53 protein-coding genes, 1 other RNA gene and 1 pseudogene are annotated in these 57,115 nt (G+C 68.4%); 28 read left to right on the top strand and 27 right to left on the bottom strand.

Annotation, left to right across the window (positions count from 1 at the left end; translation table 11 throughout):
• Together AU194_RS32275 and AU194_RS21740 are read left to right on the top strand one after the other, a co-directional pair.
• Positions 1-434 (top strand): annotated as a pseudogene (locus AU194_RS32275) (hypothetical protein); the annotation flags it as partial.
• Between the two features lie 687 nt (positions 435-1,121).
• Positions 1,122-2,096 (top strand): esterase family protein, encoded by a 975-nt coding sequence (locus AU194_RS21740; RefSeq protein ID WP_059091337.1) that lies wholly within the window; start codon positions 1,122-1,124, stop codon positions 2,094-2,096.
• A 17-nt stretch (positions 2,097-2,113) separates the two neighbouring features.
• On the opposite strand, the gene AU194_RS21735 is transcribed toward AU194_RS21740, so the two are convergent.
• A complete protein-coding gene (locus AU194_RS21735) occupies positions 2,114-3,112 on the bottom strand; it encodes an acryloyl-CoA reductase (RefSeq protein WP_059091336.1) in 999 nt (332 codons plus the stop codon).
• 49 nt (positions 3,113-3,161) lie between these two features.
• Here AU194_RS21735 and AU194_RS21730 point away from each other — a divergent pair, with 49 nt between their 5' ends.
• From AU194_RS21730 to AU194_RS21715, 4 genes are all read left to right on the top strand, one after another.
• A complete protein-coding gene (locus AU194_RS21730; protein WP_231743526.1) occupies positions 3,162-3,689 on the top strand; it encodes a hypothetical protein in 528 nt (175 codons plus the stop codon).
• Between the two features lie 109 nt (positions 3,690-3,798).
• The gene (locus AU194_RS21725; protein ID WP_059091346.1) at positions 3,799-5,142 is read left to right on the top strand and encodes a PepSY domain-containing protein; all 1,344 of its coding nucleotides are present in this window, start codon (positions 3,799-3,801) and stop codon (positions 5,140-5,142) included.
• Positions 5,139-5,612: a copper chaperone PCu(A)C gene (locus AU194_RS21720; RefSeq protein WP_059091335.1), complete on the top strand. Its 474-nt coding sequence runs from the start codon at positions 5,139-5,141 to the stop codon at positions 5,610-5,612. Before AU194_RS21725 ends, AU194_RS21720 begins: the two co-directional genes overlap by 4 nt.
• Complete coding sequence (locus AU194_RS21715) at positions 5,605-6,789, top strand: Dyp-type peroxidase (protein ID WP_059091334.1); 1,185 nt, start codon at positions 5,605-5,607, stop codon at positions 6,787-6,789. Before AU194_RS21720 ends, AU194_RS21715 begins: the two co-directional genes overlap by 8 nt.
• Positions 6,790-6,793: 4 nt before the next feature.
• Here AU194_RS21715 and AU194_RS21710 read toward each other — a convergent pair whose 3' ends face one another.
• Together AU194_RS21710 and AU194_RS21705 are read right to left on the bottom strand one after the other, a co-directional pair.
• A complete protein-coding gene (locus tag AU194_RS21710; RefSeq protein ID WP_059091333.1) occupies positions 6,794-8,008 on the bottom strand; it encodes an acyl-CoA dehydrogenase family protein in 1,215 nt (404 codons plus the stop codon).
• A gap of 28 nt (positions 8,009-8,036) precedes the next feature.
• Positions 8,037-9,440, bottom strand: a complete 1,404-nt coding sequence (locus AU194_RS21705) for an acyl-CoA dehydrogenase family protein (RefSeq protein WP_059091332.1) — start codon at positions 9,438-9,440, stop codon at positions 8,037-8,039.
• 118 nt (positions 9,441-9,558) lie between these two features.
• On the opposite strand from AU194_RS21705, the gene AU194_RS21700 reads away from it, so the two are divergent.
• Positions 9,559-10,374 (top strand): SDR family oxidoreductase, encoded by an 816-nt coding sequence (locus AU194_RS21700; protein WP_197417703.1) that lies wholly within the window; start codon positions 9,559-9,561, stop codon positions 10,372-10,374.
• On the opposite strand, the gene hisN is transcribed toward AU194_RS21700, so the two are convergent.
• Positions 10,371-11,168, bottom strand: a complete 798-nt coding sequence (hisN, locus tag AU194_RS21695) for a histidinol-phosphatase (RefSeq protein ID WP_059091330.1) — start codon at positions 11,166-11,168, stop codon at positions 10,371-10,373. The genes AU194_RS21700 and hisN overlap by 4 nt on opposite strands.
• A 24-nt stretch (positions 11,169-11,192) precedes the next feature.
• On the opposite strand from hisN, the gene AU194_RS21690 reads away from it, so the two are divergent.
• Positions 11,193-11,552 (top strand): hypothetical protein, encoded by a 360-nt coding sequence (locus AU194_RS21690; RefSeq protein WP_059091345.1) that lies wholly within the window; start codon positions 11,193-11,195, stop codon positions 11,550-11,552.
• 8 nt (positions 11,553-11,560) lie between these two features.
• Here AU194_RS21690 and AU194_RS21685 read toward each other — a convergent pair whose 3' ends face one another.
• Entirely contained in the window at positions 11,561-12,937 is a 1,377-nt protein-coding gene (locus AU194_RS21685) for an FAD-dependent oxidoreductase (RefSeq protein WP_059091329.1), read from the bottom strand.
• A 168-nt stretch (positions 12,938-13,105) separates the two neighbouring features.
• Between AU194_RS21685 and prfB the strand changes: the two genes are divergently transcribed.
• The 10 genes from prfB to AU194_RS21640 all read left to right on the top strand — a co-directional run bounded on the left by prfB (position 13,106) and on the right by AU194_RS21640 (position 22,862).
• On the top strand, positions 13,106-14,221 hold the full coding sequence (prfB, locus tag AU194_RS21680; RefSeq protein WP_059091328.1) for a peptide chain release factor 2: 1,116 nt from the start codon (positions 13,106-13,108) through the stop codon (positions 14,219-14,221).
• On the top strand, positions 14,211-15,173 hold the full coding sequence (locus AU194_RS21675; protein ID WP_059091327.1) for a mechanosensitive ion channel family protein: 963 nt from the start codon (positions 14,211-14,213) through the stop codon (positions 15,171-15,173). The genes prfB and AU194_RS21675 overlap by 11 nt, the downstream gene beginning before the upstream one ends.
• Positions 15,170-15,658 carry a hypothetical protein gene (locus AU194_RS21670; RefSeq protein WP_059091326.1) on the top strand — a complete coding sequence of 163 codons (489 nt, stop codon included), beginning with the start codon at positions 15,170-15,172 and terminating at the stop codon, positions 15,656-15,658. The genes AU194_RS21675 and AU194_RS21670 overlap by 4 nt, the downstream gene beginning before the upstream one ends.
• A 40-nt stretch (positions 15,659-15,698) precedes the next feature.
• Positions 15,699-16,388, top strand: coding sequence for a cell division ATP-binding protein FtsE (gene ftsE / locus AU194_RS21665; RefSeq protein ID WP_059091344.1), 690 nt, complete (start codon positions 15,699-15,701; stop codon positions 16,386-16,388).
• Positions 16,389-17,282 (top strand): permease-like cell division protein FtsX, encoded by an 894-nt coding sequence (ftsX, locus tag AU194_RS21660; RefSeq protein WP_059091325.1) that lies wholly within the window; start codon positions 16,389-16,391, stop codon positions 17,280-17,282.
• 3 nt (positions 17,283-17,285) lie between these two features.
• The gene (gene smpB / locus AU194_RS21655; RefSeq protein ID WP_059091324.1) at positions 17,286-17,801 is read left to right on the top strand and encodes an SsrA-binding protein SmpB; all 516 of its coding nucleotides are present in this window, start codon (positions 17,286-17,288) and stop codon (positions 17,799-17,801) included.
• 41 nt (positions 17,802-17,842) lie between these two features.
• Positions 17,843-18,676 (top strand): EamA family transporter, encoded by an 834-nt coding sequence (locus AU194_RS21650; protein ID WP_231743528.1) that lies wholly within the window; start codon positions 17,843-17,845, stop codon positions 18,674-18,676.
• A 109-nt stretch (positions 18,677-18,785) separates the two neighbouring features.
• Positions 18,786-21,071, top strand: coding sequence for a bifunctional diguanylate cyclase/phosphodiesterase (locus AU194_RS21645; RefSeq protein WP_059091323.1), 2,286 nt, complete (start codon positions 18,786-18,788; stop codon positions 21,069-21,071).
• Between the two features lie 79 nt (positions 21,072-21,150).
• Positions 21,151-21,518: a transfer-messenger RNA gene (ssrA, locus tag AU194_RS31370) on the top strand.
• A gap of 231 nt (positions 21,519-21,749) precedes the next feature.
• On the top strand, positions 21,750-22,862 hold the full coding sequence (locus AU194_RS21640; protein ID WP_059091322.1) for an ADP-ribosylglycohydrolase family protein: 1,113 nt from the start codon (positions 21,750-21,752) through the stop codon (positions 22,860-22,862).
• 284 nt (positions 22,863-23,146) lie between these two features.
• On the opposite strand, the gene AU194_RS21635 is transcribed toward AU194_RS21640, so the two are convergent.
• From AU194_RS21635 to chvE, 8 genes are read right to left on the bottom strand one after another with little or no spacing between them, the layout of a single operon-like run.
• Positions 23,147-23,905 (bottom strand): acyl-[acyl-carrier-protein] thioesterase, encoded by a 759-nt coding sequence (locus AU194_RS21635; RefSeq protein ID WP_059091321.1) that lies wholly within the window; start codon positions 23,903-23,905, stop codon positions 23,147-23,149.
• A gap of 30 nt (positions 23,906-23,935) precedes the next feature.
• The gene (locus AU194_RS21630; RefSeq protein WP_059091342.1) at positions 23,936-24,868 is read right to left on the bottom strand and encodes an aldose 1-epimerase family protein; all 933 of its coding nucleotides are present in this window, start codon (positions 24,866-24,868) and stop codon (positions 23,936-23,938) included.
• A 5-nt stretch (positions 24,869-24,873) separates the two neighbouring features.
• The gene (locus AU194_RS21625) at positions 24,874-25,971 is read right to left on the bottom strand and encodes a galactokinase (RefSeq protein WP_059091320.1); all 1,098 of its coding nucleotides are present in this window, start codon (positions 25,969-25,971) and stop codon (positions 24,874-24,876) included.
• Complete coding sequence (galT, locus tag AU194_RS21620) at positions 25,968-27,068, bottom strand: galactose-1-phosphate uridylyltransferase (protein ID WP_231743525.1); 1,101 nt, start codon at positions 27,066-27,068, stop codon at positions 25,968-25,970. Before galT ends, AU194_RS21625 begins: the two co-directional genes overlap by 4 nt.
• Positions 27,065-27,217 carry a hypothetical protein gene (locus tag AU194_RS31945; RefSeq protein ID WP_157576366.1) on the bottom strand — a complete coding sequence of 51 codons (153 nt, stop codon included), beginning with the start codon at positions 27,215-27,217 and terminating at the stop codon, positions 27,065-27,067. Before AU194_RS31945 ends, galT begins: the two co-directional genes overlap by 4 nt.
• 1 nt (position 27,218) lies before the next feature.
• Positions 27,219-28,451: a multiple monosaccharide ABC transporter permease gene (gene mmsB / locus AU194_RS21615; protein ID WP_059091319.1), complete on the bottom strand. Its 1,233-nt coding sequence runs from the start codon at positions 28,449-28,451 to the stop codon at positions 27,219-27,221.
• Positions 28,448-29,989, bottom strand: a complete 1,542-nt coding sequence (mmsA, locus tag AU194_RS21610) for a multiple monosaccharide ABC transporter ATP-binding protein (protein ID WP_059091318.1) — start codon at positions 29,987-29,989, stop codon at positions 28,448-28,450. Before mmsA ends, mmsB begins: the two co-directional genes overlap by 4 nt.
• Entirely contained in the window at positions 29,989-31,089 is a 1,101-nt protein-coding gene (gene chvE, locus AU194_RS21605; RefSeq protein WP_059091317.1) for a multiple monosaccharide ABC transporter substrate-binding protein, read from the bottom strand. Before chvE ends, mmsA begins: the two co-directional genes overlap by 1 nt.
• Positions 31,090-31,368: 279 nt before the next feature.
• Between chvE and AU194_RS21600 the strand changes: the two genes are divergently transcribed.
• Genes AU194_RS21600 through AU194_RS21560 form a run of 9 tightly spaced genes read left to right on the top strand, consistent with a single transcriptional unit; the run spans position 31,369 to position 41,920 of the window.
• Positions 31,369-32,361, top strand: coding sequence for an ABC transporter substrate-binding protein (locus AU194_RS21600; protein ID WP_059091316.1), 993 nt, complete (start codon positions 31,369-31,371; stop codon positions 32,359-32,361).
• Positions 32,361-33,890 (top strand): sugar ABC transporter ATP-binding protein, encoded by a 1,530-nt coding sequence (locus tag AU194_RS21595; RefSeq protein ID WP_059091315.1) that lies wholly within the window; start codon positions 32,361-32,363, stop codon positions 33,888-33,890. Before AU194_RS21600 ends, AU194_RS21595 begins: the two co-directional genes overlap by 1 nt.
• A complete protein-coding gene (locus tag AU194_RS21590; protein ID WP_059091314.1) occupies positions 33,887-34,984 on the top strand; it encodes an ABC transporter permease in 1,098 nt (365 codons plus the stop codon). Before AU194_RS21595 ends, AU194_RS21590 begins: the two co-directional genes overlap by 4 nt.
• Entirely contained in the window at positions 34,981-35,988 is a 1,008-nt protein-coding gene (locus AU194_RS21585; RefSeq protein ID WP_082698772.1) for a sugar ABC transporter permease YjfF, read from the top strand. The genes AU194_RS21590 and AU194_RS21585 overlap by 4 nt, the downstream gene beginning before the upstream one ends.
• Positions 35,985-37,016, top strand: coding sequence for a LacI family DNA-binding transcriptional regulator (locus tag AU194_RS21580; RefSeq protein WP_059091313.1), 1,032 nt, complete (start codon positions 35,985-35,987; stop codon positions 37,014-37,016). Before AU194_RS21585 ends, AU194_RS21580 begins: the two co-directional genes overlap by 4 nt.
• Positions 37,009-38,676, top strand: coding sequence for a ribulokinase (gene araB, locus AU194_RS21575; protein ID WP_059091312.1), 1,668 nt, complete (start codon positions 37,009-37,011; stop codon positions 38,674-38,676). Before AU194_RS21580 ends, araB begins: the two co-directional genes overlap by 8 nt.
• A complete protein-coding gene (locus AU194_RS21570; RefSeq protein ID WP_059091311.1) occupies positions 38,673-39,386 on the top strand; it encodes an L-ribulose-5-phosphate 4-epimerase in 714 nt (237 codons plus the stop codon). Before araB ends, AU194_RS21570 begins: the two co-directional genes overlap by 4 nt.
• Positions 39,383-40,894: an L-arabinose isomerase gene (araA, locus tag AU194_RS21565; protein WP_059091310.1), complete on the top strand. Its 1,512-nt coding sequence runs from the start codon at positions 39,383-39,385 to the stop codon at positions 40,892-40,894. The genes AU194_RS21570 and araA overlap by 4 nt, the downstream gene beginning before the upstream one ends.
• A 15-nt stretch (positions 40,895-40,909) precedes the next feature.
• Complete coding sequence (locus AU194_RS21560; protein WP_059091309.1) at positions 40,910-41,920, top strand: zinc-binding dehydrogenase; 1,011 nt, start codon at positions 40,910-40,912, stop codon at positions 41,918-41,920.
• Between the two features lie 3 nt (positions 41,921-41,923).
• Here the strand turns inward: AU194_RS21560 and AU194_RS21555 are convergent, their stop codons facing one another.
• From AU194_RS21555 to AU194_RS21505, 11 genes are read right to left on the bottom strand one after another with little or no spacing between them, the layout of a single operon-like run.
• Entirely contained in the window at positions 41,924-42,700 is a 777-nt protein-coding gene (locus AU194_RS21555; RefSeq protein ID WP_059091308.1) for an aspartate/glutamate racemase family protein, read from the bottom strand.
• Positions 42,697-45,114 (bottom strand): xanthine dehydrogenase family protein molybdopterin-binding subunit, encoded by a 2,418-nt coding sequence (locus AU194_RS21550; RefSeq protein WP_059091307.1) that lies wholly within the window; start codon positions 45,112-45,114, stop codon positions 42,697-42,699. Before AU194_RS21550 ends, AU194_RS21555 begins: the two co-directional genes overlap by 4 nt.
• Positions 45,111-45,623, bottom strand: a complete 513-nt coding sequence (locus AU194_RS21545; RefSeq protein ID WP_059091306.1) for a (2Fe-2S)-binding protein — start codon at positions 45,621-45,623, stop codon at positions 45,111-45,113. The genes AU194_RS21550 and AU194_RS21545 overlap by 4 nt, the downstream gene beginning before the upstream one ends.
• Positions 45,620-46,651 (bottom strand): hypothetical protein, encoded by a 1,032-nt coding sequence (locus tag AU194_RS21540; RefSeq protein WP_059091305.1) that lies wholly within the window; start codon positions 46,649-46,651, stop codon positions 45,620-45,622. Before AU194_RS21540 ends, AU194_RS21545 begins: the two co-directional genes overlap by 4 nt.
• Before the next feature lie 11 nt (positions 46,652-46,662).
• A complete protein-coding gene (locus AU194_RS21535) occupies positions 46,663-47,475 on the bottom strand; it encodes an alpha/beta fold hydrolase (protein WP_059091304.1) in 813 nt (270 codons plus the stop codon).
• Positions 47,472-48,098 carry a hypothetical protein gene (locus tag AU194_RS21530; protein WP_059091303.1) on the bottom strand — a complete coding sequence of 209 codons (627 nt, stop codon included), beginning with the start codon at positions 48,096-48,098 and terminating at the stop codon, positions 47,472-47,474. The genes AU194_RS21535 and AU194_RS21530 overlap by 4 nt, the downstream gene beginning before the upstream one ends.
• Positions 48,095-48,736, bottom strand: coding sequence for a CoxG family protein (locus tag AU194_RS21525; RefSeq protein ID WP_059091302.1), 642 nt, complete (start codon positions 48,734-48,736; stop codon positions 48,095-48,097). The genes AU194_RS21530 and AU194_RS21525 overlap by 4 nt, the downstream gene beginning before the upstream one ends.
• Positions 48,733-49,629, bottom strand: coding sequence for a xanthine dehydrogenase family protein subunit M (locus tag AU194_RS21520; protein ID WP_059091301.1), 897 nt, complete (start codon positions 49,627-49,629; stop codon positions 48,733-48,735). The genes AU194_RS21525 and AU194_RS21520 overlap by 4 nt, the downstream gene beginning before the upstream one ends.
• Complete coding sequence (locus AU194_RS21515; RefSeq protein WP_059091300.1) at positions 49,626-50,711, bottom strand: PEP/pyruvate-binding domain-containing protein; 1,086 nt, start codon at positions 50,709-50,711, stop codon at positions 49,626-49,628. Before AU194_RS21515 ends, AU194_RS21520 begins: the two co-directional genes overlap by 4 nt.
• A complete protein-coding gene (locus tag AU194_RS21510; protein ID WP_197417702.1) occupies positions 50,708-52,606 on the bottom strand; it encodes a PEP-utilizing enzyme in 1,899 nt (632 codons plus the stop codon). The genes AU194_RS21515 and AU194_RS21510 overlap by 4 nt, the downstream gene beginning before the upstream one ends.
• Before the next feature lie 37 nt (positions 52,607-52,643).
• Entirely contained in the window at positions 52,644-53,318 is a 675-nt protein-coding gene (locus AU194_RS21505; RefSeq protein ID WP_059091338.1) for an isochorismatase family protein, read from the bottom strand.
• Between the two features lie 293 nt (positions 53,319-53,611).
• Between AU194_RS21505 and AU194_RS21500 the strand changes: the two genes are divergently transcribed.
• Positions 53,612-54,286, top strand: a complete 675-nt coding sequence (locus tag AU194_RS21500) for a GntR family transcriptional regulator (RefSeq protein WP_059091299.1) — start codon at positions 53,612-53,614, stop codon at positions 54,284-54,286.
• Between the two features lie 5 nt (positions 54,287-54,291).
• Here the strand turns inward: AU194_RS21500 and AU194_RS21495 are convergent, their stop codons facing one another.
• The 3 genes from AU194_RS21495 to AU194_RS21485 are packed head-to-tail and all read right to left on the bottom strand — an operon-like array spanning position 54,292 to position 56,371.
• The gene (locus AU194_RS21495; protein ID WP_059091298.1) at positions 54,292-55,335 is read right to left on the bottom strand and encodes a zinc-dependent alcohol dehydrogenase family protein; all 1,044 of its coding nucleotides are present in this window, start codon (positions 55,333-55,335) and stop codon (positions 54,292-54,294) included.
• A complete protein-coding gene (locus AU194_RS21490; protein ID WP_369804184.1) occupies positions 55,335-55,871 on the bottom strand; it encodes a nuclear transport factor 2 family protein in 537 nt (178 codons plus the stop codon). Before AU194_RS21490 ends, AU194_RS21495 begins: the two co-directional genes overlap by 1 nt.
• Complete coding sequence (locus tag AU194_RS21485) at positions 55,868-56,371, bottom strand: hypothetical protein (protein ID WP_059091296.1); 504 nt, start codon at positions 56,369-56,371, stop codon at positions 55,868-55,870. Before AU194_RS21485 ends, AU194_RS21490 begins: the two co-directional genes overlap by 4 nt.
• Between the last annotated feature and the right edge of the window lie 744 nt (positions 56,372-57,115).

Here is a 57,115-nt window from a genome sequence, read left to right as displayed (position 1 = left end):
CCGTTGACGAAGGCGGCAGCAGCGACGCCGAGCAGACCGCTGCCCCGGAGGCCGTCGCTGACGACAGCGGCGACACCGACGAGACCCCGTCCGCCGACAACACCGGTGAACCGGACAGCGCCGTGGCATCGCCGGAAACGGCTGACGCCAACGATATCGACGACACCAAGCCGTACGCAGAGGCGCTCGAGGTCTCCCACGAGCCCGGCTACACGCAGACCGCTGCCGCTGTGGCCGACAGACTGCACGAGCCAGTGGGCGAGGGATCGGCCATCACACTGCCAGCCGACGAGGCCTTCTGTTCGATGGACCCGACCACCTCTGAGACCGACGCCGACGAGCCCGTCCCCGCGGAACCGGACGAGCCGACCCGGCCCGCCGACAACCCCGGCGAACCCGGCGGCCCCGCACCACCCCAACACCGGGCGGCCTGACCGCCGCACACCATCGCCGCCACACGTGCACTTCGCCGTGGGTGAGGGGCCCACTGCACTGCCCTCGAGCCGGTGACGTGCACAGTCGTTCGGCGCCGAAGTCGCCTTCGCCGAGACCACCCGAAGATTCGAATATCGTCGGCAACAGGCTTTCGCGCAGCCGGGCCCAGCCGTGTCGTCCCACAGGCACACAGGTCGTCGTCGCGATACCACCCCGCGATCAGCGTGCCGCAGTCCTTGGGCAACTCGGCGAATGGCGAGCGAAGCCGCGGTCACCCGAGCTCAGGCAGAGGCGTCCCACCTCGAGCGCCCAAAGCCCCTCTTCAGCAACGATCGCGTAACCCTGATGTATCCAGTCGCTGACGGAAAGCCGTCCGCCGCCGGGAGATTGAGGCCTGGCCATGGGCTCCGACTTTGACCGTATGCGCAGGTGAGGGGAATGGCCGGAACGCCGCGTCACCTCGGTGTTTGCCATCGCGAGGGTTCTGCCTGCGCCTTTATGGGGTTTTCTCGGTCAAAAGCCCATGTTTTACTCAAGGCGCAACAACTGAATTCTCTCGGTCCGCTCTCTGGTGTCAGTAGAGCGGGCGCGGACGACGCAGTGCAGAAATCGCTGCGGTGCCAATGGCGACTGTGTCCGCTGGATGGGCGTGAAACGCAGTAACGGGAAGATGGATGGATTGCTTCATGACGATCGTTGACAAGATTCGAGGCCATTGGGCACGCCGTTTCGGGGTGGCCGCCGTCGTGGCGCTGCTATTGCCCGGCGTGATCGGCCTCACCGGTAATTCAGCGCTCGCGGGTGCGTTCTCGCGGCCGGGATTGCCGGTTGAGTACCTGATGGTCCCGTCACCGTCGATGGGACGCGATATCAAGGTCCAGTTCCAGAGCGGTGGCCCCGGATCTCCTGCGGTCTACATGCTCGACGGGTTGCGTGCCCGTGACGACTTCAACGGCTGGGACATCGAGACCCAGGCCTTCGAGTGGTACCTGGACTCGGGCCTGTCGGTGGTGATGCCGGTGGGCGGACAGTCCAGCTTCTACACCGACTGGTACGCCCCGGCGTGCGGTAAGGCCGGCTGCCAGACCTACAAGTGGGAGACGTTCCTGACCTCGGAGCTGCCCAACTGGCTGGCCGCCAACCGCGACGTCAAGCCGACCGGCAGCGCCGCCGTCGGCCTGTCGATGGCCGGCTCGGCCTCGCTGGTGCTCTCGATCTACCACCCGCAGCAGTTCATCTACGCCGCGTCGCTGTCCGGGTTCCTGAACCTCTCCGAGGGTTGGTGGCCGTTCCTCGTCGGCCTGGCCATGGGTGACGCCGGCGGCTACAAGTCGGAGCCGATGTGGGGTCCCGGCGGCAGCGAGGCCTGGCTGCGCAACGACCCGATGGTCAACATCGACAAGATCGTCGCCAACGGCACCCGCATCTGGGTGTACTGCGGCAACGGCAAGCCGGGTGAGCTCGGCGGCGCCGGGCTGCCCCAGGAGTTCCTGGAGAGCCTGACGCTGCGCACCAACATCACCTTCCAGGAGCGCTACATCGCCGCCGGCGGTAACAACGGGGTGTTCAACTTCCCGGCCGGCGGTACGCACACCTGGCAGTACTGGGGCCAGCAGCTCCAGCAGATGAAGCCCGATCTGCAGCGCGTGCTGCTGGGCTGAGCCGCGTGGGCCGGCGGTCAGAAACCGCCGGCCACCCGCACGACCGCACGGCCCGAGTACCGGCCGGCACGCACCTCGTCGATCACTCCCGCGACGTCCTTGACGTCGACGTCGTGGGAGAGGTCGGCGAGGTGTTGTGGTTTCAGGGGTCCGCCGAGTTTGGCCCACAGCTCCCGCCGCGGCCCGATCGGCAACTGCACCGAGTCGATGCCGAGCAACGCCGCCCCGCGCAGAATGAACGGCATCACCGTCGTGTTCAGCGTGGGTCCGCCGGTGAGCCCGCTGGCCGCGACCGCGCCGCCGTAGGCCAGGGTGCTCAACACGTCGGCGAGGGTGGCGCCACCGACGCAGTCGACCGCTCCCGCCCACCGGGTCTTGCCCAGCGGGCGTGGTTTGGCGTCGGGATCCTCCGGCAGCCGCCCGATCACCTCCGCGGCGCCCAGTGAGCGCAGCAGATCGGCCTGTTCGGCCTTCCCGCTCGAGGCGACGACGTGGAAGCCGAGCGCGGACAGCAGGTCGACACTGACCGATCCGACACCTCCGCTGGCGCCGGTGACGACGATCGGCCCGTCGTCCGGTCCGATCCCGCGTGCGGTCAGCGCCTCCACGCTCATGGCGGCGGTGAACCCGGCGGTGCCGATCGCGGCGCCCTCGTGCGGGGTGAGCGCGCCGAGGGACACCACCTGGTCGGCGGGCAGGCGCGCGAATTCGGCGTAGCCGCCGTGCTTACCGGTGCCGATGTCGTAACCGTGGGCCAGGACCAGCTCGCCGACGCCGAACTGGTCGGACTCCGATGCGACCACCTCACCGGTCAGATCGATGCCGGGCACGATCGGGTAATCGCGCACCACACCGCCCTTGGGGGTGACGGCGAGCGCGTCCTTGAAGTTCACGCTCGAGTAGTGCACCCGGATGGTCACCTCGCCCGGGGGCAGCGCCGACTCGTCCAACGTCTCGACCGCCGTGTCGATCCGGTCCCCGGACTGCCGCGCCACCACCGCCTGAAAACTGTTCATGGTCGATCACGCTAGTCACCCGCCGTGGCGAGGGCGGTAGTCTTCGCCCGTGAGCACGGTGACCTCGCGCGCCGGCGCCCTGTGCGGCGTGCTGGTCGGAGCGTGCTCGGGGTTGTTCGCGGTCGCTGCCCACGCGACTGCCGGCGGTGAGGTGCCCACCGGACCGACGCTGGTCCTGGTCGCTCTGGTCTGTGCCGCGGTCGGAGCGCTCGCAGGCGCGGACGGACAGGGGCCGCCCGGCAGAATCGTCGCCCTCGTCGGGGCAGGACAACTGCTCACCCACGTCGCGCTGGCGGTGACGGCCGGGCACCACGGCCACTCGGTGCTGCCGTCCGCGCCGATGCTGCTCGCCCACGCGCTGGCGGCCGTCGCGCTGGGCCTGCTCATCGCCTTGGTCGCTCATCTCTACCGGGTGTGCGCCTCGGTCCTGTGCTGGCTGATGCTCACACTGGTGCACCGCGGCAGGCCCGCGGCGACGCGCCGCCACAGCACGACCTCGGTTGCGCTGCAACTGCTTTCGATTCGTTCCGGGCTGGGGATGCGGGCGCCGCCGCGGGTGGTCGCCTTCAGCGGCTGAGGCCGCCTCGTACCCACACGCCTGCGCCGAGCGCGGGCGCGCCCGTCGGCGCTGCGTCGACACCTCACACACGACCTTCGTCGTGCCCCTCACGGACGAAAGCACGTTCATGACCACCACACCCGACCCTGTCGTCGCCGTCCCGGCATCCCGCTCGCCCGGTATGACCGCGCTGCTGCGCCGACTCCACTTCTACGCCGGCGTGTTCGTCGGCCCCTTCCTCCTGATCGCCGCCGTCAGCGGTGGCCTCTACGCCATCGCGCCAACCCTCGAACAGTTCGTCTACCGCGACTACCTGCACGTCGACTCCACCGGTCCCGCACGCCCGCTCGCCGATCAGATCCGCGCCGCGCAGGCGGTGCGGCCCGATCTGACGGTCACTGCCGTGCGGCCCGCAGTCACCCCGACCGACACCACCCGGGTGCTGTTCGACGATCCGACGCTCGGGGAGTCCGAGCGTCGTGCGGTGTTCGTCGACCCCGCGACGGCGCAGCCGGTGGGTGAGCTGACCGTGTACGGCAGCAGCGGTGCGCTGCCGGTGCGGACCTGGATCGACCAGGTGCACCGCAACCTGCACCTCGGCGAAACCGGGAGGCTTTACAGCGAACTGGCTGCGTCCTGGTTGTGGGTGATCGCGCTGGCCGGCGTCGTCCTGTGGGTGCGGCGCCGGCGCGGGTTGTTCACCGTCGACCGCCGGTTGCGTGGGCGGGCGCGGACGCTGAACTGGCACGGCGCCGTCGGGCTGTGGATCGCCGCCGGCCTGCTGTTCCTGTCCGCGACGGGACTGACGTGGTCGCGGTACGCCGGCGACCACATCACCGAACTGCGTGCGGCACTGTCGTGGACGACGCCGACGGTCGCGACCGGTGTCCAGACCGGCGACCACGCGCACCACGGGGCGGACGCCGCGACCGGCGGCGCACCGAGGGTCGACGAGGCGGACCGGGTGTTGCGCTCGGCGCGCGACGCCGGAGTCGGCGGTGCGGTCGAGGTCTCGATCCCGGCTGACAGCGGCACGGCATTCACCGTCGCCCAGACCCGCGAACCGTGGGTGATGTCCAACAATGCCGTGGCGGTCGACGGGGCGACCGGCCAGGTGACCGACGTGTCGTGGTTCGCCGACTGGCCGGTGGCGGCGAAGCTGGCGGCCTGGGGGATTCAGCTGCACATGGGCCTGCTGTTCGGCCTGGCCAACCAGCTGGCGCTGGCGGCGCTGGCCGTCGGTCTCGTGACGGTCATTGTCCGCGGCTACCTCATGTGGTGGCGACGCCGCCCGACCGGTGCCCCTGCCCGCGGCGGGTGGCGGGACGCACCGAAGGCGGCGGTGGTGGCGCTGGTCATCACCGCCGTCGTGATCGGTTGGTTCGTCCCGCTTCTGGGGCTCAGCCTCCTGGGCTTCCTGGTGATCGACGTCGCCGTCGGAATCAGCAAGCGGCGCGGGGTGTCCCGATGAGGGGCTTGCTGAGCGCGGTGTGCGCTGTACTCGTCCTGGTCGGGTGCGGCGGACCTGCTGCTCGGGAAGATGCTGCGGCCGTTGAGGTCCGCGACGCCTGGGTCAAGGCGGCCGAGACGGGGATGACCGCCGCTTTCGCGCAGTTGCGCAACAGTGCCGATCGTGAGGTCCGCGTCGTCTCCGCGGCCACCACCGCGGCCGCACGTGTCGAACTGCACGAAGTGGTCGGCGAAAGCGCGCCGAGAATGCAGCCCAAAGCGGGCGGGTTCGTGCTGCCCGCGGGCGGCGCAACCGAACTGAACCCGGGTGGCGACCATCTGATGCTGATGGAGTTGACCGGTCCCTTGCCACCGGGTTCGGACGTCGAGATCACCCTCACATTCGGCGACGGGTCGACGCTCCCGATGACCGCTCAGGTGCGTGAATTCGCCGGAGCCGGCGAGCAGTACGACGGCGGCCACCATGGGTGAGCGGGTCAGCCGCCGGGCTCTGCTCGGGGCGGGTGCGGTGGCCGCGGGCGTCGCCGGAGTCGGTTTGACCGCAACCGCGAGCGCCCGCGGGCTCGGCCGACCGGCCACAGCCATCGAACCGTTCCACGGCGCGCACCAGGCTGGGGTGGCGACTCGACCCCAGGCCTATACGACGCTGATCGCGCTGGACCTGCGGCCCGAGCACGCCGACCCCCGCGGCCTGCGTTCGGTAATGAAGCTGTGGAGCGAGGATGCGGCGCGGCTGACCCAAGGCGTTCCGGCGCTCGCGGACACCGAACCCGAACTGGCCTCCGATCCGGCGCGGCTCACCGTCACCGTCGGGTTCGGGCCAGGCCTCTTCGACGCCGTCGGGCTCTCCGCGCATCGACCCGGGCCGCTGCGGCCGCTTCCGCGGTTCGCGGTCGACCGGCTCGAACCGCGTTGGTGCGGCGGGCAATTGCTGTTGCAGCTGTGCGCCGACAACCTGCTCACGGTCAGCCACGCGTACCGGGTGCTCACGAAGAACGTGCGGTCGATGACCACGATCCGGTGGATCCAGCGTGGGTTCCGCAACCCGGCGAGCGCGGCGGCGGGCACCGCGATGCGCAATCTCATGGGTCAGGTCGACGGCACCGTCAACATCGCCGACGCGGCCGGATTCGACCGGCACGTGTGGTGCGACGGGACAGACCAACCGTGGTTCGCCGGCGGCACGATGGTGGTGGTGCGGCGGATCCGCGCCGAAATGGACGCGTGGGACGAGGTCGACCGACGGTCCAAGGAGCTGGCCGTCGGGCGCCGACTCGACAACGGCGCCCCATTGACGGGGTCACGCGAATCCGACGCGCCCGACTTCACCGCCGCGGTCAACGGGATTCCCGTCATCCCGGAGAACGCCCACATCGCGCTCGCGCGGCACCGGTCGACCGACGAGCAGTTCCTGCGCCGACCGTACAACTACGACGACACCCCGCCGACGGGCGAGATCAGCGACAGCGGACTGCTGTTCCTCGCCTACCAGCGCGACCCGGCGCGGCAGTTCGTCCCGGTGCAGCAGCGCCTGTCCGACGCCGACGCGCTCAACCCGTGGATCACTCCCGTGGGCTCGGCGGTGTTCGCGATCCCGCCGGGCGCCGCCGAGGGCGGGTATCTGGGTCAGCAGTTGCTCGAGATGTGATAAGTCACTTCAACTGTGCGGACGTCAGGCCGAGCAGTCGGCGGGCCACCACCAGCTGCTGGATCTGCTGGGTGCCCTCGAAGATGTCGAGGATCTTGCTGTCACGCGCCCACTTCTCCAGCAGCGACTCCTCGGAATAGCCTGCGGTGCCGGCCAGTTCGACCACCTTCAGGGTGATGTCGCTGCCCACCCGGGCGGCCTTGGCCTTGGCCATCGAGGCTTCCTTGGAGTTGGGGATCGCGTTGTCGGCCTGCCACGCCGAACGCACCGTCAGCAGATATCCCGCCTCCCAATCCGCCTCGAGGCGAAGGAATTCGGCGGCAGCGGCGCTCTGGGCGTGTGCGGGCTTGTCGTAGGAGATCTCGACGCCCGCATCCTCGAGGATCTTGCGCAGCTCCTCGAGGGCGGCACGCCCGATCCCGACGGCCATCCCCGCGACCACGGGGCGGGTGTTGTCGAAGGTCTCCATGACCCCCGCGAAACCCTTCTCCACGTGGATCTCGGGATCGCCGAGCAGGTTGTCCTTCGGGATGCGGGCGTTGTCGAAGCGGATCACCGCGGTGTCGGAGGCCTTGATGCCGAGCTTGTCCTCGAGCCGCTCGACCGTCACGCCGGGATGGTCGCGCGGGACGATGAACGACTTGATGGCCGCGCGGCCCAGCGACTTGTCCAGCGTGGCCCACACGACGATGTGACTCGCGCGCGAACCTGCCGTCACGAAGATCTTCTCGCCGTTGATGACGTACTCGTCACCGTCGAGGCGGGCCGTCGTCGAGACCGCCGCGGAGTCCGAGCCGAAGCCGGGTTCGGTGATGGCCATGGCGGCCCACACACCCTTGCCCAGCCGCTCGAGTTGTTCGTCGGTCGCGACACCGGAGATCGCGGCGTTGCCCAGACCCTGACGGGGCACCGACAGCATCAGCCCCACATCGCCCCAGCTGATCTCGGTGACGTTGAGGACCGCGGACATGTTGCCGCCGTTGACGTTTCCCTTCGGCCCGTCGTCGGCGTCACGGAAGGCCTCCGCGCCGGCGAACGAGATCGTGTTGGCCTCGGAGATGCCCTCGAACAGGGTGGCCAGCGTGTCGAGTTCGACGGGGTAGTCGTGCTCACGCAGGTCGTACTTGCGGCTGATCGGCCGCAGCATCTCCGCGGCACCCTGATGGGCCTTGTCGATGACCGCGTGCAGCTTCTTCGGCAGTTCCAGGTTGATTGCCATGGCGAATTTCCGTTTCTGACTAGAGGACCTAGAGGACCACGACGCCTTCGGCGACACCGATCACGCGCAGATCGCGGTACCAGCGTTCGACGGGGTGTTCCTTCGTGTAGCCGTGGCCGCCGAGCAGTTGCACACCGTCGAGGCCGATCTGCATGCCCTTGTCCGTGCCGAACCGCTTGGCCAGCGCGGCTTCCCGGGAGAACGACAGACCCTGTTCGGCGCGGGACGCGCCGCGCCAGGTGATCAGGCGCAGTCCGTCTAGTTCGATGGCGATGTTGGCGCACATGAACGCGACCGCCTGGCGGTGGGCGATCGGTTCGCCGAACGCCTGGCGCTCCTTGACGTAGGGCACCACGTAGTCGAGCACCGCGTGCGAGGTGCCGACGGCCAGCGCCGCCCAGCCCAGCCGCGACAGCGCGATCGCCTCGCGGTAATCGTCATCGGTGGCCCCGTCCTCGCCGAGCCGGTTCCCCAGCGGCACCGCCACGTTGTTCAACTCCACCCGGCCCAGTGCGGCCGCCCGCACGCCCATGCTGGGGTCCGGGGTCACGGTGAGTCCCTCGGAGGCCGACTCGACGATGAACAGCGCCGGCTTACCGTCCAGCTGGGCGGCGATGACGAACAGTTCGGCGTCGGCGGCCGCGGGCACCAGCGATTTCACGCCGGTCAGCCGGTAGCCGCCCGGGGTCCGCACCGCAGTGGTCTTGAGCGCGGTCGGATCGAACAGCGGGCGGGGTTCGGCAATCGCGACGCAGGCCTGCGGGACGCTCTCACCGGCGAACTCGCGCAGGTAGGTGGCCTGCTGGTCGGCGCTGCCCCAGTGGGTCAGCGCGGAGGCGACCCCGCCGGGGGCGAGGATCGGCAGAGCCAGACCCATGTCGCCGTACGCGAGCGCCTCGGCGACCAGCGCGTTGGTGATCGTCGAACGATGTTCGGCGATGCCGTCGAAATCCTCGGGGATGTTGACCGCGGTGATGCCTAGTTCGGCGGCCTTGGCGATCAGATCCTTCGGATATTCGGCCGCGGCATCGGCGTCGTGGGCGGCCGGGCGCAGCACCTCTTCGGCGAACTCCTTGACCGTCTCGACGATCATCTTCTGGTCGTCGTCGGGGGTCAGGTCGAAGTAGTCCGACCCCTTCGGAGCGGCGGCCAGGCGGGTGGGCTTCTTGCCGAGGCCCTGGATGCGCTTGAACTGCCGGGTGGAGGCGCCCGCCGCCGAGAACACCTGCTTCACGCCGTATTTCAGGCCGCGATTGAGCGGGTCGCGCAGGTTGTAGCGGTCGAGGAACTCCTGCCCCACCAACGGCGTGATCAGCGCCAGCCCGATGTCGGTGGGGGTGCGCTTGTGGCGCTGCAGGCCGACTGCGCTCTCACGGCCGGTGCGCTTGGGACGTGCGGAGGTGCCGTTCTTGGACGGCAGGGTGTTGGTCATTCCAGCTGCCTCACTTGGTCGGGGCGTTCGCCTATGACCGTATCTTACTCCGGAGTAAGGTTCAGGGGGCCTGTTAGGTAGTTCACATCGGATGGGGGGTCGCGGCAGAATGCTGCGGATGGACCGCCCGCAGACCGCGATCGATCGCCTTTCCGGCGGATGGGCGCTCGTGAGCGGGGCCGCACGTGCTGAGGGGCTCGGCTTCGCATTCGCGCGCGGCCTGGCCGCCGCCGGCCTGAACCTGGTGCTGACCGATGTGCTCGATACGGAGTTGGCGGCGCGGGCCGACGAGTTGACGGCCCGGTTCGGCGTCGAAGTCCGTACCGCCGTCTGCGATCTCGGGACGCCGGCGCCGTACCCGGCGCTGGAGGACGCGGTGGCCGGGATCGAGATCGAACTGCTGGTGTGCAACCACATGTACACCCCCACCGACACGCCGCCGATCCTCGATATGCCGCTCGACGTGCACAGTCGCATGATCGACATCAACGCCCGCGGATACACGAACCTGATCCACCGCTTCGGCACGGACATGCGCAGCCGCCGTCGAGGGGCGATCATCGTCGTCGCCTCCGGGGCCGGTCTGACCTCGGCGCCGTACACGGCCGCCTACTCGGCGAACAAGGCGTTCCAGATCGCGATGGGTGAGGCGCTCTGGTACGAGCTGCGTGGCACCGGCGTCGATGTCCTCGTGATGATCGGCGGCTTGATGAACACCCAGGGTGACGCGCTGGACGGGTACCCGCGCTATCTGATCGCGGAACCCGATGATGTTGTCCGCGAGGTCATTTCGGCGGTCGGCCGCAAGCACCTCGTCATCCCCGGGTGGACGAATCGGTTGTTCCTGCTCGCGCAGACCCGGTTGATGTCGCGGCGCAGGACGGTCTCGGTGATCGGCCGGTTCATGGCCAAGGGCCTCGGGAAGACGGGCTAGCCAGACAGGCGGTGCAACACCGCGTCGTGCAGCAGGCCGTTGGATGCGACGACGCTGCCGCCGTGCGGGCCCGCGTCGCCGGCGAGGCTGGTGAACCGGCCACCCGACTCGCGCACCAGGATGTCGAGTGCCGCGAGATCCCACAGTGACACCTCGGGTTCGGCGGCGATGTCCACCGCGCCCTCGGCCAGCAGACAGTAGGAGAAGAAGTCGCCGAAGCCGCGGACGCGCCAGACAGCGTCGGTGAGGTCGATGAAGCGATCGCGCAGACCGCGTGCGGCCCATCCGGACAGGCTCGAGAACGACAGGCTGGCCGAATCCAGGTCGGCGACCTTCGACACCGCCAACGGGCGCGGCGACTCGCCGGTGACCGCGACGAACGCGCCGGCACCCTCGGCGGCCCACCAGCGGCGGTGCAGCGCGGGCGCGCTGACCACGCCCACCACCGGCACCCCGTCGACGAGCAGTGCGATCAGCGTCGCCCACACCGGGACGCCCCGCACGAAGTTCTTCGTCCCGTCGATCGGGTCGATCACCCACTGCCTGCCGCTGAAACTCGTTGTGCCGCCGAACTCTTCGCCGAGCACGGCATCGTCGCCGCGCTCCTCGGCGAGCGCGCGCCGTAGATCGGTCTCCACCGAACGGTCGGCGTCGGTGACCGGCGTCAGATCCGGTTTCGTCTCGACGCTCAGATCCAGCGCGCGGAATCGATCGACGGTGACGGCGTCCGCGTGGTCGGCGAGCCGCAGCGCCAACGCCAGGTCGTCGGCCAGGCTGGAAGATCCGGTGCTCATGCTGCAAGTCCTACCATGGCCCTCGTGTGGGAATTCGCCGTGCTCTTGTTGTTGATCGGTGCGATCGCGCTGATCGTCGTGCCCCGCCTGAGGCGCGGTCGGATGCCGGGTGGTGAGCTGCTGTCGGGCACGCTGCTGGTGACCGGGGTCAGCCCCCGCCCGGAGGGTGCGACGGGGGAGCAGTTCGTCACCATCTCCGGGGTGATCAACGGCCCGACCGTCAACGAGCACGTCGTCTACCAGCAGATGGCCGTCGACGTGAACAACTGGCCGTCGATGGGCGCACTGTTCCCGGTCGTGTACTCGCCGAAGAACCCGGACAACTGGCGGTTCGCCCCGCCGGAGCCGGCCGACGGTCCACTGCCACCGCCGCCGGGGCAGTGAACCGGGCCTCAGCTGTGTCCGATGCGGAGTAGTTCGGCCACGCTGGTGATCTTGACGCGGGGCCGGCCCGCGGACTGACCGGCCGAGCGTTCGTATTCGTCGATCACCTTCCAGTGGTCGTCGGTGACGAGTTTCGGTTGGCGCGACAGCAGCCACTCGACCAGCGTCTCGGAGTGGTCGTCGCGGACGTCGGCGAGCGTCGCGCCCTCGAGGTCGGCGATGACCGTGTCGACCGTCGCCTGCGAATCCTTCTTGTTGCTGCCGATCACACCGGAGGGTCCCCGTTTGATCCAGCCGACCACGTACTCGTTACGCCTGCCGTCGATGCGGCCGTCGGTGTGCGGGATCGTCCCGGTGCGCTCATCGAACGGCAGACCCGGCGTGGCCACCCCGCGGTACCCCACCGCGCGGACCACCAACTGGGCGGGCAGTTCCTCGCGTTCGCCGGTGTCCTTGGCGACCACCCGCCCGTTGTCGTCGACCAGTTCGTTGCGGCCCAACACGATCGACTCGACGTGGTCGCGGCCCTTGATCTCGATCGGCGACGTGCGGAACCGGAACACGATCCGGCGGGGCGCGCCGCGCGGGGGCCGCTCGGCGTAGCCGCGCAACACCTTGACGTTCTGCTTGACGGTCTTGCCCGCGGCTTCCAGTTCCTCGTCGGTGATGTCGGCGAAGTCGGCCGGGTCGACGATCACGTCCACATTCCCGAGGCCTTCGAGATCACCGAGCTCGCGCAGTTCGAGCGTGGTGAACGTGGCCTGCAGCGGACCCCGCCGCCCGATAACCACCACCTCCTCGACCCCGCGCCGGTGCAGCGACTCCAACGCGTGATCGGCGATGTCGGTGGTGGCCAACGCCTCCGGATCGGTGACCAGGATGCGCGCCACGTCGAGTGCGACGTTGCCGTTGCCGACCACGATCGCGCGGCCCGTCGACAGGTCGGGGCCCATCTGCGCGAAATGCGGGTGGGCGTTGTACCAGCCGACGAAGTCGACGGCCGCGACGCTGCCCGGCAGATCCTCACCGGGGATGTTCAGCGCACGGTCCGACTGGGCGCCGACCGCGTAGACCACCGCGTCGTAGCGTTCCGCCAGCTCCTCGGGCTGAACGTGCTCGCCCACGGCGATGTTGCCGAAGAACCGGAAGCGCGGATCGTTCGAGGTCTTGTCGAACTGCGCGCTGATCGACTTGATCTTCGGGTGGTCGGGTGCGACGCCGGAGCGCACGAGACCCCACGGCGTGGGCAGCATCTCGAGCATGTCGACGCGCACATCGCGGGCCGCGTCGCCGCTGTCGGCGTACTTCAGGAGGGACGAGGCGGCGAAGTAGCCGGACGGGCCGGAACCGACGATCGCCACGTGATAGGGGCGTTGCTGGGGCATATGAGGGTGCCTTCTGTCGCTGCCCGGCCGCAGGCAATGGGCTGTCGCCGTGCGGCCGCACTGGTTACGCAACCGACTCTAAACGCGGCGCGTCCGCGGGGCAGGCAAGTCGCGATGAACGCGCCGGGCCCGCGACCGCCGCAGCACCGGCCGGTACCCTGAATTCCCGTGGATCCTGACCGTCAAGCCGACATCGCCGCCCTCGACGCCACCCTGACGACGGTGGAGCGGGTGCTCGACGTCGAGGGTTTGCGGGACCGAATCAAGAAGCTCGAGCAGGAGGCCTCGGACCCGAACCTCTGGGACGACCAGAGCCGGGCGCAGAAGGTGACCAGCGAGCTGTCGCACGCCCAGGGCGAGCTGCGGCGCGTCGAGGAGCTGCGGCAACGCGTCGACGATCTGCCGGTGCTCTACGAGTTGGCCGCCGAAGAAGAGGGGCAGGACGCCCAGAACGCCACAGCCGAAGCCGACGCGGAACTGGCCAAGCTGCGGGTCGACATCGAGGCTATGGAAGTCCGCACGCTGCTGTCCGGTGAGTACGACGAGCGCGAGGCCGTCGTCACCATCCGCTCCGGCGCGGGCGGTGTGGACGCCGCGGACTGGGCCGAGATGCTCATGCGGATGTACATCCGGTGGGCCGAACAGCACAAGTACCCGGTCGAGGTCTTCGACACCTCCTACGCCGAAGAGGCCGGCATCAAGAGCGCGACGTTCGCGGTGCACGCGCCCTACGCCTACGGCACCCTGTCGGTCGAACAGGGCACCCACCGGCTTGTGCGGATCAGCCCGTTCGACAACCAGGGCCGGCGGCAGACGTCGTTCGCCGATGTCGAGGTGCTGCCCGTCACCGAGACCACCGACCACATCGAGATCCCCGAAACCGACCTGCGCGTGGACGTGTACCGCTCCAGCGGTCCTGGCGGTCAGTCGGTGAACACCACCGACTCGGCGGTCCGCCTGACCCACCTGCCCACCGGCATCGTGGTCACCTGCCAGAACGAGAAATCGCAGCTGCAGAACAAGGTCGCCGCGATGCGCGTGCTGCAGGCCAAGCTGCTGGAACGCAAACGCCAGGAGGAACGCGCCGAGCTCGACGCGCTCAAGGGCGACGGCGGCAGCTCGTGGGGCAACCAGATGCGCTCCTACGTGCTGCACCCCTATCAGATGGTCAAGGACCTGCGGACCGAATACGAGGTCGGCAACCCGGGCGCAGTGCTCGACGGGGACATCGACGGGTTCCTCGAGGCGGGGATCCGCTGGCGGAACCGGCGCGATGACGACTGACCGATCGCTGGCGATCGGATTCTCCGAGGGCTGGCGGGACTTCTGGCACGGCGAGGTCGGAATCTGGCTGATGACCAGGGGCCTGCCGATCGCCCTGCTGATCATCGGGTCGCTGCTGGCCGCTCGGTTCATCAGTTGGGTGGCGCGCCGGGTGACCCGGCGGATCGACGCGGAGTACCAGGAGAGCGATCAGCTCGTGCGCTCCGAGAGCGCCAAGCACCGCCAGGCGGTGGCCTCAGTCATCTCCTGGGTGTCGATTGCGGTGCTGTTCGTCGTCGTCGGCATGCAGATCACCGCGATCCTCAACATCCCCGTCGGCTCGCTCGTCGCGCCCGCGGCCGTGCTCGGCGCGGCGCTGGGTTTCGGCGCGCAGAAACTCGTCCAGGACCTGCTCTCGGGGTTCTTCATCATCACCGAACGGCAGTACGGCTTCGGTGACCTCGTGCAGCTCAACATGATCGGCGCCTCGGACGCGGCCGAGGGCACCGTCGAAGAAGTCACGCTGCGGGTGACGAAACTGCGCACCGGCGAGGGGGAGGTGTTCACGGTCCCCAACGGCAACATCGTGCGGTCGCTGAACATGTCCAAGGACTGGGCCCGGGCGGTGGTGGACATCCCGGTGCCCACGACGGCCGACCTCAACGCCGTCAACGACCTGCTGCACAGCGTCGGCGAGGACGCGATGGGAGATCCGAAGCTCAGCGCGCTGCTGCTCGACACACCGCAGCTCATGGGCGTCGAGAGCATCGAGGTCGACACCGTCAACCTGCGCATGGTGGCCCGCACGCTGCCCGGTAAGCAGTTCGAGGTCGGAAGGCGCCTGCGCATCCGCATCATCGCGGCGCTCAACCGCGCGGGTATCGCCACGAAAGAGCACACCCCGACGGTCGACACGATCGCCGGTCACGGGGAGTCCCCGCAGCAGCAAGGGCGCTCGGAGGCTCGACAGTGATCCTGCGGAGGCTGCTGCGGCACATGCAGGGCCAGGAACGGGCGTGGCCGCGCTACATGCCGGGCGGGCGGGTCCGCACGTCGACGCTGGGGCTCATCGTGGCGTTCATCGCCCTGTTCTGGCTGTACCAGGTCTACGAACCCCCGGTGCAGGCGACCGCGCCGAACCCGGCTCAGCAGGTCGTGCCGCCGGGGTTCGTGCCCGACCCGGACTACACCTGGGTGCCGCGCACGCAGGTCCAGGAGCCGCCGACGACCCGCCGCACCTGGACCACGACGACCACCACGACCACCCCGACCACGACGACCACGAGCCCGTCGGAGACCACGACGAGCACGCCGACGTCGGAGACCCCCGCGCCGCCGACGACCACGGTGGTCGACCCCGACGGTCCCGGTTTGCTGCCGCCGCGGACCGTCACCCAGACCCCGTCGCCGGTCCCTGGACCGTTCGAGGTCCCCGGATTGCCGGTGCCGCTGCCGTAACCGGTGCAGGGGTGGCGCACCGCTACACTGGCGTGCCGTGATGATCACCCTCGACCACGTGACGAAGCAGTACAAGTCTTCGGCGCGACCCGCGCTGGACAACGTGTCACTCCAGATCGACAAGGGTGAGTTCGTGTTCCTCATCGGGCCGTCCGGGTCGGGCAAATCGACGTTCATGAGGCTGCTGCTCGCCGAGGAGACCCCCACCTCCGGGGACATCCGGGTCTCGAAGTTCCACGTCAACAAGTTGTCCGGCCGCCACATCCCGAGCCTGCGGCAGGTACTCGGCTGCGTCTTCCAGGACTTCCGGCTGCTGCAGCAGAAGACGGTGTTCGAGAACGTCGCCTTCGCGCTCGAGGTCATCGGCAAGCGGTCCGAGGTGATCAACCGGGTGGTGCCCGAGGTGCTGGAGATGGTCGGGTTGTCCGGGAAGGCCAACCGCCTGCCCGCCGAGCTGTCCGGCGGCGAGCAGCAGCGCGTCGCCATCGCCCGCGCGTTCGTCAACCGGCCGCTGGTGCTGCTGGCCGACGAGCCGACCGGCAACCTGGACCCGGAGACGAGCAAGGACATCATGGATCTGCTGGAGCGCATCAACCGCACGGGTACGACCGTGCTGATGGCTACGCATGACCATCACATCGTCGACTCGATGCGCCAGCGCGTGCTCGAACTCGAGCTGGGCCGCCTGGTCCGCGACGAGCAGCGCGGCGTCTACGGAATGGATCGCTAAGTGCGCTTTGGTTTCCTGATCAATGAGGTTCTGACCGGGCTTCGTCGCAACGTCACGATGACGGTCGCGATGATCCTGACGACCGCGATCTCCATCGGCCTGTTCGGCGGTGGGCTGCTGGTCGTGCGGTTGGCCGACAACTCCCGCGACATCTACCTCGATCGCGTGGAGAGCCAGGTCTTCCTGACCCCCGAGGTGTCGGCGAGCGATCCGACCTGCGACGCCGACCCCTGCAAGGCGCTGCGGACCCAGCTCGAGAACCGCACCGACGTGCAGTCGGTGGTGTTCCTCAACCGCGACGACGCGTACAACGACGCGATCCGGAAGTTCCCGCAGTACAAGGACGTCGCGGGCAAGGATGCGTTCCCGGCGTCGTTCGTGGTCAAGCTCGTCGACCCCGAACAGCACGAGGAGTTCGACAAGGCGATGGTCGGCCAGCCCGGGGTCCAGGGGGTGCAAAACCAGAAGGACCTCGTCGACCGGCTGTTCGCGGTGCTCGACGGGTTGAGCAACGCCGCGTTCGCGGTCGCCCTGGTGCAGGCCGTCGGCGCCGTGCTGCTGATCGCGAACATGGTGCAGGTGGCGGCCTACACCCGGCGAACCGAGGTCGGCATCATGCGTCTGGTCGGCGCCAGCCGCTGGTACACGCAGTTGCCGTTCCTGTTGGAGGCGATGCTCGCCGCCCTGCTGGGGGTGGTGATCGCGATCGGCGGCCTGGCCGTGGTGCGCGCGGCGTTCCTGGACAACGCGCTCAACCAGTTCTATCAAGCCAATCTGATCGCGCGGATCGACTTCGCGGACATCCTGTACATCTCGCCGATCCTGCTGTTGGTGGGTGTGGCGATGGCCGGCGTGACCGCTTATGTGACGCTGCGCCTGTACGTGCGAAGGTAGGGCGTGGCAGCTAACAAGGGTGGGAAGGGCGGAAAGGCCGGCGGGGCCAAGGACCGCAACAACCAGGTGGTCGCCACCAACCGCCGCGCCCGGCACAACTACACGATCCTCGACACCTACGAGACGGGTATCGCGTTGATGGGCACCGAGGTCAAGAGCCTGCGCGACGGTACGGCGTCGCTGGCCGACGCGTTCGCCACCGTCGACGACGGCGAGATCTGGCTGCGCAACCTGCACATCCCCGAATATCACCACGGCACCTGGACCAATCACGCGCCGCGGCGCAACCGCAAGCTGCTGCTGCACCGGCGCGAGATCGACAACCTCATCGGCAAGATCCGCGACGGCAACCTGACCCTGGTGCCGCTGTCGCTGTACTTCACCGACGGCAAGGTCAAGGTGGAACTGGCACTCGCCCGCGGTAAACAGGCCCACGACAAGCGCCAGGACCTGGCCCGACGCGACGCCGAGCGCGAGGTCATCCGCGAGCTCGGACGCCGGGCCAAGGGCATGACCTGATCGGGATTCTGTTCGCGCTGGCGTCTGCGACCTGTTACGGGATCAGTGACTTCGTCGGGGGGATCGCCTCGCGCCGGGTTGCCGCGCTGCGGGTCGTGCTCGTCTCCTACCCGCTCGCGATGGTGCTGCTCGGAGTGCTGGCCGCGATCGTCGGGGGAGACGTCTCGCCGGGCGCAATCGTCTGGGGTGCGCTGTCGGGGATCTCGCAGGGTCTAGGGGTGTGGTGGTTCTACGCCGCGCTGGGCGCCGGTCCGATCTCGGTGGTGTCGCCGCTGACCGCGGTGCTCGTGGCGGCCCTGCCGGTCGGTGTCGGGCTGGCGCTGGGGGAGCGGCCGGGGGTGATCGCCGCCGTGGGTACCGGGGTGGCGCTGGTGGCGGTGGTGCTGGTCAGTCGTGAGGCCGCCGACGAGCCGCTTGCGCGAGGAGATTCCAATACCGACAAGGACGACCACACCCACCGGTTCACCAAGACGGTCGGGTGGCTGACCGTCGGGTCCGGCATCGGATTCGGGTTGAACATCGTGCTGATCGGTCAGGCGCCGCACGAGGCCGGGCTGTGGCCGCTGGTGTTCGCGCGGGTGGCGGCGACGGTCCTGGTGTTCGCGATCGCGGCGGTCAGCAGCGAGATGCGCATTCCGACGGGGGTACCGCTGAAGCTGGCGGTGCTGGCCGGAGTGCTGGACACCGGCGCGAACGTGGCGATGCTGCTCGCCCTGCAGTCGTCGCTGCTGTCGCTGTCGGGGGTGTTGATGGCGCTCTATCCGGCGGCGACGGTGCTGTTGGCGATCGTCGTGCTGCGGGAGCGGGTCACGCGGTGGCAGGCGATGGGCATGGTGCTCGCGCTCGGGGCGGTCGCGATGATCGCCGCCGGTTAGCCGGTTTGCCCGCGGTCACGCTTTCGCCGGGTACTCAACACCGTTTGCGTAGGGAACGACGGTCATTTCGTGCCATCATGGGGTGGTTGCCAGGAGTTGCGGGGGGTCTGTGTCGGTCAAGAACGCACAACGGCGCCTCGCGATCTTCGTTCTCGTCGCCGCGCTGGCGTGGCTCAACGCTTTTGCGCTGTACGGCGACGACGTGGCGCGAGGTGTCGCGGTCGCGATGCAGGCGCCCATCGGAATAACCGCACTGGTCGCCGCGGTCGTGGTCGCGCGCCGGAACACCGGCGTGTCGCGGTGGTGGCGGGTACTGGTCGCCGGGGCGATGCTGAGCTGGCTGGTCGGTGAGGTCGTGTGGTTCCTCAGCGGTGCGGGAAGCCGCGGCGACCCCGCCCCGACGATCGCCGTCGTGGCGTACTTCATGCCGCCGGTGCTGTCGTTGGCGGCGATGATCGTCCTCGCCCGCGGGGGCGGCGGCCTGCGCGGGCGCGGCGGGTCGCTGCGGCACTCGCGGGCCGTCGCGATCCTCGACGGCGCCGTGGCGGCTACCGCGTTCGCGATCCTGGCCTTCATCGCCGGCCTCGGCGCGATGACGGGTGCCGCGCTGCCGCGTTCCCAGAACGTCCACGTCGTGGTCGCCTACTCGCTGCTGGAGCTGGCCGTTGTGGTGGTCGCGGCGCTGATGGCGATGGCGTATCGGCGCGACCGGCCCGACCGGGTGAATTACCTGCTGCTGTCCGGCGGTGTACTCACGATCGCGGCCTCGGATCGATTCGTCGCCTATCTGCAAACCGTCGGGGTGGAATCGGGAGATCTGTGGGGTGGCGTCGGGTTCACGCTGGGCCCGCTGATCATCTTGTACGCGCTCCTGCAGACACGGCCGCTGCCTGCCAGCGGGCGCGGGCAGGAGGCGATGGACTGGCTGCAGACGTTCCTGCCCTACATCGGGTTCCTCTTCATCATCGGCCTGCTGTCGTTCCATCTCCTCATCGGCGAGCCCATGCCGGTGGCGGTGATCTTCGCCGCGGTGGCGATGATCGGGCTGGTCACCGCGCGGCAGGTGGTCGCCATGCGTGCACAGCGGCTGCTGACCCGGCAGCTGTTCGAGGCGCAGGCGCGGTTGGCCCATCAGGTCCATCACGACGCGCTGACGGGCCTGCCCAACCGGTTGCTGTTCGCCCGACGGCTCGACGAGGCCGTCGCCACCGGCCGCTTCGTGCTGATCTTCGTCGACATCGACGACTTCAAAGAGGTCAACGACAAATTCGGCCACGCCGCGGGCGACGAGTTGCTGTGTGCGGTGGGAGACCGGCTGCGCCAGTGCGTCGGCCCGTCGGACACCCTGGCCCGCATCGGCGGTGACGAGTTCGCGATCCTGGTGCAGGGCGAGGAGGCGCCGGAGGTGGTGGCCGACAAGCTACGCGTGGCGCTGCGCGATCCGTTCGCGATCCACGGATCCACGCTCAAGGTGCGGGCGAGCATGGGGCTGGTCCGTCCGTCGGCGGACGACCCCGCGCCGACCTCCGACGATCTACTGCGTAAAGCCGACATCTCGATGTATGCGGGCAAGCGCCTCGGCAAGGACACCGCGGTGGTTTACCGCGCGTCAGCGGAGGCGTTGGTCGACTTCCCCAGTGCATTGCGAGAGGCCGACGGCGACGCCCCGCCCGGGTTCTGCCTCGCCTACCAGCCGGTCGTGCGGTTGCCCGATGCGGCTCCGGTCGCGGTCGAGGCGCTCGCGAGGTGGTCGGCGCCGAACGGGATGCAGATCCCGCCCGAGACGTTCGTCGCGGTGGCCGAGGGTGCCGGGCTCGGCGCGGCGCTCGACACTCTGGTGCTCAACCTCGCCTGCAAGGAGGTGCAGGAGGCGGGGCTGGACCTGATCCTGCATGTCAACATCGGCGCCGCCCGGCTGGGCAACCGCGCGTTCGAAGAAGAGGTGAAGGCGACGCTGGATCGGCACGGGCTGGAACCGGACCGGCTGGTTCTCGAGATCACCGAGACCGTCCCGATCGTCGACCTGCCCAGGGGAGCCGCCGCCATCAAGCGGCTGCGCGCGATGGGCGTCAAGGTCGCGCTCGACGACTTCGGCACTGGTTTCAACTCACTGAGCTACCTGCATGCGCTGCCGGTCGACGTCGTCAAACTCGACCGCAGCCTGGCGGCCGAACAGCAGCCGGAACGCGATCTGGCGCTGTACCGGTCGGTGATCGGACTGTGCGACGCGCTGGGACTGCACGTGATCGCGGAGGGCATCGAATACGCCGAGCAGGCAGACACGGTCCTCGCCGCCGGGTGCCGGCTGGCGCAGGGGCATCTGTTCGGGCGGGCGATGCCGCTCGAGGACGTCTGCGAGCTGGTGGCGGAGAGCCGCGCGAACGCCGTCATCTGATCGGGAACAAATGGGGTGGAGCGAGGCGTTGAGTCTCGCGTACCATTGATCTTCCTGTCGAAAGTCGGCAGGGATGCTAGGGGCTGAACGGTTTCGACTTCGAGCATCGAATCAAGGGAAGCGTGCCGGTGCAGGCAAGAGACCACCGTAAGCGTCGTTGCAACCAATTAAGCGCCGATACCAATCAGCGCGACTACGCTCTCGCTGCCTAAGCGAAGCTAGTCCGTCAGACCGGGAGCGCCCTCGGCCCGGACCCTGGCGTCGTCTAGAGGGAACCACCTTCAGGTTCGGTCGCGGGACCTGAAGGGACATCAAACAGCGACTGGGATCGTCATCCTGACTTGTTCGCGTGATCAGGAGATCCGAGTAGAGGCATAGCGAACTGCGCACGGAGAAGCCTCGAGGATATGCCGTAGGACCCGGGTTCGATTCCCGGCAGCTCCACAATTAAATCTGCAGTACGAGCAGGTCAGGATGAGTTTCGTCCTGGCCTGTTTTCTTTGCAGCACGTTTTGAGCACCGTCGCAGACACGGCCCTTCATCTGTCGGCCGTGTTCTTCGAGATCGTGCGGGTACAGGTCTCCGTATTGATCGAGAGTCATCGTTCGCCGATTAATACCCAACTGAGCATGCACCGTCTTGACGTGGGCTCGGCTTCGGCGGCTGTAACGTGCGGGGATGCGACCCAAGCTTCGTGACCGTTTCCGCGGCTGTCTGCTCGGCGGCGCGGTCGGGGACGCGTTGGGAGCGCCGGTCGAGTTCGAAACCCGCGACCGGATTCTGGCGCGTTTCGGTCCGCAAGGAATCTCCGGGTATTCCGCCGCATACGGCGGTATAGGAACGATCACGGACGACACGCAGATGACGTTGTTTACCGCCGAAGGCTTGCTGAGGTCCTGGGTTCGCGGGTGCATTAAAGGTTTGACCACTCATACCGGTGTGACGGCGAACGCGTACTTGCGTTGGCTTCGTACCCAAGGCGAAGTTACCGTGCACAAGGTTGGAATTGGTGAGCCCTTCGAAGACGACGCATCGGCGGGCTGGCTGTACCGACAGCGCCAGCTCCACAGCCGGCGGGCGCCAGGGAACACGTGCGTGTCAGCGCTCCGACAGATGCGCGGCCTGGGTCAGCCCGCCGATAACAACAGCAAAGGATGCGGCGGTGTCACGCGGACGGCACCCGTGGGGCTTTTCGTCTTGCGGTTACCGAACAGGTCGCTGCGCGAAGCGTTCGGCATGGGCGTCGACCTTGCGGCGCTGACTCATGGAAACCCCACGGGGACGTTGTCAGCCGGATTCCTTGCCGGGCTCGTTTACCTATTGGCTCAAGGGGTGTTGTTGAGCGACGCACTGCCCGCGGCGAAATGGGTCCTCCACGAAGTCGACGGCCATCGAGAAACGTTGAGTGCAGTTGAGGCCGCAGAGGCTGCAGCCGGCCGGGGTGACAATCGGTCAAACGCCATCGCGTCGTTAGGGCAGGGTTGGGTAGCGGACGAGGCGCTGGCCATCGGCCTTTACTGCGCGCTAACCGCCAAATCGTTCGCCGACGGGGTGGTCGCAGCCGTCAACCACGGGGGCGATTCAGACTCCACGGGCTCGATAGCGGGGAACCTGCTTGGTGCGATACACGGGGCTTCCGCCATCGGCGACGAGTGGCTGACACCACTGGAACTCAGTGACGTCATCACAGAAATCGCGGACGACCTATACGAGTTTCCGCGGTGGCACCTCTCCGAGTATGACCCCAACGAGGAGACCGAGCGGATCTGGCGCAAGTATCCGGGGTTCTGAAGATCGTGGGTGGAAATAGACCAATGGGCGCTTCGAAGTCGTCGAGGATGAGTCCACGGGCTTGTGCGAGTTCCGTCAGGGGCGACGGCTAATTTGCTTGGCTTGCCCTTCAGCGCGACGGCTACGTGCTGAACATCGCACGTAGCCACAACGCAGTTTGCGGAGGTGCATGACGCAACTGTCCATGGATGGGGTGGTCAAGCGGGTGGTTGCCCGAATCCCCCGTAGGCGCGGACTGACGTCTCACAAACTCGGTTGATTGTTACGTCACTTCGGCGAAGTCGTCAGAGCTTCCGCAGCAGCGCTGCGGCGCGGACCTCGTCACCCACCGTGATCGCGATGTTCACCTCATCCTCACCGCGCACCCATCGCAGCGTGACGTCCTCGCCGTACTTGATCGGCCGGCGGTACTCCACGACGGCGCGGTAGGGCGGCCGGCACACCTCGGGCGCCTCGGCCATCACCTCATGGATGGCATGCCAGTAGGCGGTGTTGGTGACGTGTTCGAACAGGTCGATGTCGGTGCGGCGCAGCGCGAACGGCATGGTCGCGTCGGTCTCCGCCGGATCGCTCAGCCACGGCCGCCACCGGAGCCGATGCTCCTCGGTGGTGCTCGCGAACTTCTCGATCAGACTGTCGGACACCCGTTGCGGGGTGAGCGTCTTCTCGTTGATCGCGATCCAGAAGCCCTCGGTCTCGATTCGGCCGCCTTCACTGCCCACCAGGTCGACGCGCATCGTGCACCATCGGGTCGACAGCGCCGAGCACCAGCGACTGAACGACACCTCGTTGGGCCACTCGATCGGCTCGATGACGTCGATCACCGTGCGCTGCACCAGCCAGTGCGGATGCTCCTCGGCCTCGCCTGCATCCATCAGGTTCTCGGCACCGACCTCCTGGATGTAGCGGGCCACCCCGTCGAGCCGCAGCTGCAGTTGGTCGCCGATGTCGCCGGTCGAGACCGGCCAGTCGGTTCGGTAGACGTAGCCCGCCGAGGGCTGCGGGGCCAGGCGCCGGTGGACGTCATCGCTCGGCACTGGCATGCGCCGAAGCATACGACGGCCCCAGGGTCGTCAGCGGGGGCTGCCCCGGTAGCGGATCGCCCAGGAGGCGCGGAACGCCGCGCCCGGCCGCAACCAGCGCAGCCCGACCCCGTTGTTGAGTGCGTTCGCCGGGGCGGTCATCGGTTCGATCGCGACCGCGGTCGCCGCGCGGCCGCCGACGGGGAACTCGCGGGTGATGAACACGTGCACGAACCCGAATTGATGGTCGGCCTCCAGGGCGACGGTGCGTCCGTCGGGCGCTCGCAGGGTGTGGCGGCTTCCGCCACCGGGTTCACGCCGGACACTCCACGAATCGTCGAGGTCGAGGTCCGTGACCACGCGTCCGGAACGAAGATCCCACCGGCTGCCGTGCACCGGTGCCTCGCCCACCGGTATCCGCCGATGGTCGAGGTTCACATGGCGCGTGCCGTCGACGACGAGCGTCAACGTCTCGACCGGCACGTCGCCGATCGTCAAGAACGGGTGCGCGCCGAGCGCCACCGGCGCGCTCGCCGATCCCGCGTTGCGGATGGTGTGTGTCGTCATCAGCCCGTCGGTGACCAATCGATACGTGACTTCGGTGTCGAGGCGGAACGGGTAACCGTCCTTCGGAGTGATCGCAGCGGCGAGTGTGACGGCCGAGGCCGACCGAGCGATCGGGCGATGGGCAGCGTCATGCACTAACCCGTGCAACGCGGTGTTGTGGACGGGATCGTTGACCCCCAACTGAAGGGTCTGCCCGCCGTGGGCCCACCGGCCGTCACGCACCCGGTTGGGCCACGGCACCAGGACCTTGCCGCAGAAGAACGGCGCCTCCGAGTCGTCCTCGAGGTCGGGCGTGAGCGCGACCCCGCCGATCGAGAGATGGCGAAGGGCGGCGCCCACCTCGCCGATCACCGCGCGCACCCGGCGCCCGCCTGCACCCAGCGCCAGCTCATGCTGTGTCGCCGGGCGGGTTCGCATGCCGGTCAAGCGGCACCCGGGCCGGCATGGGTGCGCACGACGGTCGGCTCCTGGTGGCCGGCGCACCACACCGCTCGACGCAACGCATCGGCGACCGTCTCGACCGCGGTGGACTCGACCAGCGCGATGACGCAACCGCCGAACCCGCCACCGGTCATCCGCGCTCCCAACGCGCCCGCGCGTACCGCGGTCTCGGCGATCAGATCGATGTGCTCGGTGGTGATCCCGAAATCGTCGCGCATCGACACATGTGAGGCATTCAGCAGCCAACCCACCTCATCGAAGTTCTCATTCCGCAGGGCTGCAACGGTTTCCAGTACGCGCTGGTTTTCGGTGATGATGTGTCGTGCGCGGCGGGCGTCCTCGGCGTCGGGTACCGCATCCAGTACCGCGACCCCGCCGTCCTGTACGTCTCGCAGGCTCGCGACACCCAGTCCGGCGGCCACCCGCTCGCACGATGCGCGCCTGGCAGCGTATTCGCCGCCGGCGTGCCGGTGAGTGGCGTGCGAGTCGATGAGCAGCAGTGCGAGATCGTGCGCATCGGGATCGAAAGGCACCGAGGATACGGTGAGATCGCGGAAGTCGATCAGCTGCGCGTGCCGCGGTTCGGCGAAGAGGATCGCCATCTGGTCGAGCAGACCCGTTGGTGCGCCGACGTATTCGTTTTCGGCCCGGCGCGCGATCCGCGCCTGTTCGAGCCGTTCGACGGATCGGCCTGCAGCGGTGAGCAGTGCGCCGAGCGTCGCGCACTCCAACGCCGCCGACGACGCGAGGCCCGAACCGGTCGCGACACCGCCGCGGATCCACATCTCGCCGCCGGCGACGGGGTACCCGGCGAGCCGAAGCGCCCAGACCACGCCCGCCACGTAGGCCGCCCAGCCGGTCACCGCGCCCGGCGTCGTGTCGATCGGGAACCGCACCGGTGCGTTCTCGCGGTCGCTGCACACGACCAGGGAGTCGGAATCGGACGGCTGGAACTCGACGACCGTGCGTTCGGGTAGTGCGATCGGCAGCGCGAAACCCGCGTTGTAGTCGGTGTGTTCGCCGATGAGGTTGATCCGTCCGGGTGCGGCGTACCGGACCGGACGGCCGGAAGGTGTCACCGTGACAGCTCCCGCAGCATCCGCGCGAGGGACTCCGGATCGACGTCGTTGATGAAAGCGTCCATGACGGACTCGGAACTGGCCAGGTACTTGAGCTTGGTGGCGCTTCGCCGCGTCGAGATCACCTGGGCGTGGAAATACCCTTCGCGCTGACTGGTCGTGTACTGATGCAGCGCCGACATGTAGGGCAGTGGTCCGGTGTACATGCGGTCCAGCCGCCCCAGGACGGCCTGGTAGATGTCGGTGAACTCGTCGAGTTCGGCGTCGTCGAGTTCGGTCAGGTTGTGCACGAAGCGGTTCGGGTAGATGTGCACTTCGACCGGCCAGCGCGCCGCGAACGGCACGAAGGCGGTGAAGGCGTCGGTGCGCGCGACGATCCGCGACCCGTCGGCCACCTCGTCGCGCAGGATGTCGGCGAACAGGTTGGTGCCGTGAGATGCACGGTGGGCGTCGGCCTCTCGTAGCATCGTCGTCGTCCGCGGCGTCACGTACGGATATCCGTAGATCTGGCCGTGCGGGTGGGTGAGCGTCACGCCGATCTCTTCGCCGCGGTTCTCGAAGCAGAACACCTGCTCGATCCCGGCCCGGCTCAACAGGTCTGCGGTGCGCTGGCGCCACGCCTCGACGACGAGGCGGGCGTGCGCACGGTCGAGACCGGCGAACGATCCGGTGTGGTCGCTGGAGAAGCAGACCACCTCGCAGCGGCCGTGGCTGTGCGCGGAAGCGAACTCCTCGCTCGACGGGTCCGGCAACCGGAACGGGGACCCGTCGGCGCCGGACAGGCTCGCGAAGCGGTTCTCGAAGACGGCCACGTCGTAGTCGGGGGCGGGGATCTCACTGGTCAGTCCGGACGGACCCGGGCACAGCGGGCACTGGTCGGGGGGCGGCTTGTAGGTCCGTTCCTGCCGCAGCGCGGCGATGATCACCCACTGGCCCGTCGTGCGGTCGTAGCGCAGTTCCGATCTGTCCGCTTGGCGGGGGAGCGGGCGCCGGTCGGGCACGGGGGTGCACTCGTGTCCCGGCAGCGTGAAGAACAGCAGATCACGGCCGTCGGCGAGCTGCCAATGTGTCGGGATGGCGGCGGTGGTGGGAATCACCGTGTGCGCGGCGCTTCCCCGGTCGCGAGGATCGGCCGATGCTGCTGGACGAGTTGCTCTCTCGTCATCCCGAACTGTGCCAGAGGCCAGGCACCGGGGTAGGTGACGATGTCACGGGTGAAGCGATCGGCGATGCCACCGTCGGGCATGTCAGGACCCGCCCTTCTTCTTGTTGTAGACATCGAAGCCGACCGCGGCCAGTAGCACCAGACCCTTGATGAGTTGTTGTACGTCGCTGCCGATCCCGATCAGCGACATCCCGTTGTTCAGGACGCCGAGGACGAAGCCTCCGATGATCGCGCCGAACACCGTGCCGACACCGCCGTTGGCTGATGCGCCGCCGATGAACGCCGCGGCGATGGCCTCCAGTTCCATGCCGATTCCCGCTTGTGGTGTCGCGGAATTGAGTCGGGCCGCGAACAGGAGACCGGCCAGCGCCGAGAGCAGACCCATGTTGACGAAGACCAGGAAGGTGACGCGTTTGGTCTTCACCCCGGACAGGCGCGCCGCGGCGACGTTGCCTCCGACGGCGTACACCTGGCGGCCGACGACCGTGGAGCGCATGACGAAGGCGTAGATCACGAACGCGACCGCAAGGATGATGCCGACGACGGGCACCCCGCGGTAGCTCGCGAGCAGAAGGGTGAACGAGGCGAGCGCGGCGACGATCGCAGCGCACTTGGCGAGGAACCACCCCGCAGGCATCACGCGGAAGCCGTACTGCGTCTGCGTCCTTCGTTGCCGGACCTGCTGCCAGACGGCGGCGATCATCACCAGCGCGCCGAGGATGACGGTGGGCCAGTGATAGAGGCTGCTACCGCCGATCTCCGGCAGGAAGCCGCTGCTGACCTGTCCGAAACCTCGCGGGAACGGGGCGATCGACTGACCCTCCAACAGGTACTGGGTGGCACCTCGGAACACGAGCATGCCGGCCAGGGTGACGATGAAGGACGGGATCCCGACGTAGGCGATCCAGAAGCCCTGCCACGCACCGAAGATCGCCCCGAGCACCAGGCACACCACGACCGCGACCGGCCACGGCATGTCGTGGCGGATCATCAGGACGGCCGACATGGCGCCGATGAATCCGGCGATGGAACCGACGGACAGGTCGATGTGTCCGGAGATGATGACGATGACCATCCCGATCGCCAGGATGAGGATGTAGCCGTTCTGCTGCACGATGTTCGACACGTTGAGCGGCTTGAGCAGGATGCCACTGGTCCAGATCTGGAACAACGCCACGATCAGGACGAGGGCGACGACCATGCCGTACTGCCGGAAGTTGCCCCGCAGCGCGGACGTGAGCCGGTCCACGGGGGTTTCGGGCGGCGGGGGTGCGGGCGCACTCGACGTCGTGGTCGCCGTCGGAGTGGTGGTCATGCGGATCGTCCCTTCATCATGTAACGCATCAACGTCTCCTGATTCGCGTCCGCGCGCGCCACCTCGCCGGTGAGACGACCCTCGTTCAGGGTGTAGATGCGGTCGCACAAGCCGATCAGCTCGGGGAGTTCGGAGGAGATCACGATCACCGCCTTACCCTGCGCGGCAAGGGAATTGATGGTCTGGTAGATTTCGTACTTGGCGCCGACGTCGATTCCGCGGGTGGGCTCGTCGAGGATCAGCACGTCGGGGTCGACGAAGATCCACTTGCTCAGGACGACTTTCTGCTGGTTGCCGCCGGATAGGTTGCCCGTCGTGGCCTTCACCGACGGGGCCTTGATCCGCATCTCCTTGCGGTAACGCTCGGCGACGACGGTCTCTTCGTGCTCGTTGATGACCGACATCCTGCTCACCTTCGGTAGCGAGGCGAGGGTGACGCTGCGGGTGATGTCGTCCATCAGGTTCAGTCCGTAGTGTTTACGGTCCTCGGTGGCGTAGGCGATGCGGTGGCTGATGGCCTCGGAGACCGTCCGCGTCCGGATCTCCCTGCCGTCCTTGAACACCTTGCCGCCGGCCTTCTTCCCGTAGCTGCGACCGAACACACTCATGGCCAGTTCGGTGCGGCCCGCGCCCATCAGCCCGGCCAGACCGACGACCTCTCCGCGGCGGACGTTGATCGAGACGCCGTCGACGACCTTGCGTTGTTGGTCCAGTGGGTGGAAGACCGTCCAGTCCTCGATCGCGAACGTGACGTCGCCGATGGTGTGCGCGGTGCGTTCGGGGAAGCGGTCCACCATGTCGCGCCCGACCATGCCGCGGATGATGTGTTCCTCGGTGAGGTCTGGCGTGACCGGGATCGTCTCGATGGTCCGGCCGTCCCGCAGGATCGTGATGGTGTCGGCGACCCGCATCACCTCGCCCAGCTTGTGCGAGATGATGATGCATGTCAGCCCCTGCTCGCGCAGTCCCATGATGAGATCGAGCAGGTGCCTGCTGTCGTGGTCGTTGAGCGCTGCCGTCGGTTCGTCGAGGATGAGCAGTTTCACCTGCTTCGACAGCGCCTTGGCGATCTCGACGAGTTGTTGTTTGCCCACCCCGATGTCGGCGATGCGGGTGCGGGGGCTCTCGCGCAGACCGACCCGGTCCAACAGCTCCTGGGCGTGGGTCATGGTGTGGTGCCAGCTGATCACCCCCGCCGAGGCGTGCTCGTTGCCGAGGAAGATGTTCTCGGCGATCGACAACACCGGCACCAGCGCGAGTTCCTGGTGGATGATCCCGATGCCGCGGCGCTCACTGGAGCGGATGTCCTTGAAGTGGCCCGGGCTTCCGTCGAAGACGAACTCTCCGTCGTAGCTGCCGTGCGGATAGATCCCGCTGAGCACCTTCATCAGCGTCGACTTGCCTGCGCCGTTCTCTCCGCAGATGGCGTGGATCTCGCCATGGTGCACGGTGAGGTCGACGTCGCGCAGGGCGGTGACAGTACCGAATCGCTTGGTGATGCCGCGCATCTCGAGCAGGGGCGTGCGACCGGCTGTCATCAGGTGAGCTGCGCTGACGTGTAGTAGCCCGAGTCGACCAGCGCCTTTTGGTAGTTGCTCTTGTCCACGCTGACCGGCTCGAGCAGGTACGCCGGTACGACCTTCACTCCGTTGTCATAGGTGGTGGTGTCGTTGACCTCGGGTGCGCCGCCGGTCAGCAGCGAATCCGCCATCTGCACAGCGGCTTTCGCCAGTTCACGGGTGTCCTTGAACACCGTTTCGGTCTGCTCGCCGGCGATGATCGACTTGACCGAGGCCAATTCGGCGTCCTGACCCGTCACGATGGGAAGCGGATTGGCGGGTGTGCCGTAGCCCGAACTCTTCAGCGCCGAGATGATCCCCAGCGACATGCCGTCGTAGGGGGACAGCACGGCATCCACCCGGCCGCTGGTGTAAGCCCGGCTCAGTAGGTTGTCCATGCGTGATTGCGCGAGCCCGCCGTCCCAGCGCAGGGTCGCCACCTGGTCGAACGAGGTCTGGCCGCTCTTGACAACCAGCTTGCCGCTGTCGATGTAGGGCTTCAGCACGCTCATCGCGCCGTCGAAGAAGAACGTGGCGTTGTTGTCGTCGGGCGATCCGGCGAACAGTTCGATGTTGAACGGTCCTGGGTTCTGCTCGACTCCGAGCTTGTCGACGATGTAGTCGGCCTGCAGGACGCCGACCTTGAAGTTGTCGAATGTCGCGTAGTAGTCGACGTTCTCGGAGCCGCGGATCAGCCGGTCGTAGCTCACGACGGGGATGTCGGCGTCGGCGGCCCGCTGCAGGATGTCGGTGAGCGACGAACCGTCGATCGGCGCGATGACGAGAACCTTGACGCCCTTGGTGATCATGTTCTCGATCTGCGACACCTGGTTCTGCACGACGTCGTCGCCGTACTGCAGGTCGGTGTCGTAGCCGAGGGACTGGAACTGCGCGGCCATGTTGTCACCGTCGGCCACCCAGCGCTCGGACGATTTGGTGGGCATCGAGATCCCCACGGTGCCAGTGCGTTCACCGCCGCTGCTGGTGTCCTCGGGAGCCGTCGAGCGGCCGCAGCCGGCGCTCGCGAGCGCGGCCACCACGGCGACGGCGCCCACGACTCGGACAAGGCTTTTGCGCATGAATCCTCCGATGTGGTTCGGCTACGCATCGCGGGCACGGGGGAGACGGCGGCGATGTGAGCGCTAACATCGATGATCTTGTGACTCGGCTCACTGGTTTGTCAAGGGTTGACGACGGTCGAAATTCGACGCGCGAGGGCCATTGACTTCGCAGAAATGTGAGCGTTAACATCCGAGTGGTGTAACGCCGATCACACCGGCGCACATCGTTCCCCTCGCATGTCCCGCGTTCGGCGGCAACGTTCTGACCTCGTAAAACAACCCATCGAAGGAGTTGTCGTGAAGAGAGTTCTCACCGCGGTGCTGGGCATCGCGACGGCCGGTGTGCTGGTGGCCTGCGGCAGTGGACCGGCCCCCGCGGACGGCGAAGGAGGGGGCACCGAAGGCGGCGGCGGACAGATCACCATGGGCTTCTCCCAGGTGGGTGCCGAGAGCGGCTGGCGGACGGCCAACACCACCTCGATCAAGGATGCGGCCAAGGCGGCCGACGTCGACCTCAAGTTCTCCGACGCGAACGGCAAACAGGAGAACCAGATCTCCGCCATTCGCTCGTTCGTACAGCAGGGCGTCGACGTGATCGCGTTCAGTCCGGTGGTTCGCACGGGGTGGGACGCGGTCCTCCTGGAAGCCAAGAACGCCGGCATCCCGGTCATCCTCACCGACCGCGCCGTCGACACCGACGAGCCGGACGTCTACAAGACCTTCCTGGGCGCCGACTTCGTGCGTGAGGGCCGGTGGGCCGGTGACTGGGTGGTCAAGGAGTACGCGTCCGCCCCCGGGCCGGTCAACATCGTGCAACTGGAGGGGACGACGGGCGCCGACCCCGCCCTGGAACGCAACAAAGGTTTCGCCGAGGCCATCGCCGCCGATCCGAAGCTCACCGTGATCGCCAGCCAGACAGGCGATTTCACCCGGTCCGGCGGCAAGCAGGTGATGGAGGCGTTCCTCAAGGCCCACCCGAAGATCGACCTGGTGTTCGCCCAGAACGACGATATGGCGCTCGGCGCCATGGAAGCCATCGAGGCCGCGGGCAAGAAGCCCGGGCAGGACATCAAGATCGTCGCCATCGACGCCACTCACGACGGTATGCAGGCCCTGGCCGACGGCAAGTTCAACTTCATCGTCGAGTGCAACCCGCTGCTCGGTCCTGAACTGATGGACCTCGCCAAGAAGGTGGTCGCCGGCGAACCCGTGCCTGCCCGGGTCGTCACCCCGGACGAGACGTTCGATCAGCAGCAGGCCGCGTCGGTGCTCCCGGACCGCAAGTACTGATGACCACACCGGTCCCCGCCCGCACCGCCGCGCCGGTGGTCGAGATGCGTGGCGTCACCATCACCTTCCCCGGCGTGACGGCACTCGACGACGTCGACTTCCGCTTGCTGCCCGGTGAGATCCACGCGCTGATGGGGGAGAACGGTGCCGGGAAGTCGACGCTGATCAAGGCGCTCACCGGTGTCTACGACATCGATTCGGGGCACATCGCCGTCGCCGGGGTCGAGCAACGGTTCAGTACGCCGCGACAGGCGCAGGACGCCGGCATCAGCACGGTGTACCAGGAGGTCAACCTGGTCCCGAATCTCACTGTCGCAGAGAATATCCTGCTGGGACGGGAGCCGCGGAGGTTCGGGCGGATCGACTACCGCGCGATGAACCGGCGGGCCACCGAACTCCTCGGGGAGCTCGACCTGTCCATCGATCCCGGCTCCATCCTGGGTGACCACCCCATCGCGCTGCAGCAACTGGTCGCGATCGTGCGGGCGACCGCCGTGTCCGCGCGGGTCCTGATCCTCGATGAACCGACGTCGAGCCTGGACACCGACGAAGTCGGCGAACTGTTCCGGGTGATGCGCCGGCTGCGCGACGGCGGTACGGCCATCCTGTTCGTCTCCCACTTCCTCGACCAGGTCTACGCGGTCTCGGACCGGATGACGGTGCTGCGCAACGGCCGTCTGGTCGGTGAGTATCCGACCGCCGCGCTCGATCGGGTGCAGTTGGTGGCGGCGATGCTGGGGCACGAGCTGGAGACCCTGGAGGAGATCGCCGATACCGCCACGACCAGTCGCGGTGCCGAGGAGCCGGTGCTCAGCGCGCGCGGGATCGGCCGCGCACCCGCACTGCACCCGACCGACATCGACGTCCACCGCGGCGAAGTGGTAGGCCTCGCCGGGTTGCTGGGTTCGGGAAGAACAGAATTGGCGCGTCTGCTCTTCGGCGCCGACCGGGCCACCAGCGGGGAGGTATCGGTCAACGGTCGGGCGGCCGCCTTGCGCTCACCGCGCGCCGCCATCGCCAACGGGTTCGCGTTCACCTCGGAGGACCGCAAGGGGGAGGGGATCATCGGTGACTTGACCGTCGGCGAGAACCTCCTCTTGGCCCTGCAGGCCCGGCGTGGTTTCGCCCGGCGGCTCTCGGCCAAGGCCAGTGCCGAGTTGGTGCGGCGCTACATCGAGGCCCTCGACATCCGCCCCCGCGACCCGGATGCGTTGGTGAAGAACCTCAGTGGCGGCAACCAGCAGAAGGTCCTCCTGGCGCGGTGGTTGATCACCGAACCTCAGCTGCTGATCCTCGACGAGCCCACCCGGGGCATCGACGTCGGCGCCAAGGCGCAGATCCAGAAACTCGTCACCGACCTCGCCGCCGACGGTATGGGCGTGGTGTTCATCTCCGCCGAACTCGACGAGGTGGCCCGCATCAGCGACCGGATCGCGGTGCTCCGCGACCGGCACTGCGTCGAGACCGTCGGATCGGACTGCTCGGTGCGGGAACTGACGGCGCTCATCGCCGGCGGGAGCGAGCCGTGACGAAGAGACTTGCCGCATCGCCGCTGGTGTGGCCCGCACTGGCACTGATCCTCCTGCTCGCGGTGAACGTCATCGTCACACCGGGCTTCCTGAGCGTCCGCGTTCAGGACGGGCATTTGTTCGGCAGCCTGATCGACATCCTCCGCAACGGCGCACCCACCATGCTCGTCGCCTTCGGCATGACACTGGTGATCGCCTCGCGCGGCATCGACCTGTCCGTCGGCGCGGTCGTGGCGGTCAGCGGTGCGCTGGCCTGCGCTCACATCGCCGACTCCACCGCACCTGCGAGCACGGGCACGGTCGTGACGGCGATGGGCATCGCGCTCGGCGTCGCGGCGATCCTCGGCCTGTGGAACGGGACGCTGGTCTCGGTGTTCGGCGTGCCGCCCATCATCGCCACCCTCGTGCTGATGACCGCCGGGCGGGGGATCGCGCTGCTGGTCACCGACGGTCAGATCGTCACCGTGACCAGCGCACCCTTCAAGGTGCTCGGGGCGGGCTACGCGGGCGGGCTGCCGGTGGCCATCCTGGTGAGCCTGTCGGTGTTCGCGCTCACCGCTCTGTTGGTGCGCCGCACCGCCCTGGGGATGCTGCTGGAATCGGTGGGCATCAACCCCGAGGCGAGCCGGCTCGCCGGGGTGCGGCACCGTTCGATCCTCTTCGCCGTCTACGTCTTCTGCGCGGTGTGCGCCGGGGTGGCGGGGTTGATGATCGCGTCCAACATCTCCGCCGCGGACGCCAACAACGCCGGTCTGTGGATCGAGATGGACGCCATCCTGGCCGTCGTCATCGGCGGCACCTCACTGCTGGGTGGGCGCTTCAGCCTGACCGGCACCCTGCTCGGAGCGTTGATCATCCAGACCCTGACCACCACCGTGTACACAGCGGGAATCACCCCCGAGACCACCCTCGTGTTCAAGGCCCTGGTCGTGATCGCGGTGTTCCTGCTGCAGGCGCCCAAATTCCGGGCGGCCCTGTCCCGCCGCAGGCGCCGACCGGCGACGACGACCGTGCGGGTACCGCGCCAGGCGGAACCCGTTGCAGCGCAGCATGTGCCGACGCATAGTGAGTCCGAGAAGATGAGCACGCTGTGACCACGCAGACCGCGAAGATCGCGCGCCGGAGCCGTACCGTCGCCGACGGACTCCAGCGGGCGCGCGGGCGCTATCTGTCACCGCTGGCCTCGTTGGCGCTGTTCGTCGTGATGTTCACCGCCGTCGTCGTCCGCTACGACTTCGCCAGCCCCGCACAGGTCTTCCTGAACCTGTTCGTCGACAACGCGCACCTGATCGTCCTCGCGGTCGGGATGACCTTCGTCATCCTCACCGGCGGAATCGATCTCAGCGTCGGGTCGGTGGTGGCACTGTCGACGGTGATCGTGGCCACCGCCCTGCAGGACGGATGGCCGATGCCGCTGGCCGTGGGCACGGTCCTGCTGGTGGGCCCGCTGCTCGGCCTGCTGATGGGCCTGGTGATCGAGCATTTCGACGTCCAACCGTTCATCGTCACGCTCGCGGGCATGTTCCTCGCTCGGGGCCTGTGCTACGTGATCAGCGTCGACACCCTGCCGATCAAGGACCCGCTGGTGCGTCAGTTCGGGCTGAACTACGTCTACCTCTACGAGGACAAGTTCATCCGCTGGACGGTCGTCGTCGCGCTCGCCGCGGTCGTCATCGCCGCTCACGTGCTGCACCAGACCCGGTTCGGCCGAACGGTGTACGCGGTGGGAGGCAACCGCCAGTCCGCACAGTTGATGGGTCTCGACGCCGGCCGCGCGCGGGTGTCGGTCTACGCGATCAGCGGGCTCTGCGCCGCCACGGCCGGGTTGTTGCTCGCCGCCCAGAAGCTCTCCGGGTACAGCCTCAACGGCGTCGGGATGGAACTCGACGCGATCGCGGCCGCGGTGATCGGCGGTGTAATGCTCTCCGGCGGAGTCGGATTCGTGTTCGGCTCGCTGATCGGTGTCCTGGTGCTCGGCACCATCCAGACGTTCGTCACCGCGGAGAACCTCGACTCGTACTGGACACGGATCATGACCGGCGTCCTGCTGCTAGTTTTCGTTCTCGTTCAGCGACTAGTGGTGAGGAAACCCAGATGAGCAGCCAGTCAACGCCCCCCAGTCCCGCGAAGCCGGTCATGGCCGATGTCGCCCGACTCGCGGGCGTCAGCCACCAGACGGTCTCACGGGTCATCAACGGCTCGTCGAGCATCCGCCCGGCGACCAAGGCACGGGTCCAGCAGGCCATCGAGGAACTCGGCTACCGACCCAACACCGCGGCGCGCGCCCTGGTGACGCGGCGCTCGGGGATCATCGGGATCGTCGGCTCCAGCAGCGATCTGTACGGCCCGTCGAGCATCCAGCGCTCCGTGCAGGAGGCCGCCCGCGCTGCCGGTTACTTCTCCAGCCTGGTACCGCTGGCCGAGGTCACCCTCGAGGCACTCCGCGACGCGCTGGAACACCTTGCGCGCCAATCCGTGGAGGCCGTCGTGATGATCGCGGCGCAGGAGGAGGCGCTGGCCGTCGCGCACTCCGCGGACACCGGCCTCCCGATGATCGTCGTCGAGGGGGATCTGTCGGGCAGTGGCCTGAGCGTCGGCGTCGACCAGATCGACGGTGCGCGGCAAGCTACTCAGCACCTCATCGACCTCGGTCACCGGGACATCGCGCATATCGCCGGACCCCTGACCTACACCGAGGCCAAGGGACGTCGCACCGGTTACGAGGCGGCCATGCGCGCCGCCGGACTCGCCGCGGGCGAGCGGTGGGAAGGCGACTGGACCGCGGCGAGCGGATACCAGATCGGTTGCCGTCTGGTGCGATCCGGCGGCGCCACCGCGGTGTTCGTCGCGAACGATCAGATGGCCATCGGCGTCCTGCACGCGCTCGCCGAAGCCAGGCTCTCGGTGCCCGGCGACGTCAGCGTCGTCGGGTTCGACGACATCCCCGAGGCCGCCTACTTGAACCCGGCGCTGACCACGATCCGGCAGGACTTCCAGGCCATCGGTCAGCGGGCGATCGACCTCGTCGCGGCAACCCTCGACGGATCGCCCGCGAGTATGCCCCTGCTCACCCCCGAACTCATCGTCCGCGACAGCACGGCACCGCCTGAGGAGCGCCATGGATAGCGAGAAGTACACCGTCGGAGTCGATTTCGGCACCTTGTCGGGCCGCGCACTGGTGGTGCGCGTCAGCGACGGCCACGAGATGGCCTGCGCCGAACACGTCTACCGGCACGGAGTCCTCACCGACGCCCTGCCGACCGGCGCGGTACGGCTGCCCTCGCTGTGGGCGCTCCAGGTGCCCGCCGACTACGTCGAGGTCCTGCGCACCGCCGTTCCGGAGGCCCTCGCAGCAGCAGGTGTTGATCCCGCCGACGTCATCGGCATCGGCACCGACTTCACCGCCTGCACCATGGTGCCGGTACGCGGCGACGGCACCCCGCTGTGTGAACTGGACGAGTTCGCCGACCGGCCGCACGCCTACGCCAAACTTTGGCGGCACCACTCACCCCAGCCGCAGGCCGACCGCATCAATGCCGTTGCCGCGCAACGCGGTGAGACCTGGCTGTCCCGCTACGGGGGACTGATCTCCAGCGAGTGGGAGTTCGCGAAGGCCCTCGAGATCCTCGACGAGGACCCGGAGGTATACCGCGCCATCGACCATTTCGTCGAGGCCGCGGACTGGATCGTCTGGCAGCTCTGCGGCAGCTACGTCCGCAACGCGTGCAGCGCGGGCTACAAGGGTATCCGTCAGGACGGCGAGTACCCGTCGCGTGACTTCCTCGCCGAGGTACACCCGGGATTCGCCGATTTCGTGACCGACAAACTGGACCAGCCGATCGGCCGGCTGGGCGATCGTGCCGGCGGGCTGAGCGCCGAGGCCGCGCAATGGACGGGACTGTCGCAGGGAATCCCCGTGGCGGTGGGCAACGTCGACGCCCACGTCACCGTCGCGGCGGCCGACGCGCTGGAGCCCGGACGACTCGTGGCGATCATGGGGACCTCGACGTGCCACGTGATGAACTCCGACGTGCTGCGGGAGGTGCCCGGTATGTGCGGAGTCGTCGACGGCGGGATATCCGAGGGCAGTTGGGGTTACGAGGCCGGACAGTCCGGGGTCGGCGACATCTTCGGCTGGTTCGTCGACAACTGCGTCCCCGAGAGCTACCACGTCGAAGCGCGGCGGCGAGGGCTGACGCTGCACGGATACCTCACCGAACTGGCCGGCCGCCAGCGCGTCGGCCAGCACGGCCTGGTCGCGCTGGACTGGCACAGCGGCAACCGCTCAGTGCTGGTCGACCACGAACTCTCCGGGGTGATGATCGGACAGACCCTCGAGACCACGTGCGTCGACATGTACCGGGCCCTCCTGGAGGCCACCGCGTTCGGCACCCGGATGATCGTGGAGACGTTCATCGCCAGCGGGGTGCCGGTGACCGAGCTGGTGGTCGCCGGCGGACTGTTGAAGAACCACCTCCTCATGCAGATCTACGCTGACGCCGTCGGTCTGCCGCTGTCAGTGGTCCCGTCCGCGCAGGCACCGGCGTTGGGCTCGGCGATCCATGCCGCGGCCGCCGCGGGCGCCTATCCCGACGTCGCGACCGCCGCCGCCCGGATGGGCAGACGCATCCGCGACGCCTACAGGCCCACCCCGTCCGACGCCCAGGCCTACGAACGGCTCTACCGCGAGTACGTGGCGGCCTACGAGTGGTTCGGGCGGGGTAACGACATGATGCGCCGGTTGCGGCGGATCGGATCACGAGAAGCCGTGGGGGCACCGTCATGACGGTCACATCCGAGATCAGCCGCGTCATCGCCGAACTGCGCCGGGAGGTCTGCGACCTCCACGCGCAGCTGACCCACTACGAGCTGGTGATCTGGACCGCGGGCAACGTCTCGGCCCGGGTGCCGGGACGCGAGCTCATGGTGATCAAACCCTCTGGCGCCGACTACGATTCGCTGACCGCCGACGACATGGTGGTCTGCGACCTGTACGGCAACCTGGTCGACGGCGCGCTGAACCCGTCATCGGACACCGCAGCCCACGCGTACGTGTACCGGCACATGCCCGAGGTGGGCGGCGTGGTGCACACCCACTCCACCTACGCGACCGCATGGGCCGCCCGCGGCGAACCGATCCCGTGCGTGCTCACGATGATCGCCGACGAGTTCGGCGGCGACATCCCGGTGGGTCCGTTCGCACTCATCGGGGACGACTCGATCGGCCGGGGCATCGTCGAGGTCCTGCGCGAGAGCAGATCGCCGGCAGTGTTGATGCGCAACCACGGACCGTTCACGATCGGCCGCACCGCCCGTGACGCCGTCAAGGCCGCGGTCATGGTGGAAGACGTGGCGCGAACGGTCCACATCAGCCGCCAGCTCGGCGCCGCACCACCCATCGACGCGGCCGACGTGGCCGCACTGTTCGAGCGCTACCAGAACGTCTACGGCCAGAGCGGTGTATCCGCAGAGAAACCCCAGGAGACACACCGATGATCGCGTCCCGCGTCGCCACCAGCCAGGTCTGGCTGATCACGGGCAGCCAGTCCATGTACGGGCAGGACATCCTCGACCAGGTCGCCGACCAGTCGCGTCAGATCGCCGGGCTGCTCGACGGTAGCGGCGAGATCCCGGTCGAGGTGCGGTGGTTACCGGTGGTGACCGACTCCGCCGAGATCGCTCGCGTGCTCAGCGCGGCGAACACCTCCGACGAGTGCGTCGGCGTCATCGCCTGGATGCACACGTTCTCGCCGGCGAAGATGTGGATCCGCGGCCTCAAGACACTGCAGAAGCCGTTGCTGCACCTGCACACCCAGTTCGGCGTGGAACTGCCCTGGCAGTCCATCGACATGGACTTCATGAACCTCAACCAGGCCGCCCACGGCGACCGCGAGTTCGGGTACATCCAGTCGCGGCTCTCGACGTCGCGCAAGACGATCGCCGGCCACGTCAGCGAACCGGCCACCCGGCAGCGGATCGGCTCGTGGGTGCGGGCAGCCCTCGGCCGCGCTGAGCTCTCGACGCTCAAAGTCGCCCGGTTCGGCGACAACATGCGGGGGGTTGCGGTGACCGAGGGCGACAAGGTGGAGGCCGAGGCGCACTTCGGGGCGTCGATCAACACCTACGGCGTCAACGATCTGGTCGAGGTGGTGGAGCGGGTCCGCCCCGCCGACGTCGACAAGTTGGTCCGCGAATACGTCGGCACCTACGACGTCGCCCCCGAACTGCGGGCCGGGGGCGACCGGCACGCCTCACTGCGACATGGCGCCCAGATCGAATTGGGGTTGCGAAAGTTTCTGCAGGAGGGCGGCTTCCACGCGTTCACCACCAACTTCGAGGATCTCGGCGGTCTGCGCCAGCTCCCGGGTCTTGCCGTCCAGCGGTTGATGGCCGACGGCTACGGCTTCGGTGGGGAAGGGGACTGGAAGACTGCCCTTCTGCTGCGTGCCGTGAAGGTGATGGCCGACGGGCTTCCCGGTGGCACCTCCTTCATGGAGGATTACACCTACGACCTGACCCCCGGGCGCGAGCGGATCCTCGGCGCCCACATGCTCGAGGTCTGTCCCAGCATCGCCGTCGGCACTCCGTCGCTGGAGGTACATCCGTTGTCGATCGGCAATCGCGAGGATCCGGTGCGGTTGCGGTTCACCGCCGCACCGGCCGACGCCGTGATCGTCGGCATCTCGGACATGGGTTCGCGATTCCGGTTGGTGGCCAACGCTGTTCGGGTCGTCGAGCCGACAGCGGCGTTGCCGAACCTGCCCGTCGCCTGCGCGGTGTGGGAGCCGCTGCCGTCGTGGGCCACCTCCACGGAAGCGTGGCTGATGGCCGGCGCCCCGCACCATACCGTGCTGACCACCGCGGTCGGCACCGAGACCATCGACGACTTCGCGGCGATGACGAACACCGAACTGCTGGTGATCGACGACACCACCACGGTGCGCGGTTTCCAGCACGAACTCCGCTGGAACGACGCGTATCACTTCGTCGCAGCGGGACTCTGAGCGGAGGATGAACCGATGATCGCAGCGCGTCTGCATGGCGTCGGAGATGTGCGGGTGGCGCTGGAGTCCGACCCTGGCCCGCCCCCGGCGGGCTGGTCGGCGCTGGCCGTCACCTCGGTCGGGATCTGTGGCTCCGACCTGCACTGGTTCACCGACGGCGGGATCGGTGAGAACCGCATCGAACACCCCGTGGTGCCCGGCCATGAGTTCGCGGCGGTGGCGCTGTCCGGGCCGCACGCCGGGAGACGGGTGGCCGTCGACCCCGCGATCGCCTGCAGATCGTGCGAGATGTGCCGGGTCGGCCACCACAACCTCTGCCCCGCAGTGCGGTTCGCCGGCCACGGCGACCTCGACGGGGCGCTGCGGGAACGCCTCGTGTGGCCGGACCATCTGCTGCACCCGCTGCCCGACGACGTCAGCGACGACGCCGGTGCGCTGCTGGAGCCACTCGGCGTCGCACTCCACGCGACCCGAGTCGGACACGTCCGACCCGGATCCGATGTGCTGGTGGTCGGCGCGGGTCCGATCGGGGTGCTCGCGCTGCAGGTGGCGCGGCGCAGCGGCGCGCGGCGCGTGTTCGTCACCGAACCACTGGAGCACCGGCGAGACACCGCCCTACGCAATGGCGCCGACCAGGTGTGGTCGCCCGATGACGCCGTGGCCGCCGTCGCGGAGGAGACCGGCGGCCGGGGCGTCGACGTCGTCCTGGAACTGGCCGGAACCGATGCCGCGATCGCGACGGCCGTCGCGGCGATCCGACCCGGCGGACGGATCGCACTCGGCGGTATCCCGTCGCAGGACACGTCGGCGTTCCCGGCCGCACCGGCCCGCCGCAAGGGCTTGACCTTCGCGATGGTGCGGCGGATGAACGACACCTATCCCCGGGCGATCGAATTGGCCACCAGCGGAATCGATCTGGATGCTCTGATCAGCGAACGCCATCCGCTCGAAGAGGCCGCCAAGGCGTTTCACTCCGCCGCGGAGCGGCGCGGCGACAAGGTGGTTGTGGCCGTATCCGACCGCTGACCGTCAGGCTCGCGAGCTCCCGCCCGCGACCGAGCCGCTCAGCAGGGAACCGGCACCGGTTATCGCGGGCTGATGACCGAGCGCGGTGAGGGTCTCGTAGGCCGTGGCGGTCGCCGCGGAGACGACGGGCAGACCGAGTTCGTCCTCGACCAGCTGAACCGAGGCGAGCGACGGCATCTGTACGCAGGCGGACAGCACGATTGCGTCGGCGCCCTCGCGGCTGAGATTGCGGGCGAGGCCGGGCAGGTTCGACGGGTCGAGGCGGCCCACCGCGAGGTTGTCGTCGACGCCGAGGGCCACCGCGTCGAGCACCGAGATGCCTTCGCCCTCGAGGTAGTCGGTCACCAGCTTGGTCAGCGCGGGCACGTACGGCGTGACGATCGCGACCCGCTGCGCGTTCAGGGCTCCCAGGCTCCGGACCAACGCGCCGGCGCTGCTCACCACCGCCGCCGGATGTCCGTTGTCGGCGGCCGCTTTCGCGATCACCTCCTCGGATTCACGGTGTGCCCCCGGGCCCTGCGCCATGACCGCGACCAGGCAGGCGTAGGCGATCACGTCGACGTCAGCGTCGGACAGGGCGCGTGCGCAGTCACCCGCCTTGCCGACCATCGCGAGGAGTTCCTCGGTGTTCACGTTGCGCATCGACGCACGGGCCGAATGGAACGTGTAGTGGTGGCCGGTTGCCGCGTTCTGGCGACGGAACAACTCCGGCAGTTCGGTCTCCATGGTGGTGTTCGAGCTCGGCACGATCAGCCCGATCCGCGAGGAGGTTTCGGTCATCGGAAGTCCTTTCCTGAGGTGCCCGAGGTGGTTGCGCGCGCGTTCTCCATTGCGCGCCACACCGCCTCGGGCGTGATGGGCAGTGCGGTCAGATCGACATCCCATTCCGACAGGGCGTCGCATACCGCGTTGGCGATGGCGGCTCCGGGCGGGATGGTGCCCACCTCACCGACGCCACGGATGCCGAATGGCGTGACCGGCGAGGGAATCTCGGTGTGGAGCAGTTCAATCGGGGTGGCGTCCGATGCGGTCGGCACGAAATAGTCCATCATCGAGCCGTTGACGAGCTGACCGGTCTCTTGGTCGTAGCGCAGCTCTTCGGACAGCGCGGCGCCGAAACCCTGCATGAGCGCGCCACGCACCTGCCCCTCCACTACGACCGGGTTCACGACCGTGCCGCTGTCGTGCACCATCACGAACCGTTCGACGTCGAATTCCCCGGTCTGCGGATCGACGGCCACGACGGCGGCCGCGGTGCCGAACGAGTACGCCGCATCGAGCGGTTCGAAGTGCGAGGTGGTCTCCAGTCCCGGCTCTTCGTCGTGCGGGATGCCCTGGCCGGTGATCGCGCGCCGGAACAGGTCCGCGAGCGGAACCTCGGCCGATCCGTCCGCCAGGCACGCCACCCGGCCTCGGATGCAGACGTCCTCGACGCCGCACTCCAGCACGAACGCCGCGAGCCTGCGGGTCTTGGCGGCGAACGCCTCGCCGGCCTCCCGCAACGCACCCGCGGCCGCGATCATCGTCCGCGAGGCGAACGCGCCGGTGTTCAGCGGCGACGACGCCGTGTCACCCGAATGCACCCGGATCCGGTCGTAGCCGATTCCGGTGACCTCGGCGACCACCTGGGCGAACGCGGTCTCACTGCTCTGGCCCATGGTCGAGACGCCGGTGTAGACGTCGACCCCACCGGAGCGGTTGGCCCGCATGGTGACGCTCTCGTGCGCGCCGAACTGCGATCCGCGCTTGGCCAGGAACCGCGCGCTCGCGTACCCGGTCCGTTCCACGAACGAGGAGAAGCCGATCCCGACGATCCGGCCGTCGGCGCGCGGGGTGCGTGGTTGTGCGGCATGGTCGCGCCACCCGACGGCGTCGGAGGCCATCCTCAGGCAGAGTTCGTAGTCACCGCTGTCGTAGACCGCACCCGTCGGGTTCTCCCACGGCATCTGCGCCGGCGTCACCATGTTGCGAGCCCGCAGTTCGACGGGATCGACGCCGGTGGCGCGGGCCAGCTTGTCCATCAGCCGCTCGTAGGCGAAGTTCACCTCCGGCTGCCCGTATCCGCGATAGGCACCCACCGGCGTCTTGTTGGTGAGCACCACCCGGCGCTCCACCAACCCGTCGTGCACGTCGTAGGGACCGTTGAAGACCACGCTCGACAGCTGAGCGGACCCGAACGGTGAGTTCCACCCCCCGAGATCGGTCAGGTACCGGTTGACCATCGCCACGATGCGGCCCGAGGCGTCCGCCCCGATCGTGTAGTCGTGCACCGACTCTCGAGCGTGGGTCGACCCACGGAAGTGTTCGCCCCGGTCCTCGGTCCACTTCACCGGGCGTCGCAACGCCATCGCGTGCACACATGCGAGCACGTCCTCGGGGAACACCCCGAGCTTCTGGCCGAACCCGCCGCCGACATCGCTTGCGACGGTGCGGATCTCGCTCTCGTCGAGGCGGAGCGTCTCGGCGAGCTGCTTGCGGATCAGATGCGGGACCTGGGTCGAGCAGTGCACGGTGAGCATCCGGGCGCCCGGCCGCCACTGCGCCAGCACCGCACGGGGCTCCATCGGCAGCGGGCTGACCCGGTTGATCCGGAACCGGCCGCTGACCACGTGGGTCGCCTCGGCCATCCGCTGCTCCGGATCGCCACGGCGGTCCACCTGGGTGGCGAGCACATTGGTGTCGAGCACGCCGGGTTGCAGCACCGGGGCCGACGGGTCGAGCGCCCGCACGGTGTCGACGACGTGGGGGAGCGGTTCGTAGCCGATCTCGACGAGTTCGAGTGCGTCCTCGGCGACATGCCTGCTGGTCGCCACCACGCTGACGACGGGCTGACCCTCGTGCGTGGCGACGCCGTCGGCGAGTGCGAAGTACGGCAGTGCCGGTGCGCCCGGGACCGGCCGCAGCACCGTGAGTGGGCCGGTGCTCTCGCGGATGTCGTCGGCGGTCAGGATGTGCAGCACGCCCGGCAGTTTCGCCGCTGACGTGGTGTCGATCGAGCCGATCCGCGCATGCGGGTAGGGGCAGCGCGCCACCGCCATGTACACCGTGCGCGCGGGTTCGATGTCGTCGGTGAACTGCCCGTCGCCGCGCAGCAGGCGCGGATCCTCCTTACGACGAACCGATGTGCCGATCACCCCCGCTCGGGGGGTGTCGGCGTGGTCGGCCGTCGTGCGACGGTCGTCGACGGCGGTCATTCTGAAGACTCGTCCTTCCGGTCGGCGAAGTAATCCTCGATGGCCGCCACGATGGGCGCGTAACCCGTGCACCGGCACAGCACCCCGGAGATCTCCTCGGTGATCGTGTTCCGGTCCGGGCAGCCGCCCTGATACGACAGCGCCGTCGTGGTCATCAGGAATCCGGGCGTGCAGAAACCGCACTGCAGCGCGTGGTGGGCGCTGAACGCTTCCTGCAGCGCGTCGAGCCGGTCGTCGCCGCCCAGCCCCTCGACGGTGCGCACGGCGCGCCCGTCGAGCTGACACGCCAACATCAGGCAGCCCTTGACCGCCTCGCCGTCGACGATCACCGTGCACATCCCGCACACACCCTGTTCGCACCCGACGTGGGTGCCGGTGAGGCCGAGGCGTTGCCGCAGGAAGTCCGCGACATGCATCCGGACCGGGACGGTCTCGGTGTACTCGGTGTCGTTGACGACGGTCGTGATCTGGATCGTCGCCTCCGTGGTCTCGGGGATGGAGGCGGTCATCGCCGCCCGGCCGGACGCATCTCGGGGACGGTCAGTTCGCCGGCGTCGACGATCAGCTCGTCATCGAGGTAAAGGCTGCAACCCCGCATCGGGATGTCGAAATGGCATGCGGTGTCGTTGGGTCCGCCGAGCTCGTTGTTCGGGCCGATCGAGAACATCACGTTGCCGTAGAACGACCGCAGCTCCATGCCCATGCCTCCGCCGAACTGGGTGAGCCCGTGCCAGTGGGCGCGCTCGTCGAGGCCCCAACCGACGTGGGACATGCCGTAACCCCGCGGGTCGTCGAAGGATTCGATGTAGGACTTGAGCAGATCGGCATCGAGCCCACCGCGGATGTCGCGGATGAAGCCGGCCTCGATGGTCAGCGTCACCGGCGTCTGCACGTAGGTGTTGAACGGCAGGAGGACGTCCCCGGGGGCGAGCACGATCGTGCCGTCGACGCCCTCGTCAGTGCCGCCGGTGAACACGAAGGCGGCGGGCCAGTGGTCCCAGCGTCCCGGCTCGTCGGTGTAGCCGTACTCGCTCAAGGTCGGGTAGAGCCCGAGCTGGTAGGTCACGTCGGTGCCGTGTGGGCTGGTGATGCGCATGGTCTGCGCCTTCGCGAGCAGCTCGGCGCCGACCTCGACGCGTTCGCGCAGTTCGACCGTCGGCATCAGGCGGGCGAGCAGCGGAGCGGGTTCGACCGCGGTGAGGATGCGGGTGCCCGCGCCCTGGATGGCGAACTGTTCCTTGCTGAAGAGCAGGAAGGTCAGGTCGACGACCATGTCGGCGGCCTTGAGCGCCTCCACCGCAAGCGGATTCGTGCTCAGCCCCGAATCGCCGACGGCCCACGCGCCGCTCGCCGAGGCGGGCGACGGCAGGCGCATGTGGTAGGTCGCCGCGCCGAGCTTCTGTGCCGCCCAGAGGAAGGCGTCGGCGTACTCCGCACGGTCATGACCGCGGGAGAGGATGGCCACGGTCTCGCTCTCGTTGACCGCGGAGAGCTTGAGCTGCTGCAGGCAGATCTCGTTGAACAGGTTCTGGTCCATGACGTTTCCTTTCAGGCGGCGGTCAGGGCGGGCAGGATCGCGTCGAGGAAGCCGGGCAGGTTGTCCCACGGCACCATGTGTCCGGCGTCTGCGACGTGCTCGATCGCGATGTCGGGGCGCAGCGCGGCCAGCTCACGGGCCGCCGCTTCCGGGATGACGGGGCTCTCCGCGCCGCGCACCAGGAGCGTCCGTGCGCCGAGCTTGGCGTAGATCTCGTGGAAGTTTTCGGTCTCGAAACCTCGGTGGGTCTCCACCACGGCGGTCTCGTCGCAGCTGGCGAGGTGCTCCGCGCGGATCCGCAGTTCCCGCTCCGACCACTTCGGGTAGAAGCGGCGGACGGCGTCGGCGTCGGTGCCGCGCTGCGCCGCGTGCAGCTGGGTGAGGAACTGCTCCCGGGTGGTGGGGTACGGGTCGCGACCGGGCCCGGATACCGGTGGGTCGACCAGGATCACCGGTTCGGAGTCGGGACGGCGCAGGCTCAGGGCGCCGACGATGCGGGCGCCCATCGAATGACCGATCAACACGGGACGGTTCATGCCGAGCTCGGTGATCACGCCGTCGGCATCGGCGGCGTAGTCGTCCAGCGTGTAGCCGCCGGATGCCGGGACGTCGCTGCCGCCGCGGCCACGTACGTCGGGGACCGCCACCCGGTAACCCGCATCGGCCAGCCGGACGGCGATGAAGTCGGCGGTGACGGCCGGGCTGGTGATCCCGGGCACGAAGTACAGGTCCGCGGCGGCGTCCTCGTTGTACAGCAGAACCTCGTGACGAATCCCGTTGGCGTGAACGGAGACCCGTCGTCCGGCGATCGGGGGGCTGATCATGACGTCACCTCGGTGTTCTCGGTTGCGGGGATCTGTTCGATCGCCCAGTCCAGTAGGTGGTGTGCCGGCTCGAGCGCCCGGTCGAGCCGGATCCGGTCGACGCTGTAGGTGAGCTTGGCGATCGCGGCGTCCCGCGAACAGGTGCCGGACCGCACCCAGTCGCCGGCCAGACCGGCCAGCGTCTCCAGGAAGGACAGCGAATCGGCGGCCTGGACATCGTCGGCCAGGCCGAGCCCGCCGACCTCGTGCAGTCCGACGAGACGGCGCACCTCGTCGATGTCGACGTCGCCGGCACCGTCGTGCGACGACAACCAGTCGCCGACGAACGCCGCCGATCGGAGTTGGTGCGGGTACAGGTAGGCGGGGTCATCCCAGGCCCCGCGTGCATAGTCCAGCACGGGCCCGCCCGGGAACATCCGCTCGATGTCGTGGGTCATGGCGGCCAGTCGCGCCTCCAGCGTCGCCTCGGGCGTGAGGTGCACCAGCCAGTCCCGCGTCCGCATCAGATGGCCGACCTGGTTGTACGGTGCGATCCACTCTGCCGCCGCGGTCTCCACCTCGGTGTCGAGGACGACTTCGGATGCGAGCCAATCGAACTCGGGTCGCAGCTGCGGCGCCGTCACCGTGCGCCTCGTGTTCGCACCAGGAACAGCGTGGCCAGCAGCACCTGAACGGCGTTGAGCGCCACCAGGGCCTTGACCCACACGTCGGAGGCCGGTGCCGCACCGCGCGGCGCCGCGTCGTCGACGGGCGGGAGTTCTGCGGGGCGCGGCGCCGGCTGCCGGGCGGCGGATCCGTTCCCCACGCTCAGCGTCGAACCACCGAGGGCCGATTCCAGGTTGCGGGCGAACTGCGCGGTGACCTTACCGGCCTGTTTGGCGACCACCTTCTGGCCGACGCTGCCTAGTGCACCGGCGAGCGCGACGTCGCCTTCGACGTCGACGACGGTGCCGGTCGCGCTGGGGCGCAGACCGACGACGACGTCGGCGCGCACGTTGCCTGCCGCCCCCCGCACACTCTTGCCGACGGCGGTGAACGCCATGCGGCGCTCTGAATCACGGTCGGTGATACGGACACTCGCGGCGAACGTGGCGTTCATCGGGCCGACGCTCTGCTTGATCCGGACGTCGATGTCGTCCGGGGTCAGCACGCTCAGCGCCTCGACGCCCGGTACGCACCCGGCCACCGCTTCCGGGCGGTCGAGAAACGACCACACGTCGGCGACCGGTTGGGAGACCTCGAACTCCTCGCGCAGCTTCACTGCTCTCCTGCTCTCGTGATGTCGATGGGGGTGTCGGCGGCCCGGTGGCGCATCTCGCGCAGGACCCGCTCGATCTGGATCGGGGTGAGGTGGCGCCGGTAGTCGGCGCTGGCTCGGATGTCGTCGGGCGGATCGATGACCTCGTGCGCCAGCGCGGCCGCGGCGGCGATGTCCTCGTCGGTCAGTGTGGAGCCGGACAGAAGCGCTTCCGCCGCCGAGAGGCGCAGCGCGGTGTCGGCGACCCCGCCGAGTCCCACCCGTACGTCGTGCCAGGTGCCGTCGGCCGCGAGCTCACCGCACACCGCGACACTCACGATCGCGAAATCGTGGTGTTTGCGGCAGATCTCACCGAATGCGTGGTGGGTCAGGGAGCGGTCGAACTCGACGGCGGTCACGATCTCATCGGCGGCCAGCACGGTGGAGTACGAGCCGTCGTACAACTCGGTCACCGGGACGCGCCGTGCGCCCGCCGGGCTCTCGACGACGACGGTGGCGTCGAGGGTCAGGCACGCCAGCAGCACCTCACCGGTCGGGTCGGCGTGTACGAGGGCGCCGCCCACCGTGCCGCGGTTGCGGACCTGCCGGTCGCCGATGTGGCCCACCATCTCGACCAGCAGAGGCAGCCGTTCGGCGAGCACAGCGGACCGCTCGACCGTGCTGTAGCGGACCAAGGCGCCGAGAGTGGTTCGCGAACCGTCGGCCTCGATGTGGTCGAGGTCGTCAATGTCGTTGATGTCGACGAGTGCGTCGGGGCGCCACAGCCGCATGTTGAGCATCGGTGTCAGGCTCTGACCGCCGGCGAGGACCCGGGCCGCACCGTCGTGGGCCTGCAGCGTCGTGAGGGCCTCCGCGACGCTCGAGGGGCGGTAATAGGCGAAGCGGGACGGCTTCACGTGCGTGGTGCTCCCGCGTTCCGGGTGACCCCGACGCCCGCGAAGCGCGCCAGCACCGCACTGATCGCGGTGGTGGGTGCGCCGACGAGCTGCTCGGTCGGACGGTTGCTCCACACTGTCTCCGGGCGCACCTGCAGCACGCGGACATCGCCGTTGTCGGCGACCGCCCATTCGATGTCCTGCGGCGCACCGCGGTGCGCCTCGATCCGCTTGGCCAGTTCGACCAGTGCGCGGATCTCCTCCGGGTGCAGGCACGGCTCGGAGCGACGGTCCGACAGCACCTCGATGAGGCCGGGGAGCGACGTCGTGGGATCGAGCGCGAACATCTGCTCCTGCACGGCGATCTCGGCCGACACCTGTTCGAAGGTGACCTTGTCGACCACGTAGCGGCTGGGGGTGATCGCGCCGCTGACGACGCCCTCGCCGAGACCCCAGCAGCCCTCGATGACCACCTTGGAGCGATCACCGGTGACCGGGTCGAGCGTGAACATCACCCCCGCGGAACGGGAGGCGACCATCTGCTGGATGCCGACGCAGATTCCGTGATCGGTCAGGTCGGCGGTGTCGTGCGGGCGATAGGTCAGCACGGCGGATCCGAACATGCCTGCCCAGCAACGCCGTACGTGGGTCAGGACGTCGTCGATGCCGCGTACCCACAGGAACGTGTCGTACTGGCCCGCGAAGCTGGCGCCGCCGAGGTCCTCGGACTCCCCGCTGGACCGCACCGCGACCGGGACATCGGTCTCGCCGGTGCGCGCCGAGAGCTCGGCGTACGCCTCCCGGATGGCGGCCTCGAGATCGGCGGGCAGTTCGGCGTCGGCGATGCTCTGTGCCATTGCCGCACTGAGCTTCTCGATGGTGGCCAGATCGGCCGTCGCGGCGGCGGCCGCGCGTGTCTCGCGGGCTTGCGCGGCGAGCCCGGAGCCGGCGAGGAAGTGGCGGTACGCGTCGGTGGTGATGCCGAAGCCCGGCGGCACACAGAACCCGCCCTGCGTCATCTCGGCGAGGCTGCCGAACTTCCCGCCCAGGCGGGCGTCACCCGCGGCGCCTGGGGCGTCGATCCACAAGATGAAATCGGTCATGCCTGCACCTCTTCGGTGTCGTCGAGGATCCGCACGGTGCCCTTGTCGCCGTCGACCTCGACGAGTTGTCCGGTGCGGATGGTGGTGGTGGCGAAGCCCGTGCCCACGACGGAGGGCAGGCCGTACTCGCGGCAGACGATGGCGGTGTGCGCCATGATGCCGCCGACGTCGGAGACGGCCGCGGCCAGCCGGGAGAACACCGGCGCCCAGCTCGGCGCGGTGATGCGGCAGATGAGCACCTCGCCGTCGCAGACGTCGTGGAGCTGTTCGGGGTCGAGGATGACGCGGGCCCGCCCGACGGCCTTACCGGGGGACGCGGCCACGCCACGAAGCACGGTGTCGTCGGCGTCGGCGGTGCCCAGCCAGTCGCCGATCGCCTCGGGCGTGATGCCCCAGAGCATGACCGTCAGCGGCTCGGTGAGGAACTCCGGCGGCACGCCCAGTGCGGGGGCCGGCGGGTGCTGTTTGAGGACGTCGCGGATGCGGCGGCGGCGGGCGATCTCGGGGCGCCAGTAGGTGACGCCGCGCGACTCGATACCCGTGGCCCACCCGATGTTGAGGTCGTAGAGCGCGGAGTACACCTCGTTGCGGTGCAGGTAGAAGATGTCTTCCTCGTCGTCGAAGAAGTTGTGCGCCACGAAGACCCGGCCGAGTTCGCGGACCTTGTCCCAGAACATCGAGTGGTGCCAGTGCTCGACGAAGAAGTTGTGGTTCTCCACGAACGGAAACACCTTGCGGGCCAACGCGACCAGGCCGTCGAACGATTCCCGGTCGGCGTCGGTGGGCAGGTAGGAACGGTACTCCGCGGTGACCCGGGTCCGCTCCTCGAGGATCTGCTCGAGCGGACGGCGGATGTCCTCACCGTTGCGCAGTGCGGTGACGTAGCCCCGCAGCGCCTGGAAGGGCAACCGCAGGTCATCGATCCAGGCGCGGTCGCTGTGCTGGTAGCCGGCGCCGGTCGAGAACCAGAACCACGGGTCCTTGGCGGTCTCGAAGGCCTCGAGCCACCGTGCCCCGCCCGGCGCATCGGCCAGAGCGGCCAGCACGGTGGCCGGATCGTCCTCGCCCAGCAGGGTTTCGTCGACACCGAGTTCCACTGCGAGCGCGGCGAGCGAACGCAGTTCGTCGTCGGGACGGAACAGCAGGATGTCGATGCCCGACACCATCGAGGCGATGGTCTGATCGCTGATCCCGGGGAAGGCCGCCTGGCAGAACTCGCGGAAGGTGAGGTAGGCGCCGTACCCGAGGTTGAGCATCTCGAAGTGATACGAGCCGATCTCGAAGAAGCTGTGGATCAGCGCGCTGTAATCGGTCAGCAGGTCGTAGGTCGAATAGAGGCCACGACCGCCGAGAACCCGGTCCAGGGGCTCGATCTCGGGAAGCGGTTCGAAGGTGATCGCCGACAGTCGGGCGATGCAGTCGCGCGCCTTGGCCTCCCAGGCGGCGTACATCTCATCCCAGTTCTCGAAGTAGTGGCCGGCACGGGTCGCGAAATGCTCGGCGCGAGCTGCGATCTCGTCGGGGTCGGTGACCGCGGTGGGGCTGATGTACAGGTAGCCGTTGATGATCCGGTGGTCGATGCCGCCCGCGAGGGGGATCGGCCACACCCGCGTCGACATCTGGCTCACCGCGACCCACCAGTTCTCGGTGGCGATGGTGTCGAACGGGTACATCGGTTCCGGGTTGTGCATTCCGTCGAAGAACCAGAACCGGCTGTCCTCGTCGGCCCGCCGCTCCTCGCTCAGCAGGGCGTAGTAGGGGTACATCGACTCCCAGCCCTCGGCGCCCTCGGGTGTCGCCACCGCGAACGGGCTGGCGAAACGTACCCCGGGCACCGCTGCAGCGGGCGCGTCCGACGAATCGGTCGTGGTCTGGTCAGGGCTGATGGCTGTCATGACGGCTCCACTGGTTGAGGTTGGGATTTCGGATGTTTCAGGCATGCGCGCCGGACGAGACGCGCACGGAACGGCTCTGCAGGTACTGAACGGCGTCATCGACGTCGATGACATCGCCGTACTTCTCGTCGATGTCGAACAGATTGGCCTCGTGCGGTCCGCGGGCCCGGTCGCCGACGCATTCGCGGGGGACCAGCACGGTGAACCCGGACTGGACGGCGTCGACGGCAGTGGCCCGCACGCAGCCGCTCGTCGTCGCCCCGGTGATCACGACCGTGTTTACGCCCCTGGCGGTCAGGAGTGCGGCGAGGTCGGTGCCGAAGAACGCGGACGCACCGTGTTTGGTGATCAGCGCCTCGTCGTCCCGCTGCCCGAGCCGGGTGTCCACGGCGACGAGGGGCGACCCCTCGAGCAGCGCCGCCATCCCGGTCGCCTTGCGCAGCCAGGCCGAGGACTCCAGACGGCCGCGGTCGAAGGCGATGGTGGTGAAGAAGACGGGAATGCCCGCCCCGCGGGCGGTGTCGAGCAGCCGGCGGGTCTGGGCCACGACATCGTCGAGGTCGGCTCCGGTCGGCTGGGTGCGGTCGGTGAAGCCGTTGGTCAGGTCGACGACGACGACTGCCGGCTTCGCGCCTCGCACGACGCGCCGACCGAAACCGGCACGGTCGTAGACGTCGGACACAGTCGCCTCCGAATGAGGCTCAGATCGCATGGCATATATGTATGCCATCTCAAATACCTCCGCGCAAGCGGACGCGTCGAAGTTCTCGGAATATGGTCCAATCTGCGGAAACGGCTACCCATTCCGCCTCAACCGTGTTACTGGAGTTGTTCCGATGCCCGATTGTCCGCCCGGCGCCGGTCGAATGGCATACCATTCGCTCACCGGATGCGGTGGGATCGGCCGACGCCGCGGTGCCGCACCCGGCGTTTCATGGTGGCGGATCACCCTGCCGGCACCGACGCCGGGATAAGATGCGCTGTTCTTCGAGTGCAAGGAGGCAGATGGACGGCTCGGGTCTCGCGACCATCTCGCTTGCCCAGCGCACGAGTGAGGGCATCGCCCAGATCCTGCGTTCGGAGATCTTCACCGGGAAACTGCCCGCAGGAGCGAGCCTGCCCGAACGGCTGATCGCGGAGCGTCTTCAGGTCAGCCGGACACCGGTGCGCGAAGCGCTGATCATCCTGCAGAGCGAAGGGCTGGTCGAGGTGGTGCCCAACCGGGGCGCCTCGGTCCGCAGGATCACCAACGAGGACGTCGCGGAGATCTACCGGCTGCGCGGACTCCTGGAGTCGCACGCCGCCCGGCTGGCCTCCGAACGCGCGACCATCGAGCAGCTCGAGGCGATGGAGGACGCGCAGACGCGGCTGCGCCGGATGCACACCCGCGGTTCGGCCGCCGACCAGGCCATGGCCGACCTCGCCTTCCACACCGCCGTCAGCGATGCCGCGGGCAGCCCTTTCCTGGCGACCCTGGTCGGTCAGGTGCTCGCGTTCACGGTCAGTTTCCGCGCCAACTACACCTCGCCCGCCGAACGCAGCCAGACGGCGCTGGTCGAACACGACGCGATCGTCGCCGCGATCGCCGACAAGGACGGCGACCTCGCGGAGCGTCTGATGCGTGACCATGTCGCGTCGTCGTGTGTGTTCGCACTGGCGCAGTTCGACACGGGAGGCTGAATCCTTCACCGCCTCCGCGGGTCGATCAGCGTGACGCCGACCGGCGACGCTTCGCCGACCGACGGCAGCAGTGCGGCGCCCTCGGCGAGGCCCACGACGCGTTCGACGAGGGCCTGCGGCCGCAAGGTGCCCGCCTCGATCAGGGCCAGCATGCCGGGGTAGTCGACCGCGGCCATCCCATGACTGCCCAGCACGTCGAGTTCCCAGGCGATCACCCGGTCCATCGGTACCGCGGGATGGCCGGTCACATTCGGCAACAGCCCGACCTGTACGTGACGGCCCTGGCGCCGCAGGCTGTGTATCGCATCCGCACACGCCGTCGGCGACCCCACCGCGTCGATCGCGACATCTGCTCCGCCACCGGTGATCTCGTGGACCTGCGCCGCGACGTCGGAACCATCGGCGAGCAGCGTCCGCTCGGCGCCGAGGTCGCGTGACAACTCGAGCGCCGCGGGCGAACGGTCCACCGCGATCACGCGACCACCGAACGCGACCGCGATCTGCACCGCGCTCAGACCGACCCCGCCGGCCCCGACGACCGTCACCCATTCACCGGCGCGCAACCGCGCCCTGGCGCTCAACGCCCGGTACGCGGTGGCGAACCGGCAACCCAAGGCGGCGGCGGCCGCGTCGTCCACCGATTCCGGGACGGCAACGAGGTTGGCGTCGGCGGCGTGCAGGGCCACGTATTCGGCGAACGAACCCCAGTGCGTGAACCCTGGTTGCGTCTGGTTGGGACACACCTGAGCCTGCCCGTCGCGGCACCACTCGCACCGGCCGCAGCCACAGACGAACGGTGTCGTGACCCGGTCGCCGGCGGTCCACTTCTCGACGCCGTCACCCACCGCCGCGACGACGCCGACCAGTTCGTGGCCGGGCACGTGGGGGAGCGTGATGCCCTCGTCGTGGCCCGCCCACCCGTGCCAGTCGCTGCGGCACAGCCCGGTCGCATGCACCTCGACGACGACGCCGTCCGCCGGCGGGGCCGGATCGGCGACGGTGTGTACGTCGACCGCGCCGCCGAACTCCTCGAACACGACAGCACGCATCAGGCGTCCTTGCCGAGGAGTGAAAAGTATTGGTACGAAGGGTCTGTGGCGTCGGGCGCGCCCCGGGGAGTGCTGCGGGTGACGGGGTGGCCGACGTCCAGACGCGACGGGTCGTTGACCTCGGCCCAGTCGGTGACAATCCTGCGCTCGACGAACTTCCACGCCGCGTCCCGCTTCTCGTACTTGTCGAGGTACCGCCCGCTCACCATGACGTCGACATCGCGGCCCTTGGCGACGAACGTGTGGATGGCGAAGCTGTAGATCTCACCCTCGGCGGTGTCCCCGTCGATCGCGAAGTTCGTCGTGGTGATGTGGTGTTGCATCGCCCGCAGATGCGGCCTGGCGGCGGCGATCTCCTCGATGAGGTTGTCGACGGAGCCCACCGAGAACGCACCATGGTCGTCCTCGGCGTCGGGGTGGTACAGGTCCCGCAGTGCGTCGAGGTCGCCGCGGTCGACCGCGCGGCAGTAGCGGTGCACGAGCTTTCGCAGCGCGAACTCGTCGAGCATCTCCTGCATCAGGGCATCGGAACTCACAGCGACACGGTGCCACACGACCTCGGCGCCACCGCGCGCACAGCCCAAACGGCCGCCACGGCGGTGAGCACATGCCACACACCGTGGAACTGCCACACGCTGTCCGGCCGGCACTGCGGGGAACCGGAGCGCCCCGCCAGGTAGGCCGCGAGTCCGACCGCGAGGACGCCGGCCGCCGGTGCCCACACCGACCATCGGCGCCAACCCCGGACGAGGACGGCGGCACACACCAGAACCAGGGCGAGGATCGGCACATCGTGAGCGGGGCCGGCCCACCACGGCTGGGGCCCGTGGTAGGCGACGCTGCCGACCCCGACGGCAACGAGCGCCACCGCGGCGGCGCCGGCCAGCGGTGACCGCCACCGCATCGCCCAGCATGCGACGACGACGCCGGCGGCGACGTACGCGAGGCTGCTGAGTGCGAGCACGGGTTGCGCGAGCGCGCCGTTGACGATGCGCTCGCAATCCGTGTGGCCGAGCCCCGCGGCCGAGAACGGCATGATCGCCCACCGTAGCGCGCCGGGGTCTCTGAATACGACTCCCGCTCGAAGCATCGGTCCGCTCGGGCTTCCGTCGTACCAGGGTTTGGTTCAGGGTCGTGAAGTAATTCACGGCGGCGCCAGGACGGTCTTCCGAACACATTGGCTTCGTCGGCGCGTTGTTGGCGTAGCGCGGCGTGGTGGTCGATTTCACATTGAGCTCAGTGGCTTTGAGTTCGGCTGCGCGTATGGATTCGCCCAACCGGGCCGCACCCTCTGCTGGGTCGAGGATCGGTATGCCTAGCCGCGGTGGTGTGTCGAGAGTCCGTCGCGTCGGTGACACTGACCATCCACTGGACGGGTTTTGGTGATGTTGACGGCGAGGTTGGCCCCATAGGACTCTGCCCGCTTTCGCAAGTCGATGACGTCGCCGTGGTCGCCGACGATGGCGGCGCGTAGTCCACGGAGATACCGGGCCTCCCGTCGTGGGGGCACCGGCTCGGTGCACTCCTGAACCACTTGTCGACGGGGTAGTTACATCCCACGCTTTCTGGTGTGGGCGAAATCCCCCAACAGTCATCAGATTCCAGTTGAGGCGGTCGCAGCGTCCACCCACGCCCTAGAACCTCCCGTATTTCGTAGGTCAACGGCAGCGCAGCCGGAATCCCACCGCGCGGCGAAGTGCCGTGTGTGGTGTCGGCGGTGTGTGGCGGTCAGGCCGCCCTGGTTGCTGGTGGTGCGGGGCCGCCGGGTTCACCGGCGTTG

The sequence above is a fragment of the Mycobacterium sp. GA-2829 genome, from assembly GCF_001499965.1.
Lineage (GTDB): Bacteria > Actinomycetota > Actinomycetes > Mycobacteriales > Mycobacteriaceae > Mycobacterium.
The sequence above is the reverse complement of the archived record's forward strand: the minus strand, read 5'-3'. Positions and strand labels throughout refer to the sequence as shown.

Excerpts from the sequence above, each read along its gene's own strand:
- AU194_RS21540 (WP_059091305.1), bottom strand. The coding sequence starts at position 46,651 with ATGGACCAGAACCTGTTCAACGAGATCTGCCTGCAGCAGCTCAAGCTC.
- AU194_RS21630 (WP_059091342.1), bottom strand. The coding sequence starts at position 24,868 with ATGCGAACCCGCCCGGCGACACAGCATGAGCTGGCGCTGGGTGCAGGC.
- AU194_RS21485 (WP_059091296.1), bottom strand. The coding sequence starts at position 56,371 with ATGCCGTTCTCGGCCGCGGGGCTCGGCCACACGGATTGCGAGCGCATC.
- AU194_RS21635 (WP_059091321.1), bottom strand. The coding sequence starts at position 23,905 with ATGCCAGTGCCGAGCGATGACGTCCACCGGCGCCTGGCCCCGCAGCCC.
- AU194_RS21550 (WP_059091307.1), bottom strand. The coding sequence starts at position 45,114 with ATGACCGCCGTCGACGACCGTCGCACGACGGCCGACCACGCCGACACC.
- AU194_RS21560 (WP_059091309.1), top strand. The coding sequence starts at position 40,910 with ATGATCGCAGCGCGTCTGCATGGCGTCGGAGATGTGCGGGTGGCGCTG.
- ftsE (WP_059091344.1), top strand. The coding sequence starts at position 15,699 with ATGATCACCCTCGACCACGTGACGAAGCAGTACAAGTCTTCGGCGCGA.
- AU194_RS21515 (WP_059091300.1), bottom strand. The coding sequence starts at position 50,711 with ATGACCGATTTCATCTTGTGGATCGACGCCCCAGGCGCCGCGGGTGAC.
- AU194_RS21595 (WP_059091315.1), top strand. The coding sequence starts at position 32,361 with ATGACCACACCGGTCCCCGCCCGCACCGCCGCGCCGGTGGTCGAGATG.
- chvE (WP_059091317.1), bottom strand. The coding sequence starts at position 31,089 with ATGCGCAAAAGCCTTGTCCGAGTCGTGGGCGCCGTCGCCGTGGTGGCC.
- AU194_RS21675 (WP_059091327.1), top strand. The coding sequence starts at position 14,211 with ATGACGACTGACCGATCGCTGGCGATCGGATTCTCCGAGGGCTGGCGG.
- AU194_RS21640 (WP_059091322.1), top strand. The coding sequence starts at position 21,750 with ATGCGACCCAAGCTTCGTGACCGTTTCCGCGGCTGTCTGCTCGGCGGC.
- AU194_RS21685 (WP_059091329.1), bottom strand. The coding sequence starts at position 12,937 with ATGCCCCAGCAACGCCCCTATCACGTGGCGATCGTCGGTTCCGGCCCG.
- AU194_RS21505 (WP_059091338.1), bottom strand. The coding sequence starts at position 53,318 with ATGCGATCTGAGCCTCATTCGGAGGCGACTGTGTCCGACGTCTACGAC.
- araB (WP_059091312.1), top strand. The coding sequence starts at position 37,009 with ATGGATAGCGAGAAGTACACCGTCGGAGTCGATTTCGGCACCTTGTCG.
- AU194_RS21725 (WP_059091346.1), top strand. The coding sequence starts at position 3,799 with ATGACCACCACACCCGACCCTGTCGTCGCCGTCCCGGCATCCCGCTCG.
- AU194_RS21510 (WP_197417702.1), bottom strand. The coding sequence starts at position 52,606 with ATGACAGCCATCAGCCCTGACCAGACCACGACCGATTCGTCGGACGCG.
- AU194_RS21535 (WP_059091304.1), bottom strand. The coding sequence starts at position 47,475 with ATGATCAGCCCCCCGATCGCCGGACGACGGGTCTCCGTTCACGCCAAC.
- AU194_RS21715 (WP_059091334.1), top strand. The coding sequence starts at position 5,605 with ATGGGTGAGCGGGTCAGCCGCCGGGCTCTGCTCGGGGCGGGTGCGGTG.
- AU194_RS21740 (WP_059091337.1), top strand. The coding sequence starts at position 1,122 with ATGACGATCGTTGACAAGATTCGAGGCCATTGGGCACGCCGTTTCGGG.
- AU194_RS21570 (WP_059091311.1), top strand. The coding sequence starts at position 38,673 with ATGACGGTCACATCCGAGATCAGCCGCGTCATCGCCGAACTGCGCCGG.
- AU194_RS21720 (WP_059091335.1), top strand. The coding sequence starts at position 5,139 with ATGAGGGGCTTGCTGAGCGCGGTGTGCGCTGTACTCGTCCTGGTCGGG.
- AU194_RS21495 (WP_059091298.1), bottom strand. The coding sequence starts at position 55,335 with ATGCGTGCTGTCGTGTTCGAGGAGTTCGGCGGCGCGGTCGACGTACAC.
- mmsB (WP_059091319.1), bottom strand. The coding sequence starts at position 28,451 with ATGACCACCACTCCGACGGCGACCACGACGTCGAGTGCGCCCGCACCC.
- AU194_RS21545 (WP_059091306.1), bottom strand. The coding sequence starts at position 45,623 with ATGACCGCCTCCATCCCCGAGACCACGGAGGCGACGATCCAGATCACG.
- AU194_RS21700 (WP_197417703.1), top strand. The coding sequence starts at position 9,559 with ATGGACCGCCCGCAGACCGCGATCGATCGCCTTTCCGGCGGATGGGCG.
- AU194_RS21500 (WP_059091299.1), top strand. The coding sequence starts at position 53,612 with ATGGACGGCTCGGGTCTCGCGACCATCTCGCTTGCCCAGCGCACGAGT.
- mmsA (WP_059091318.1), bottom strand. The coding sequence starts at position 29,989 with ATGACAGCCGGTCGCACGCCCCTGCTCGAGATGCGCGGCATCACCAAG.
- AU194_RS21555 (WP_059091308.1), bottom strand. The coding sequence starts at position 42,700 with ATGACCGAAACCTCCTCGCGGATCGGGCTGATCGTGCCGAGCTCGAAC.
- araA (WP_059091310.1), top strand. The coding sequence starts at position 39,383 with ATGATCGCGTCCCGCGTCGCCACCAGCCAGGTCTGGCTGATCACGGGC.
- AU194_RS31945 (WP_157576366.1), bottom strand. The coding sequence starts at position 27,217 with ATGCCCGACGGTGGCATCGCCGATCGCTTCACCCGTGACATCGTCACC.
- AU194_RS21735 (WP_059091336.1), bottom strand. The coding sequence starts at position 3,112 with ATGAACAGTTTTCAGGCGGTGGTGGCGCGGCAGTCCGGGGACCGGATC.
- AU194_RS21580 (WP_059091313.1), top strand. The coding sequence starts at position 35,985 with ATGAGCAGCCAGTCAACGCCCCCCAGTCCCGCGAAGCCGGTCATGGCC.
- hisN (WP_059091330.1), bottom strand. The coding sequence starts at position 11,168 with ATGAGCACCGGATCTTCCAGCCTGGCCGACGACCTGGCGTTGGCGCTG.
- AU194_RS21710 (WP_059091333.1), bottom strand. The coding sequence starts at position 8,008 with ATGGCAATCAACCTGGAACTGCCGAAGAAGCTGCACGCGGTCATCGAC.
- AU194_RS21705 (WP_059091332.1), bottom strand. The coding sequence starts at position 9,440 with ATGACCAACACCCTGCCGTCCAAGAACGGCACCTCCGCACGTCCCAAG.